The sequence below is a fragment of the Glutamicibacter soli genome, assembly GCF_052322135.1.
Lineage (GTDB): Bacteria > Actinomycetota > Actinomycetes > Actinomycetales > Micrococcaceae > Glutamicibacter > Glutamicibacter soli.
Genome location: NZ_CM125969.1, coordinates 56596 through 114266 on the forward strand (window position 1 = coordinate 56596; position 57671 = coordinate 114266).

General features: G+C 63.1%; 45 protein-coding genes, 6 rRNA genes and 1 riboswitch (2 of these 52 only partly in view). Of the genes, 34 read left to right on the forward strand and 17 right to left on the reverse strand.

Features of this window, described 5'->3' with window-relative positions:
* The 5 genes from thiD to ACTX90_RS00305 all read right to left on the reverse strand — a co-directional run.
* Positions 1-61, reverse strand: the 5' end (the start) of a protein-coding gene (gene thiD / locus ACTX90_RS00285; protein ID WP_047120611.1) for a bifunctional hydroxymethylpyrimidine kinase/phosphomethylpyrimidine kinase. It extends 1364 nt beyond the left edge of the window; 61 of the gene's 1425 nt are visible here — the first part of the coding sequence; it begins with the start codon at positions 59-61; its stop codon lies off the left edge, out of view.
* A complete protein-coding gene (thiE, locus tag ACTX90_RS00290; RefSeq protein WP_443442673.1) occupies positions 58-699 on the reverse strand; it encodes a thiamine phosphate synthase in 642 nt (213 codons plus the stop codon). Before thiE ends, thiD begins: the two co-directional genes overlap by 4 nt.
* Positions 692-1486, reverse strand: coding sequence for a hydroxyethylthiazole kinase (gene thiM, locus ACTX90_RS00295; protein ID WP_053797124.1), 795 nt, complete (start codon positions 1484-1486; stop codon positions 692-694). The genes thiE and thiM overlap by 8 nt, the downstream gene beginning before the upstream one ends.
* A riboswitch (TPP riboswitch) is annotated at positions 1476-1570 on the reverse strand. It overlaps the preceding gene by 11 nt.
* Positions 1571-1956: 386 nt before the next feature.
* Positions 1957-2322 (reverse strand): GntR family transcriptional regulator, encoded by a 366-nt coding sequence (locus tag ACTX90_RS00300; protein WP_047120614.1) that lies wholly within the window; start codon positions 2320-2322, stop codon positions 1957-1959.
* Positions 2319-3914, reverse strand: a complete 1596-nt coding sequence (locus tag ACTX90_RS00305; RefSeq protein ID WP_443442674.1) for a hypothetical protein — start codon at positions 3912-3914, stop codon at positions 2319-2321. Before ACTX90_RS00305 ends, ACTX90_RS00300 begins: the two co-directional genes overlap by 4 nt.
* A 97-nt stretch (positions 3915-4011) precedes the next feature.
* Here ACTX90_RS00305 and ACTX90_RS00310 point away from each other — a divergent pair, with 97 nt between their 5' ends.
* Positions 4012-5445 (forward strand): aldehyde dehydrogenase family protein, encoded by a 1434-nt coding sequence (locus tag ACTX90_RS00310; RefSeq protein ID WP_082124041.1) that lies wholly within the window; start codon positions 4012-4014, stop codon positions 5443-5445.
* A gap of 79 nt (positions 5446-5524) precedes the next feature.
* A complete protein-coding gene (locus ACTX90_RS00315; protein WP_047120616.1) occupies positions 5525-6973 on the forward strand; it encodes an amino acid permease in 1449 nt (482 codons plus the stop codon).
* On the opposite strand, the gene pgm is transcribed toward ACTX90_RS00315, so the two are convergent.
* Positions 6970-8571: a phosphoglucomutase (alpha-D-glucose-1,6-bisphosphate-dependent) gene (gene pgm, locus ACTX90_RS00320; protein WP_443442675.1), complete on the reverse strand. Its 1602-nt coding sequence runs from the start codon at positions 8569-8571 to the stop codon at positions 6970-6972. The genes ACTX90_RS00315 and pgm overlap by 4 nt on opposite strands.
* A gap of 55 nt (positions 8572-8626) precedes the next feature.
* Here pgm and ACTX90_RS00325 point away from each other — a divergent pair, with 55 nt between their 5' ends.
* The 3 genes from ACTX90_RS00325 to ACTX90_RS00335 all read left to right on the forward strand — a co-directional run bounded on the left by ACTX90_RS00325 (position 8627) and on the right by ACTX90_RS00335 (position 9989).
* Positions 8627-8956 carry a DUF4190 domain-containing protein gene (locus ACTX90_RS00325; protein WP_113607252.1) on the forward strand — a complete coding sequence of 110 codons (330 nt, stop codon included), beginning with the start codon at positions 8627-8629 and terminating at the stop codon, positions 8954-8956.
* A 64-nt stretch (positions 8957-9020) separates the two neighbouring features.
* Entirely contained in the window at positions 9021-9776 is a 756-nt protein-coding gene (locus ACTX90_RS00330) for a hypothetical protein (protein WP_047120618.1), read from the forward strand.
* 57 nt (positions 9777-9833) lie between these two features.
* A complete protein-coding gene (locus ACTX90_RS00335; protein WP_082124090.1) occupies positions 9834-9989 on the forward strand; it encodes a helix-turn-helix domain-containing protein in 156 nt (51 codons plus the stop codon).
* A 52-nt stretch (positions 9990-10041) separates the two neighbouring features.
* Here ACTX90_RS00335 and ACTX90_RS00340 read toward each other — a convergent pair whose 3' ends face one another.
* Positions 10042-11499, reverse strand: a complete 1458-nt coding sequence (locus tag ACTX90_RS00340; RefSeq protein WP_113607250.1) for a peptide MFS transporter — start codon at positions 11497-11499, stop codon at positions 10042-10044.
* A 52-nt stretch (positions 11500-11551) separates the two neighbouring features.
* Positions 11552-12904, reverse strand: a complete 1353-nt coding sequence (locus ACTX90_RS00345) for an amidase (protein WP_053797131.1) — start codon at positions 12902-12904, stop codon at positions 11552-11554.
* A 66-nt stretch (positions 12905-12970) separates the two neighbouring features.
* Here ACTX90_RS00345 and ACTX90_RS00350 point away from each other — a divergent pair, with 66 nt between their 5' ends.
* Together ACTX90_RS00350 and pheA are read left to right on the forward strand one after the other, a co-directional pair.
* Positions 12971-13297: a rhodanese-like domain-containing protein gene (locus ACTX90_RS00350; RefSeq protein ID WP_047120622.1), complete on the forward strand. Its 327-nt coding sequence runs from the start codon at positions 12971-12973 to the stop codon at positions 13295-13297.
* Complete coding sequence (pheA, locus tag ACTX90_RS00355) at positions 13294-14217, forward strand: prephenate dehydratase (protein ID WP_120991600.1); 924 nt, start codon at positions 13294-13296, stop codon at positions 14215-14217. The genes ACTX90_RS00350 and pheA overlap by 4 nt, the downstream gene beginning before the upstream one ends.
* On the opposite strand, the gene ACTX90_RS00360 is transcribed toward pheA, so the two are convergent.
* A complete protein-coding gene (locus ACTX90_RS00360) occupies positions 14214-15260 on the reverse strand; it encodes a diacylglycerol/lipid kinase family protein (protein ID WP_443442676.1) in 1047 nt (348 codons plus the stop codon). The genes pheA and ACTX90_RS00360 overlap by 4 nt on opposite strands.
* A 38-nt stretch (positions 15261-15298) precedes the next feature.
* Between ACTX90_RS00360 and serS the strand changes: the two genes are divergently transcribed.
* Both serS and ACTX90_RS00370 read left to right on the forward strand, forming a co-directional pair.
* Positions 15299-16576 (forward strand): serine--tRNA ligase, encoded by a 1278-nt coding sequence (gene serS, locus ACTX90_RS00365; RefSeq protein WP_443442677.1) that lies wholly within the window; start codon positions 15299-15301, stop codon positions 16574-16576.
* Between the two features lie 126 nt (positions 16577-16702).
* Positions 16703-17533, forward strand: coding sequence for an HAD family hydrolase (locus ACTX90_RS00370; RefSeq protein ID WP_443442678.1), 831 nt, complete (start codon positions 16703-16705; stop codon positions 17531-17533).
* Position 17534: 1 nt separating this feature from the next.
* On the opposite strand, the gene ACTX90_RS00375 is transcribed toward ACTX90_RS00370, so the two are convergent.
* From ACTX90_RS00375 to yczE, 3 genes are all read right to left on the reverse strand, one after another.
* Positions 17535-18989, reverse strand: a complete 1455-nt coding sequence (locus ACTX90_RS00375) for an HNH endonuclease (RefSeq protein ID WP_443442679.1) — start codon at positions 18987-18989, stop codon at positions 17535-17537.
* Positions 18990-19056: 67 nt separating this feature from the next.
* Positions 19057-19659 (reverse strand): hypothetical protein, encoded by a 603-nt coding sequence (locus ACTX90_RS00380; RefSeq protein ID WP_047119024.1) that lies wholly within the window; start codon positions 19657-19659, stop codon positions 19057-19059.
* Positions 19660-19717: 58 nt separating this feature from the next.
* Complete coding sequence (yczE, locus tag ACTX90_RS00385; RefSeq protein WP_047119025.1) at positions 19718-20353, reverse strand: membrane protein YczE; 636 nt, start codon at positions 20351-20353, stop codon at positions 19718-19720.
* A gap of 61 nt (positions 20354-20414) precedes the next feature.
* On the opposite strand from yczE, the gene yczR reads away from it, so the two are divergent.
* The gene (gene yczR, locus ACTX90_RS00390; protein ID WP_443442680.1) at positions 20415-21815 is read left to right on the forward strand and encodes a MocR-like transcription factor YczR; all 1401 of its coding nucleotides are present in this window, start codon (positions 20415-20417) and stop codon (positions 21813-21815) included.
* Here yczR and ACTX90_RS00395 read toward each other — a convergent pair whose 3' ends face one another.
* On the reverse strand, positions 21816-22436 hold the full coding sequence (locus ACTX90_RS00395) for a pyroglutamyl-peptidase I (protein ID WP_113608175.1): 621 nt from the start codon (positions 22434-22436) through the stop codon (positions 21816-21818).
* A gap of 180 nt (positions 22437-22616) precedes the next feature.
* Between ACTX90_RS00395 and ACTX90_RS00400 the strand changes: the two genes are divergently transcribed.
* The gene (locus ACTX90_RS00400; protein WP_244910942.1) at positions 22617-23720 is read left to right on the forward strand and encodes a DNA recombination protein RmuC; all 1104 of its coding nucleotides are present in this window, start codon (positions 22617-22619) and stop codon (positions 23718-23720) included.
* Positions 23721-24100: 380 nt separating this feature from the next.
* On the opposite strand, the gene ACTX90_RS00405 is transcribed toward ACTX90_RS00400, so the two are convergent.
* The 3 genes from ACTX90_RS00405 to ACTX90_RS00415 all read right to left on the reverse strand — a co-directional run bounded on the left by ACTX90_RS00405 (position 24101) and on the right by ACTX90_RS00415 (position 26332).
* Positions 24101-24736: a hypothetical protein gene (locus ACTX90_RS00405; RefSeq protein ID WP_146956206.1), complete on the reverse strand. Its 636-nt coding sequence runs from the start codon at positions 24734-24736 to the stop codon at positions 24101-24103.
* A gap of 258 nt (positions 24737-24994) precedes the next feature.
* Complete coding sequence (locus tag ACTX90_RS00410; protein ID WP_146956204.1) at positions 24995-25279, reverse strand: hypothetical protein; 285 nt, start codon at positions 25277-25279, stop codon at positions 24995-24997.
* Positions 25280-25852: 573 nt separating this feature from the next.
* On the reverse strand, positions 25853-26332 hold the full coding sequence (locus tag ACTX90_RS00415) for an inorganic diphosphatase (RefSeq protein ID WP_047119029.1): 480 nt from the start codon (positions 26330-26332) through the stop codon (positions 25853-25855).
* A 97-nt stretch (positions 26333-26429) separates the two neighbouring features.
* On the opposite strand from ACTX90_RS00415, the gene dacB reads away from it, so the two are divergent.
* The 13 genes from dacB (at position 26430) to panC (ending at position 38686) form a co-directional block, all read left to right on the forward strand.
* Positions 26430-27794: a D-alanyl-D-alanine carboxypeptidase/D-alanyl-D-alanine endopeptidase gene (gene dacB, locus ACTX90_RS00420; protein WP_443442681.1), complete on the forward strand. Its 1365-nt coding sequence runs from the start codon at positions 26430-26432 to the stop codon at positions 27792-27794.
* 12 nt (positions 27795-27806) lie between these two features.
* Positions 27807-28730 carry an Rv3626c family coenzyme F420 biosynthesis-associated protein gene (locus ACTX90_RS00425; protein ID WP_047119031.1) on the forward strand — a complete coding sequence of 308 codons (924 nt, stop codon included), beginning with the start codon at positions 27807-27809 and terminating at the stop codon, positions 28728-28730.
* Complete coding sequence (gene tilS, locus ACTX90_RS00430; RefSeq protein WP_047119032.1) at positions 28727-29653, forward strand: tRNA lysidine(34) synthetase TilS; 927 nt, start codon at positions 28727-28729, stop codon at positions 29651-29653. The genes ACTX90_RS00425 and tilS overlap by 4 nt, the downstream gene beginning before the upstream one ends.
* 64 nt (positions 29654-29717) lie before the next feature.
* On the forward strand, positions 29718-30269 hold the full coding sequence (gene hpt, locus ACTX90_RS00435; RefSeq protein ID WP_047119033.1) for a hypoxanthine phosphoribosyltransferase: 552 nt from the start codon (positions 29718-29720) through the stop codon (positions 30267-30269).
* Between the two features lie 107 nt (positions 30270-30376).
* Positions 30377-32302 carry an ATP-dependent zinc metalloprotease FtsH gene (gene ftsH, locus ACTX90_RS00440; protein ID WP_047119034.1) on the forward strand — a complete coding sequence of 642 codons (1926 nt, stop codon included), beginning with the start codon at positions 30377-30379 and terminating at the stop codon, positions 32300-32302.
* 9 nt (positions 32303-32311) lie between these two features.
* Positions 32312-32890 (forward strand): GTP cyclohydrolase I FolE, encoded by a 579-nt coding sequence (folE, locus tag ACTX90_RS00445; RefSeq protein WP_443442682.1) that lies wholly within the window; start codon positions 32312-32314, stop codon positions 32888-32890.
* Positions 32891-32896: 6 nt separating this feature from the next.
* Positions 32897-33799 carry a dihydropteroate synthase gene (gene folP / locus ACTX90_RS00450; RefSeq protein ID WP_047119036.1) on the forward strand — a complete coding sequence of 301 codons (903 nt, stop codon included), beginning with the start codon at positions 32897-32899 and terminating at the stop codon, positions 33797-33799.
* Entirely contained in the window at positions 33786-34619 is an 834-nt protein-coding gene (gene folK, locus ACTX90_RS00455; RefSeq protein WP_047119037.1) for a 2-amino-4-hydroxy-6-hydroxymethyldihydropteridine diphosphokinase, read from the forward strand. The genes folP and folK overlap by 14 nt, the downstream gene beginning before the upstream one ends.
* Positions 34616-35089, forward strand: a complete 474-nt coding sequence (locus ACTX90_RS00460) for a DUF3180 domain-containing protein (protein WP_047119038.1) — start codon at positions 34616-34618, stop codon at positions 35087-35089. Before folK ends, ACTX90_RS00460 begins: the two co-directional genes overlap by 4 nt.
* Positions 35070-35555 (forward strand): PH domain-containing protein, encoded by a 486-nt coding sequence (locus ACTX90_RS00465; protein ID WP_443442683.1) that lies wholly within the window; start codon positions 35070-35072, stop codon positions 35553-35555. The genes ACTX90_RS00460 and ACTX90_RS00465 overlap by 20 nt, the downstream gene beginning before the upstream one ends.
* On the forward strand, positions 35552-36925 hold the full coding sequence (locus ACTX90_RS00470; protein ID WP_053797143.1) for a PH domain-containing protein: 1374 nt from the start codon (positions 35552-35554) through the stop codon (positions 36923-36925). The genes ACTX90_RS00465 and ACTX90_RS00470 overlap by 4 nt, the downstream gene beginning before the upstream one ends.
* A gap of 23 nt (positions 36926-36948) precedes the next feature.
* The gene (locus ACTX90_RS00475; RefSeq protein WP_047119041.1) at positions 36949-37815 is read left to right on the forward strand and encodes a Rossmann-like and DUF2520 domain-containing protein; all 867 of its coding nucleotides are present in this window, start codon (positions 36949-36951) and stop codon (positions 37813-37815) included.
* A gap of 4 nt (positions 37816-37819) precedes the next feature.
* On the forward strand, positions 37820-38686 hold the full coding sequence (gene panC / locus ACTX90_RS00480) for a pantoate--beta-alanine ligase (protein WP_047119042.1): 867 nt from the start codon (positions 37820-37822) through the stop codon (positions 38684-38686).
* Here panC and ACTX90_RS00485 read toward each other — a convergent pair.
* The gene (locus ACTX90_RS00485; RefSeq protein WP_053797144.1) at positions 38683-39639 is read right to left on the reverse strand and encodes an NAD(P)H-dependent flavin oxidoreductase; all 957 of its coding nucleotides are present in this window, start codon (positions 39637-39639) and stop codon (positions 38683-38685) included. The genes panC and ACTX90_RS00485 overlap by 4 nt on opposite strands.
* 455 nt (positions 39640-40094) lie before the next feature.
* Here ACTX90_RS00485 and ACTX90_RS00490 point away from each other — a divergent pair.
* From ACTX90_RS00490 to ACTX90_RS00535, 10 genes are all read left to right on the forward strand, one after another.
* Positions 40095-41620 (forward strand): 16S ribosomal RNA (locus ACTX90_RS00490).
* Positions 41621-42199: 579 nt separating this feature from the next.
* A 23S ribosomal RNA gene (locus ACTX90_RS00495) occupies positions 42200-45338 on the forward strand.
* 153 nt (positions 45339-45491) lie between these two features.
* A 5S ribosomal RNA gene (gene rrf / locus ACTX90_RS00500) occupies positions 45492-45608 on the forward strand.
* The 16S, 23S and 5S rRNA genes sit together here, the layout of an rRNA operon.
* Positions 45609-46108: 500 nt before the next feature.
* Entirely contained in the window at positions 46109-46309 is a 201-nt protein-coding gene (locus ACTX90_RS00505; RefSeq protein WP_047117849.1) for a helix-turn-helix domain-containing protein, read from the forward strand.
* 97 nt (positions 46310-46406) lie between these two features.
* Positions 46407-47501, forward strand: a complete 1095-nt coding sequence (locus ACTX90_RS00510) for a type II toxin-antitoxin system HipA family toxin (protein WP_443443968.1) — start codon at positions 46407-46409, stop codon at positions 47499-47501.
* Between the two features lie 1744 nt (positions 47502-49245).
* Positions 49246-50771, forward strand: a 16S ribosomal RNA gene (locus ACTX90_RS00515).
* A 579-nt stretch (positions 50772-51350) separates the two neighbouring features.
* Positions 51351-54489, forward strand: a 23S ribosomal RNA gene (locus ACTX90_RS00520).
* A 150-nt stretch (positions 54490-54639) separates the two neighbouring features.
* Positions 54640-54756, forward strand: a 5S ribosomal RNA gene (gene rrf, locus ACTX90_RS00525).
* A 304-nt stretch (positions 54757-55060) separates the two neighbouring features.
* A complete protein-coding gene (locus tag ACTX90_RS00530) occupies positions 55061-55801 on the forward strand; it encodes an SDR family oxidoreductase (protein WP_047117703.1) in 741 nt (246 codons plus the stop codon).
* Positions 55802-56007: 206 nt separating this feature from the next.
* On the forward strand, positions 56008-57671 hold the 5' portion of the coding sequence (locus ACTX90_RS00535; RefSeq protein WP_082123729.1) for a M13 family metallopeptidase. Its footprint extends 310 nt past the window's final position; 1664 of the gene's 1974 nt are visible here — the first part of the coding sequence; its start codon is at positions 56008-56010; its stop codon lies beyond the right edge, outside the window.

Here is a 57671-nt window from a genome sequence, read left to right on the forward strand (position 1 = left end):
GATCGGCCTGGATGCCGGCGCCGCCGGACGGGTCGGAGCCCGCGATGGAAAGGATGTTCACCTGGCCGCCTCCCAGGCGGAAACCAGCTGGGCGCTGGCGCTGCGCGGATCATCTGCCTGGCAGACCGGGCGCACCACGGCCATCCCGGCGCCGCCGCCGGCGCGGATGGCCGCGGCGTCATCGGCGGTCACCGCGCCGATGGCCACGCAGGGCAGCGCGGTCCAGCCGGTGCGTTCCGCGAAGCCGTCCAGGCCCAGCGGGGTGGGGTGGTCCTTCTTGGTCGGGGTGGCGCGCACCGCGCCAACACCCAGGTAGTCGATGAACTCGGCATCCAGGTTGGCCTGGGCGATCTGCTCCCGCGTGGAGGCGCTGAGCCCGATGATGCCCTCGCCGATCAGCTGGCGGGCCAGGGACACCGGCACGTCCTTCTGCCCGATGTGGATGCCGGCCACCGCGGCCCCGGCGGCGCGGGCCGCCAGGAATACGTCGATGCGGTCGTTGACCAGCAGCTGCGCCTTGCCCTCGGTCAGCTTTGCGGCCGCAAGCGTCAGCTCGAAGAACTCGCGGGCGCTTTCCTCCTTGGCGCGCAGCTGGATCCACTGGATCCCGCCGGCCACGGCTGCCTCGATCACCTCAAGGGTGCTATGCGGGCTGCAGCTGGCGGTGTTGGCCACCAGGTAGGCTCCGAGATCACGCATAGGTCTTTTCCTCACAGTTCAGGGTCTCAAGTGCGGCGGGCTCGACGGCCGCCAGGGAATCGAGGAAGGCCACGGCAAAACTGCCCGGCCCGGAGCTGGCGGCCAGCGCCTTTTCGGCGGCCAGGCCGTAGTAACCATGGGCCGCCACGGCGGCTTCGAACGGGTCCTCATGCACCGCGAGCATGCCCGCGCACACCGCACCCAGGGCGCAGCCTCCGCCGGTGATGCGGGTCAGGCCGATGCCGTTGGTGTGCACCAGCACGGTGCGCTGCGCGTCGATGATGGCGTCCGCCTCGCCGGAGATCGCGACCACCGAACCGTATTTCACTGCCAGCTCACGCCCGGCGGCGGTGGCTTCCTGCACGCTGTCCAGCGAATCCACACCTCGGCCGGAGGACTCCCAGCCGGCCAGCGCCATGATTTCCGAGGCGTTGCCGCGGATCAGCGTGGGGCGGCGGGCGACGATGCGCCGGGCGAATTCCGTGCGGACCGGCAACGCTCCGACGGCCACCGGATCCAGCACCCAGGGGGTGCCTGCGGCGCTCGCCGACTCGACGGCTTCTTCCATGGCGCGCAGCTGCTCGGTGGTGGGCGTGCCCAGGTTGACCAGCACGGCCGAGGCGGCCGCGGCGAACGGCCCGGCTTCCCCGGGCAGGTCAGTCATGGCCGGGGCCGCGCCGGAAGCCAGCAGTACATTGGCGGTGAAGTTGGTAACCACGGTGTTTGTCAGGCAGAACACCAAGGGGGATTGTTCCCGGTAATTGCGGGCAACAATAGGCAGAGTCATGCGACATCCCTCCGCTAGCTTGACCTAGTTCAGGTTCAACGGGTCTCATCTCAGTCGGCTTCTCCGACACCCCGTGTCACTGATCCCGAGGGTACGCAGATATCTGCGCAAGGACAAATCCTTAACGCCGTTGGAAGTCGGCCGGCCCATGCCGGCCGCTAGAGCCTCGGATCTTCGTAGCCCCTGCCGCGATCGATATTCTTCCGCGCTTCCCGAAGTGCCCTGGAGATTTCCGGGTCAGATCCTTCGAGGTCGTCGGCTCGTCGGTCGAGACTGCGCATGGCGCCTATGGCAAACGGCAGCGCGCAAAGTATGACCAAAACGCAGACGATCAAAATCGAAACCGGATCCACAGGTTATCCATTCCAAGCATTGCGGTGAGCTTAGGCTGAGCCTACAAAGAGGGGCGGACACCGTCAACCGAATCCCGGTTGCTCGGGAAATGATGCGGTGGTGACAGGGTTACCGAGCTATCGCGTCCTCCGCGCAACCAGCGCCTTGACCGTCGCCGCGTCCACCCCCAGCTCCGCGGCCAGTGCCCAGACCCTGTCCACTGCCTCGACCAGGTGCTCGTCCAGCGCTGGCTGCCCTGGCAGCTCATTGACCACGGTGCCCGCCCGGCGACGCGAGGAGATCAGTCCTTCGGCCTCCAGTTCCTTGTAGGCGCGGGCCACGGTGCCGGCGGCCACACCCAGATCGGCGGCCAGCGCGCGCACCGTGGGCAGCCTGCTCCCGGCGGCCAGTTCGCCCAGCGAAATCAGCGAAGCCACCTGGGCGCGGATCTGTTCATAGGGCGGCAGCGCCGAGTCCAGGTCAACGGTGATCTGGGCGCTCATCGGCGGCCCGCGTCACTGGTCTCCGGCCGCATCGAACCTTGCGGGCGCGGAAGCGCCAGCACCGCCGGCGCACAGAAGACCAGCAGGCCGAACAGGGAGAATTCGGCGAACAACTGGTATCCCATCATTGGCATGGCCACGAACGCGCCGGCGACTACGCGCAGCGAGCGGATTTCAAGCACCTGCCGATACCAGATTTCCACCTCTGCGCCCACCTGCCAAGGGATCGCCACGGAGCGGACGAGCAGGACGAATCCTGCATGCGCGGCGAGCAGTGCCGCGGCCAGCCCGGCAATGATCCACCGGTTCGGCGCGACAAATCCCCGCAGCGGATCCAGCGGAGGGAAGAGCAGGAAGTATAGGCTGGCCGCCATCAGGAGTCCGGCAACGACATAGGTCCACAGCGGCAGCCGTGCGGCGGGTTTGGGCATTCGCGCGGCCGCGCGGGTCTTGATCGCCATGTACGCCAGGTAGGCGGCGTTGACCAGCAGGTAGAACAGCGTCGCGCCCGCGAGGAGGGCCAGGATGGCGGTGGCGCGTTCGGCGGTCGGCATCTCCTGCGTCTCGGAGCTCGGCAGCATTGGCCATCCGACGGCGACCAGCAGGATGGCCGCCATGGCGCTCAGATACTGCACCGCGAACAGCTGCTCGCGCAGCCGGGTGAAGGCGCTGGAGACGGCCGGCCGCAGGGATTCGAAGTTCACCGGCGGGCGCCAGAAGAACATGACGACGGTGATGGCCAGGGCGATGTAGTTGGCGGTCTGGTCCCACCGGCCCGCGAGGTCGTTCATCCGTTCCCAGTACTCGATGCCTTCGCCACCCATGGATTTGTCGGCGTCATCGGAGATCCACCGTGCCTTGAAGTGCAGGGCTTCGCCGGCGAGGCCGGCCAGGAGCACCGTCACCGTGCGGTAGAGGCGATTGAGCCAGGTGATGCGCAGCAGCCGGTTGTCGTGCTCGCTGATGCCGTCCAGCGGCTTGCGCCGCAGGATGAGGATGGTGGCGGCGAAGGCGGCGACCAGCAGGAGGACCAGGCTCAGTGCCAGATAGGGCAGGACCTCTGCGGCCGAACGCAACCCGTCCTGGGCATCGGCGGTCATGTAGTAGCCGTCGCCGTCGTCCTCGATGACCTCCGGCGTGGGGGCGAAGCCCGTGACGTCGCGGACGCTGTAAATCGCCAGCATGCCGGCGGCGAAGGTTGCCGCCATGATTCCGACCAGGGACTTGGGCACCAGCCCGGACAAGGTCCGAGGCTGCAGCGAGGCCGTGCGCTTCGGCCGGAGCTTGTGGGGCCAGGTGAACTGCCCTGCGATGTAGATGAAGGCGACCCACAGCGCCGGGGTCGCGGCCGCCCCGATGGCCTCGGGAATGCGAAGCGGCGATTCGTCGTAGTACGGGATTGCCGCGAGGGTGCTGAACCAGTCGGCCGACGTGCTGGCGAAAAATCCGATGAGCGCGCACCAGAAGGCGTGCCGGCGGGCCAGAGCCAGCCGGTCTCCGCCCTCCTTGGACGCGAGGTTGCGCAGGATCACGTAGATGACCAAGGCCGCAATCGCGAAGCTGTCGAACTGTGAAGTCAACGAATTATTCATTGGTCCCGCCTTTCGAAAAGAATGTACCAACTAGTTGATACAAAATAAAGGTGGTCGCAATCAGGTCAAGTCCAGCCCGTTGACGTAGTCTCGACTCATGGGTCTGTTTACTTCCACTCCGCTGCCCGATCCCGTCGGCGACTTCGCGCCGCCCGTGGATGAGCATCCGTCGAAAATCGCCGCCACGCTGGCGAACCTGCGCCACTCCGCCGATACCCGCATCACCCACCCGCGCCGTTTCCGCGTCCAGCAGCTGCGCGCGCTGGAGAAGATGCTCGAAGAGCACCTGGACGACTTCCTCGCCGCGCTGAACGAGGACCTAGGCAAGGGCGCCACCGAAGCGAAGTTCTCCGAGGTGGACGTGGTCCGCGCGGAGATCGACTTCGCTCTGCGCCACTTGGCCGAATGGATGGACCACACCAACGTCAAGGTGCCGCTGGCGCTGCAGCCGGCCATGGCCAAGGTCGAGCCCCGCCCGCTGGGCCTGGTGCTGATCATCGGCCCGTGGAATTACCCGCTGCAGCTCATGCTCGCCCCGCTGGTCGCCGCCATCGCCGCCGGCAATGCCGCGGTGCTGAAGCCTTCGGAGATCGCCCCGGCGACCTCCGGGGCGCTGGCCAAGTTCCTGCCGCTGTACCTGGACAACCGCGTGTTCGCCGTCATCGAGGGCGGTGTGGACACTGCCACCGAGCTGCTGGCCGCGCGCTGGGACCACATCTTCTTCACCGGAGGCGAGAAGGTCGCCAAGGTGGTCGCCGCCGCAGCCGCCAAGCACCTGACCCCCACGACCCTGGAGCTGGGCGGCAAGTCCCCGGCAGTGGTCGACAACCAGCTGCCGGCCACCGCCAAGCGCCTGGCCTACGCGAAGTTCATGAACGCGGGCCAGACCTGCGTGGCCCCGGACTACGTGCTGACCATCGGCGACTCGGCGCCGCTGATCGAGCGCCTGGGCCAGACCATCCACAGCTTCTACGGCAAGGACCCGTTGACGCACCCGGACTTCGGGCGCATCGCCAGCCACCGCCATTTCCAGCGCCTGCTGGACATGTTCGAGCAGGGCGAGGTGGTGCACGGCGGGCAGTACGACGAGCAGACCCTGCGCATCGCGCCGACCATCATGCGCAATGTCGACCTCGAAGGCACGCTGATGCAGGAGGAGATCTTCGGCCCGATCCTGCCGGTGATCGAAGTGGCCACCTTCGAGGAGGCCCTGGAATTCATCGCTGCGCGGCCCACCCCGCTGGCCGCCTACCTGATGAGCGAAAGCCCGCGGCTGCAGTCGATCTTCTCCGACCGGGTGCGTGCCGGCGCGATCGTGCACAACGCGCCGCTGGCCCAGATGATCGTTCCGTCCCTGCCGTTCGGCGGCGTCGGGGCCAGCGGAATGGGCTCCTACCACGGCAAGCACGGCTTCGACCGTCTTTCGCAAATGCGCTCGGAACTGAGCAAAACTACGGTGGTCGATACTCTGAGCGCGATATATCCTCCATATTCTTGGGCTAAGCGAAAGATTATTGATCGCTTACTGTAGCGCGGTTCATAGCTTTTGAGCTCGCCGGGGTGCTTGGATTGAAAGGTTGGATTTTTCTATGCACCAGGAGCTGTAACGCATGAGTGAGCCCGCACCGTCCCAAGACGGTCTGAAGCGTGGTCTCAAGGCCCGCCACCTGCAGATGATTGCAATTGGCGGATCGATCGGAACCGGACTGTTCGTCGCCTCCGGCGGAGCCATCGCCGACGCGGGCCCCGGGGGAGCGCTCATTGCCTACGGCCTGATCGGCCTCATGGTGCTGCTGCTGATGCAGTCGCTGGGCGAAATGAGCGCGCGGCTCCCGGTCGCCGGCTCCTTCCAGACCTATGCCACTGTCTTCGTGAACCGGCATTTCGGCTTTGCCATTGGCTGGAACTACTGGTTCAACTGGGCGATCACCGTCGCCGCCGAGCTGGTCGCCGCGGGCATCATCATGTCCTACTGGTTCCCCAATTCCCCGAGCTGGATCTGGGCGGCGCTCTTCCTGGCGCTGCTCACCGGCCTGAACGCCCTGTCCGCCAAGGCCTTTGGCGAGGGCGAGTACTGGCTGGCGATGATCAAGGTCGTCACCGTGATCGTGTTCCTGATCTGCGGTGTGGCGATGATCTTCGGCATCATCGGCGGAACCTCGCCCGGCTTCAGCAACTGGACCGAAGGCGAGGCGCCGATCGTCGGCGGCTGGCTGTCCATCGTCTCGGTCTTCATGATCGCCGGCTTCTCCTTCCAGGGCACCGAGCTGATCGGCGTGGCAGCCGGCGAGGCGGAGAACCCCAAGCGCGACATCCCGAAGGCCATCAAGGCGATCTTCTGGCGCATCATGCTGTTCTACATCGGCGCGATCTTCGTGATCGGCATGCTGATCCCGTACCTGGATCCCTCGCTGCTCTCCTCCGAGGCATCCGACATTGCGACCTCGCCGTTCACCCTGGTCTTCGAGCGCGCCGGCATCGCTTTCGCCGCGGCGCTGATGAACGCAGTGATCCTCTCCGCCATCCTGTCCGCGGGCAACTCGGGGCTATATGCCTCTGCGCGCATGCTTTATTCGATGGCGCTGGACGGCAAGGCGCCGAAGATCTTCGGGCGGCTGAACCGCCGCGGCGTGCCGATGCCCGCCATGCTGCTGACCGCTTCGGTGGGCCTGTTCGGCTTCCTGACGGCCATCATCGGGCAGGGCGCAGCCTACACCTGGCTGCTGAACGTCTCAGGCCTGTCGGGGTTCATCGCCTGGGTGGGCATCGCGGTCTGCCACTACCAGTTCCGCAAGCAGTACATCGCCAGCGGCCAGGACCTTGCCAAGCTGCCCTACAAGGCGCCGCTGTTCCCGCTGGGCCCGATCCTGGCGTTCGTGATCCTCATCGTGGTCATCGCCGGCCAGAACTACCAGGCGGTCATCGAGGGCAACCTGCTGCAGGTGGTCTCCTCCTACATCGGCCTGCCGATCTTCCTGCTGCTGTGGCTGGGCCACTGGCTGGCTACCCGCAAGCAGCCAGCCGTGAAGATCGACCCCTGGACCGCAAAGCTGCACTAGGCGTTCAGCGCCGCATCCACGATCACCCGGGCCTCTGCCAGCACCTGCTGCAGATGCTCGGGTGATTTTGTCGATTCCGCGTAGATCTTGTAGATATCCTCGGTGCCCGAGGGGCGCGCCGCGAACCAGGCGTGCTCGCTGGAGACCTTCAGCCCGCCGATCGCGAAGCCGGAGGCCTCGGTGGCCTTGGCGGTGATCGGGTCGCCGGCCAGCTCGGTGGCCTCGACCATGCCAGGGTTCAGCTTGCCCAGCACCGCCTTCTGCTCGCGGCCGGCCGGGGCGTCGAAGCGGTCGTAGAAGCTGCCGCCGTGGCGGGCGACCAGCTCGGCGTGGATCTGGCTGGGGCTCTTGCCTGTCACCGCGCGGATCTCGCTGGCCAGCAGAGCCAGCATCAGCCCGTCCTTGTCGGTGCTGAAGGCACGGCCTGCGAAGTCAAGGAAGCTGGCGCCTGCCGACTCCTCGCCGCAGAAGCCCACCTGGCCGGAGGCCAGCGGCTCCACGAAGTACTTGAAACCCACCGGGACCTCCAGCAGCTCGCGCCCGTGGGCGGCGACCACGCGGTCGATCAGCACCGAGGAGACCAGCGTCTTGCCGACCTTTGCGTCGGCGGGCCATTGCGGGCGGTGGGTGAGCAGGTAGTCGATGGCCACTGCCAGGAAGTGGTTCGGGTTCATCAGCCCGGCGTCCGGGGTGACGATACCGTGGCGGTCCGCGTCAGCGTCGTTGCCGGTGGAGATGTCGTACTTCTCGCGGTTGGCTACCAACGAGGCCATGGCGTGGGCGGAGGAGCAGTCCATGCGGATCTTGCCGTCCTTGTCCAGCGTCATGAAGCCGAAGCGCGGATCCACGGTGTCGTTCACGACGCTCAGGTTCAGCCCGTAGCGCCGTCCGATCTCGCCCCAATAGTGCGCCGAGGCGCCGCCCAGCGGATCGGCGCCGATCGAGATGCCGGAGTCCGCGATGGCCTTGAAGTCGATGACCTGCGCCAGGTCCGCGATGTACAGCTCGCGGAAGTCGAATCGCTGCGCGTCCGGGGTGCCGCGCTTGATCTGCCCGCCGCCGGCCAGCAGCTCGTTGGCGCGGGCGGCGATGGGGCCGGTGATCTCGGATTCGGCCGGGCCGCCGTGCGACGGGTTGTACTTGATGCCGCCGTCGGCCGGGGGATTGTGCGAGGGGGTGATGATCAGCCCGTCCGCCTGAGCGCCGCCGCGCGCGTTGTGCACCAGGATGGCGTGGCTCAGCGCCGGGGTGGGGGTCAGCCCGTCCTCGGCCAGCACCGTGACGCCGTTGCCCGCCAGCACCTCCAGTGCGGTGCGGTAGGCCGGTTCGGAGAGCGCATGGCTGTCCTTGCCCACGTACATCGGGCCGGTGATGCCGGCGGCGGTGCGGTAGTCCACGACGGCCTGGGTGATCGCGGCGATGTGCGCTTCGTTGAAGGTGCCGTTCAGCGAGCTGCCGCGGTGGCCGGAGGTGCCGAAGACGACCGCCTGGTCGGGGTTCGCGCTGGAGGGCACGATGCCCGTGTAGGCGTCGAGGACCGCCTTGAGGTCGATCAGGTCGGTTTCCTGCGCCGGCTGGCCGGCTCGTTCGTGTGCCACTGCGTGTATCTCCTAGTTGGTGCGATGTCCGCGGGGTCGTAGACAATGGATAGTGATGAGCTACTACCCATACCCGCAAAACCCCTACCAGCGCCCGCCGGAATCGACCGGGCTGTCGGTGGCCTCGCTGGTGCTCGGCATCCTCTCGATGCTGGGCTTCGCCATAATCATTCTAGTTCCGCTGGCCGGAGTCATCACCGGACACCTCGGCTATCGGCGCGAACCGAACTCGCGGGCGCTGTCGCTGGCCGGACTGATCACCTCGTGGATCGCGCTGGTGATCGCGGCCCTTCTCTACGCGGTCGTGATCTGGCTGGTCTTCTGGATGCCCGGGGCGATCTACGAATACACCGACTACGCCTACAACGACCTGAATTACACCTAGACCCGCAGTCGGAGCGATGCTAACTTAACGATAATCGTTATTAACGACTATCGATAGGATCGCCATGCTCGCGATATTGCCACTGCTGCTGGTCTTGGTCCTGCCCGTGACAGTCCTCGGGATTGTCTACGTGCTGCGCCGCAAATCGTCCGATAGCAGCGCAGTCGTCGCCTTCACCCGGATCGTCGCCTGGATTGGCGTGGTGCTGATCGGCGGCTCCCTGCTTGTCGGCGCTGTGGCGGCGATCGCGAATGGCGAATCGACGCTCCAGGTGCCGGTCGAACCGTACTGGCCTGAATTTCCCGCGGTCAGCGACGTGACCCCGGACCACGGCGACGCCGTGCGCAGCGAAATCACCACGGTGACGGTGACCGCCACGAACCTTGGCGCCGCAACCCGCGGCTTGCTCGCCGCGGGCTCCCTGGTTTCCGGTCTGGCCGTTATCGCGGTGCTGGCGGCCCTCATCGCCCTGTGCGGCAAGCTGCTGGCCGGCAAGCCGTTCAGCGATTCGCTGCGCCGCGCCGGACGGATCGCCGCCTCGGCGCTGGCCCTGGGGACGCTGGTCGGCCAGACGCTCACCGGCATCGGCGCCTACCGGGCGGGCGAGGAAACGCTGCGGGTGGACGGCTACACCAGCACGGGAGACCAGGAATTTCCGGGTTTCTCCCCGTGGCCGGTCCCGGCCTTCTCCATCGACTACGACTTCGCGCCGTTCCTCATGGCCTTGGCCATCCTGGTGGTGGTTGAGCTGGTTAATGCCGGCATGGCGATGGCGCGGCAGAACGAGCGGCTGCGGGCCGAGACCGATGGGCTGGTCTGACCCGTGGAGCTGCGCACGGTGCACTGCAGGCTAACCGAATTGCTGGCCGAGCGCGCTATGACCCTGGTCCAGCTCAGCGAGCTGGTCGACGTCTCGGTGGTGAACCTGTCTGTGCTGAAGAACGACCGGGCCAAGGCCATCCGCTTCAGCACCCTGGTGGCCATCTGCCAGGCCTTGGACTGCGAGATCGGCGAGCTGCTGGTCCTTCGTTAAACGGCTGCGGCGCGGATCCCGGAGGAATCCGCGCCGCTTGGGTGTCCGGGCTTTAGTGCACCGAACCCATGAGCTTCTTCAGGGCCGGGGTGGCCGCCAGCATGGCGATGCCCAGCACGACGGCGGTGCCGCCCATGGCGATGAAGTAGGCAACCTCGTTGCCCGGGGTGTAGAAGCCTGCCAGCACGCCCGACAGGGTGGTGCCCAGCGAGATCGACAGGAAGAACAGCGCAATCATCTGGGTGCCGAAGGCGGCGGGAGCCAGCTTGGTGGTCACTGCCTGTCCGGTCGGGGAGAGCAGCAGCTCGGCGATGGTGCACAGCAGCAGGATGCCGATCATGGCCGGCAGCGGGGTCATTTCCAACGAGTTCAGCGGGATGAAGCACAGGAAGGCTGCGCCCACCACCACTAGCGACAGGCCGAACTTGGTGCCGGTGCGCGGCTGGCGCGTGCCCAGCTTGGTCCACATGGCGGCGAAGACGCCGGCCAGCAGCACGATGAAGACCGGGTTGATCGACTGGACCCAGCTGGCTGGCATCTCCCAGCCGAACAGGTGGCGGTCAAGGCGCTCGGCCGAGTAGGCGGCGACGAAGGTGAACTGCTGCTGGAACAGCGCCCAGAAGGCCGCCGAAGCGATGTAGAACGGAATGAACGCGTACACGTTCTTGCGCTCGCGGTCGGTGACGCGCGGGCTGCGCAGGATCAGCACGAAGTACACGATGCTGGCGGCGATCACCACGTAGGCGATGGTCGAGGCCAGGTTGTCAGGGGTGACGATCTTGGTCGCGAAGGCGGCGATGATCGCCACGATGACTGCCAGGAAGATGACCACGTAGCGGGTGCGCTCGTTCTTCGGCAGCGGGTTCGGGACCTCGCGCACCGAGTCCGGCAGGTTCTTGCGGCCGAACGTGTAGATCAGCAGGCCGACGCCCATGCCCACGGCCGCGGCGCCGAAGCCCACGTGGAAGCCGAAGTTCTGGTGCAGCAGGCCGGTCAGCAGCGGGCCGACCAGGCCGCCGATGTTCACGCCCATGTAGAAGATGGAGAAGCCGGCGTCGGACTTCGGGTCGTCCTTGGCGTAGAGCGAGCCGACCAGCGCGGTGGCGTTCGCCTTCAGGCCGCCGGAGCCGATGGCCACCAGCACCAGGCCGATGGCCAGACCGGTGACGCCCGGCAGGAATGCCAGGGCAAGGTGGCCTGCCATAATCATCAGGGCGGAGACGAACAGCACGCGTTCCGAGCCCCACAGTCGATCGGCGATCCAGGCGCCGAGGATGGTGCTCAGGTAGACTGCGCCGCCGTAGGCGCCGACCAGCGACAGCGCCAGTCCCTGGTCCAGTCCCAGGCCGCCGTCGGCGACCGTGAAGTACATGTAGTAGGCCAGCAAAGCCTGCATGCCGTAGAAGGAGAATCGCTCCCACATCTCGACGCTGAACAGGTTTGCGAGCGCGCCCGGGTGGCCAAAGAAGGTCTTGGCCGGGCGTTGAGTGCTCGGTGTTGCAGTAGACATACGTAATATTTTTCGCTTTTCCGGAGGCGAGTACCTACTTCTGTCGGAAAGCTCACACTGAGATCTGCAACGCTAAAGCCAGGAGCATCCCCTCGTCCGAACGCGGTGAAATCAGCTGGATTCCCAGTGGGAGGCCTTCTTTGCTGGTACCCACGGGGACGGTAATCGCGGCCGCGGAAGAGACGTTGACCATGGAGCTGTACGGGGAGTACTGGCACTGCAACATATAATCGCGCTCCGCCGATCCTTGGGTATAGTGCCCCACCATCGGCGGGACGCCTGACAGCGCCGGGGTGGCGATCACGTCGTAGGCCGACCACTGCCGGATGAAGTCCGCCGCGATCTGCCGGATCCGGGTGGCCGCCTGGGTTGCGGCCTGCAGGCTGCGCTGCTGCGAACGGCGCCGGAATTCCCGCGCGAGGGCCCCAAGCCTCGATTCGTCCTGCAGCGGGATGTCCTTCAGCCCGTTGGTCCACACCGCGCCGAAGGCCTCGGGGTAGTCCTCCGCATAGGCCAGTTTGGCCAGCTCGACCTGGTGGCGCTGCGCCAGCAGCTTCAGCCCGGCGCTGAACGCCTGCTGGGCGTCGGGGGAGACGGTGATCTCGTAGGCGCTCTGGAACGGCGAGTGGGTGCTGTAGCCGATGCGCAGGTTCGCCAGCTCTTCCGGGTAGCGCCCGCGCAGCAGCGGCAGGTAGTGGTCGGTTCCGCGCATCGCATCCATCAGCAGGGCCGCATCCAGCGCGTCGTGGGCCAGCGGCCCGGAAACCGTGAGCTTGGGGGCGCCGAAGCCGTCGCTGTAGCCTTCCAGCACGTCGCTGGGGATCCGACCCAGCGAGGGCTTGAGTCCCACCAGGCCGCAGGCGGCCGCCGGGATGCGCACCGAGCCGCCGCCGTCCGAGCCCGGGCCCACCGGAATCATCCCGGCGGCCACCGCGGCGGCCTGCCCCCCGGAGGAACCGCCGGAGGAGCGCTGCGGGGCGAGGGGGTTGCGCGAGGGCGCGGCGATCAGGTTCTCCGAATAGCTGCTCAATCCGAACTCGGGCACCTGGGTCTTGCCCAGCACGATGACGCCCTCGGCGCGCAGCCGGGCGGCCAGCGCCGAATCCCGGGTCGCGATCGGGTGTTCCACGGCGGCCGAGCCATGCGTGGTCGGCATGCCCGCTACGTCCCCCAGGTCCTTGAACGCGGTGGGCATCCCGTGCATCCGGCCCAGCTGCCCGCGGTTTTTCACGAAGGCCTCGTCGGCCCGGGCCGCGGCATCCAGCGCGGCCTCGGAAACGTGGACGAAAGCGCCCAGGGAGCGCTGCTCGTCGATCCGCTGCAGGTGGTGGGCGGTGGCCTCGCGGCTGGAGATTTCTCCGGCGGCCAGCTGGTCGCGCAATTTCACGGCGCTAAGGGGCAACATGTCGGCTTTCGACGGAGGAATGACTAGTCTTTTAAGCAAACACCCAATCTGAGAGGAATTCCAGCCATGAGCGACTTCGAGACCGTCACGGTCACCAACGTACCCAAGGACGCATTCATCCTGGACGTGCGCGAGGACTTCGAGTGGGAAGCCGGCCACGCCGCGGGCGCCACCCACGTCGCGCTGGGCACCCTGCCGGAGCGCGTTTCCGAGCTGGACCCGGACGTGGACACCTACGTCATCTGCCGCACCGGCGGGCGCTCGGCGCAGGCCGCCGCTTGGCTGACCGGCATGGGCTACACCGCCTTCAACATCGCCGGCGGATCCGACGCCTGGATCGAGGCCAAGCTGCCAATGGAATCCGAAAACGGTCAGGAGCCGACCGTCCGATGAAATACGCCTATCTGGGCCCCTCAGGAACTTTCACCGAATCCGCGCTGCTGCAGCTTGACGGCGCGCGCGACTCGGAACGCATCCCCGCAGCCAACGTGAACGCCGCCCTGTCCATGGTGCGCGAGGGCGACGTCGACGCCGCCGTCGTGCCCATCGAGAATTCGGTGGAAGGCGGGGTGTCGGCCACGCTGGATTCCATCGCCACCGGCGACTCGCTGCAGATCGTGGCCGAAATCCTGGTGCCGATCACGTTTGTGCTCGCGGTGCGCGAGGGCATCACCGAGCTGGGCCAGATCAGGCAGGTATCGACGCACGGGCACGCGTGGGCGCAGTGCCGGCTGTGGGCCGAGGCGAACATCCCGGCGGCGGTCTTTGCCCCGGCGTCCTCCACAGCGGCCGGCGCGCTGGGCCTGCAGGATCCCGAGCAGCACCACGACGCCGCCATCTGCAGCCCGCTGGTCGCCGAGGAGCGCGGCCTCCACGTGCTGGTGCGCGGCGTGGAGGACAACCTCGGCGCGGTCACCCGGTTCATCGTGGTCACCCGCCCGGGACGCATCCCGCAGCCCACCGGCGTGGACAAGTCCACGCTAATCCTGCCGCTGGCGGAGGACCGCCCGGGCGCGCTGATGGGCATCCTGGAGCAGTTCACCGCGCGCGGGGTCAACCTCTCGCGCATCGAGTCGCGCCCCACCGGCGAGGGCCTGGGCAAGTACTTCTTCTCGGTCGACGTGGAAGGCCACGTGGCGCAGGAGCGGGTCGCCGCGGCGCTGTCGGGCCTGCACCGGCTGTGCCCGGAGCTGAGCTTCCTGGGGTCCTACCCGGCCGCCCAGGGCGCCGCCCCGTTCGTCGACACCCACAACTCCGACGACGCGTTCATCGAAGCGCGCGCGTGGGTCGACGCCGTGCGCGCACGCCTCTAGGGGGTGCGCAGGCGCAGCGAACCGGCGTTCACCGAGACTTCGAGTTCGTTGACCTGGCCGGTGGGATCCCCGTCGATCTGCGTGTTCATGGGTTCGGCGCAGCGCAGGGAGATCCCGCTGGTCTGGTAGAAGCTCATCACCGGGATCTTGTTTTTCGCGCGGAACGCGGTCTTCAGCAGGATCCAGGTCCAGCCCGCGGCCGAGCGCGGGGAGAGCACCACGGCATCCAGCACGCCGTCATCCAGCTTCGCGTCAGGCACGAAGTCCAGCCCCTGCAGCTTGCCCACGTTGGCGAACAGCACCGAGCGGACCTTGCGGGTCTGCCAGTTGGAATCGCCCGAGAGCTTGAAGTGCACGCGCTTGCGGCGGCCCGGCAGCTGGCGCAGGCCAGCCTGCGAGTAGGCCAGCCAGCCGACCTTGGACTTCATCTCCTCGTCGGTGTCGTCGAAGAGGTCGGCGTCGGTGCCCACGCCGGCGATCACGAGGAACGCATGGTCCGCGGTGGTGCCGTCCAGCAGGTTCAGCTTCATGTGCCCCACGTCGATGCGCCGCACCGTGCCGCGCACTGCCACCAGCGCGGCGGTGTGCAGGTCCTCCAGCGGGACCTCCACGTTGCGCGCCAGCAGGTTTCCGGTGCCCAGCGGGATGATGCCCAGCGTCGATTCGGTGCCTTCGAGCACCTCGGCCGCGGCGCGGATGGTGCCGTCGCCGCCCGCGGCGACAATCGTGTCGCATCCGGCGTCCAGCGCCTTGCGGGCCGCATCCTGCCCGGCGTTCTCCGGGGTCGTATGGAAAACCAGCGGCGCCTCCATGCCCGCTTCGGCACAGACCCGGGCCACCGCCTCTTCCGCGTCATCCCCTCCTGACTTGGAGGGATTGACGATCAACGCAACCTTGGACGGCTCTGTCTGGGCCACCTTCTCGGCAGGCCTGCTCAGCGGCTTGCTTGACTGCGAAAGTTTGCGCACCGAGTACCAGCTGGTTGCCGCGGCGGCAGCTGCTGCGGCCGCGGCAGAGAGAATGATCGCCCTATTTGTCTGCATAGTGCTCTCATCGTACTCATGGTTGCTACGCTTAATGTGTGATCGACCTGAAAATGCTCACCGAAAATCCGGATTTGTACCGCGCTTCGCAACGTGCCCGCGGTGCCGACGAGTCGCTGATCGATCAGCTCATTGAAGCTGATGCAGCCCGTCGCGAGACCATCGCCACCTTCGAACGCCTGCGCGCAGAGCAGAATGCGTTCTCCAAGAAGGTCGGCCAAGCCAAGGGCGAGGAGCGCGCCGCGCTGCTGGCCGAGGTCAAGGAACTGGCCGCCTCCGTGAAGTCAGCGCAGGCCGAGGCCGACGCCGCGGCGGCCGCTTCCGTGGCGCTGCAGCGTTCCATCCCGAACCTGATCATCGACGGCATCCCCGCCGGCGGCGAGGACGACTTCACCGTCATCAAGCACGTGGGCACCCCGCGCGATTTCAAGGCAGAGGGCTTCGAGCCGCTGGACCACTTGCAGATCGCCGAGAAGCTCGACGCCATCGACATGGAGCGCGGCGCCAAAGTCTCCGGCTCCCGCTTCTACTTCCTCAAGGGCATCGGCGCACGCCTTGAAATCGCCATGATGAACATGGCCGTTGACGTGGCCATGGACCACGGCTTTACTCCGATGATCACACCGACCCTGGTCCGCCCGGAAACCATGCAGGGCACCGGCTTCGACGTCGAGCACGACGACGAGATCTACAAGCTCGAGCGCGACGACCTGTACCTGGTCGGCACCTCCGAAGTGGCTCTGGCGGGGTACCACGCGAACGAGATCATGGACCTGTCCGAGGGCCCGCTGCGATACGCCGGCTGGTCCTCCTGCTACCGTCGCGAGGCAGGTTCGGCTGGCAAGGACACCCGCGGCATCATCCGCGTGCACCAGTTCAACAAGCTGGAGATGTTCATCTACACCAGCGTGGAGAACGCCGAGGCTGAGCACGAGAAGCTGCTGGCCATGGAAGAGGACATGCTCGGCCGCATGGAGCTGGCCTACCGCGTGATCGACACCGCCGCCGGCGACCTGGGCATGAGCGCGGCCCGCAAGTTCGACTGCGAGGCCTGGGTGCCGACGCAGGAGACCTTCCGCGAGCTGACCTCGACCTCCAACTGCACCACCTTCCAGGCGCGCCGCCTGAACATCCGCGAACGCGAGATCGTCGACGGCAAGCCGGGCAAGACCCGTGCGGTCGCCACCTTGAACGGCACGCTGGCCACCACCCGCTGGATCGTCGCCATCCTGGAAACCCACCAGAACGAGGACGGCACCGTGAATGTGCCCAAGGCGTTGCAGCCGTACCTCGGCGGACTCGAAGTCCTCAAGTAAAACCACAAGCAAACCGGCCTTCGGGCCGGTTTGCTCGTTTAAGGAATACTGCGCTTCACCCGAAGTTCACCTGTGCCTGTGCCACGGATCATCGCAATATTTCGCAGGTGATGGTTCACTGGGGACATGACAGTTTTAACTAGAACCGGCAACGATGACCGGTTGAATACACGAAAATTGATGATTTGCCTCGATGTGGACGGAACCATCGTCAACCACCGGGGACAGATGAGTGAGCGGGTACGCCGTTCCGCCCGCGACGTCGTCGAGCGCGGCCACGAGGTCGTCATTTCCACCGGACGCTCGCTGGGCGCGGCCCTTCCTATCGTCCGCGAACTGGGCATCGACCACGGATATGTCGTCGCCAGCAACGGCGGCGTCCTGGCGAAAATCACCGGCGAGGACGTCGACGTCTTCCATCGAGAAATTTTTGATCCGTCGCTGGCGTTGGCCGCCTTATGGCGTTCGCTGCCCAACGCCAAATACGCGCTGGAGAACGAACGCGGAGAATTCCTGTCCAGCGATGTTTTCACGGACGCAAGCTTCGGCGCCGAATCCCAGGTCGTGGACTTCGAGGAGCTGGTCAACAGCAAGGCAGTGCGCGTGGTGGTGTTTTCCACGGACGCCACCGCCGAGGACTTCGGCCAGGCGGTGCAGGGGCTTGGCCTCTCCGGCGTCACCTACTCGGTGGGCTGGACCGCTTGGCTGGATATCGCCGCCGAGGGAACCACCAAGGCCAGCGGCCTGGAACGCCTGCGCGCGATCCTGAAATTCGACACGGCCGACACTCTGGCCGTGGGCGACGGGCGCAACGACATCGAGATGCTCCAGTGGGCAGGGCTCGGCGTTGCCATGGGCCAGGCCCCGGACGAGGTCAAGGATGTCGCGGACGCGATTACCGACGGCGTAGATGACGACGGTTTGGCAGTGGTCCTCGAAGAGCTTCTGCAGCGATAGCCTACGGGTCGGGGTCTTCGAGGGGGTCTTCGAGTTCCTCCCGGGTCCAGGGTTTCCCGCGTACCCATTTGGACTGGGTGAGCAGGTCCGGGAACTGCCGGTGCCGGTACCCGGTCACCGGCGGGGCGACCGACCGGTAGTACGCCCCGGTGCCGGGGTTGATCCGGATCGAGTGGGAGAACTCCCCGACGGGCACTTCGACCCAGTTCGGCGATTCCTTGGCCTTGTTGCATAACGCGCAGCGTCCGTCGGCGTTCAGCACGTTGGTCGGGCCGCCGAGGTGGTGCTGGATGACGTGGTCGACTTCTTCGACCAGTCCGTCGCAGTAGGGGGTGCGGCAGTGCTTGTCGCGGATCTTGATGAATTCCTTGAGTCCGGGCGGGAAGGCGCGGGCGGTGGAGTCCATGGCGATCAGCTCGCTGTCGCCGGGGGCGGTGTAGAGCCGCTGGATGTCGGGGAAGGTTTCGATGCGCAGGGCCAGGTCGTCGTGCGCGTCGGGGTAGTGGTGGAAGTAGTCCTCGTTGCGGATTTCCGCGCCGGCGATGAGTTCTCGGGCGTGCTGGGCGGGGATGTAGCCGTAGCCTTCGAGGTAGGCGGGGGTGCGGTCGCCGAGGAACAGGGTCTTGTCGGTCATGACCAGTTTGATGTTGAGGGCCAGGGGGAGTTTGTCGGGGTGCCCGGCGAGGGGGTAGGCGGTGAACAGGTCCGCCTGCAGTTGGGTGCGGGTGCGCGGGTCGCCGTGCTGGCGCAGCCGGCGGGATTCTTGGCGCAGGTGCTGTTGCAGGGCGGTGCCGGCGGCGAGGGGGAGTTTGCCGTTGACGCGGATGCAGTCGCGGTCCTTGGTGAAGCGCAGGTAGCGGTCGGTGCCCGCTTCCTTGATGCGGTAGGACTTGGTGTGGCTTTCGAACTGCAGGGTGTATTGGGTGACGGTTTCGCTGATCTGCTTGGGTCCCATGCCGTCGAACAGGTCCGGGGTGGCGCGGAAGTGGGTGTCGAAGGCGGTGCGGCGGGCGGCGTTGACGTCCTGCAAGGGGGTGAGGATGGCCATGGCCTGGGGTTCGGTGAGTTCCCCGAGGGCGAAGCGTTGGGCGAGGAAGGGGGTGTCTTCGGCGAGGATGCGGGCGTTGGCCAGGTAGGAGCGGTGGCCGCGGGGGTCGCGTTTGCGGGCCAGGGCGACGGTGCTGGCTGCTCCGCGGGTGAGGTCGTTGGCGTGGGTGCCGTTGTTCTCGTTGGTGCGGAAGACTTCTTTTTCCAGCTGGTGGGCGAGCATCGCTTTGAGGTAGTCGTAGCCGGCGGTCAGGGCGGTGAGTTCTTCGATGGCGGCGGCGCAGTCGGCGGTGCTGCCGCATTCGAGGGTGCGGGCGAGCTGGGTGGCCAGGGCGGTGAGCACCGCGGTGCATTCGGTGTGGACCGGTGGTACGGGCGGGCGGTGGCGTTGCTGCATTGCTTCGTACATGTGTTAATTGTACGGCGTTTAATCGAACTTGTATTCGAATATAGGGCAGGCTTTTCCTCAGGAAAAGCTAAAGGTTGTCCGCTAATTCCAGAAGGCGGGCAATGCCGGAGCGGGCTCCGAGCTCGTCGTTGTAGCCAGAGCGGAGAATTGCCGCGGACACCGCCTGCGGGGTGATGCCCAGCGTCTGGGCCACCGCCTTCTGTTGACCGCGCACCCCGGGGGTCAGCAGGTCGACCACAGCCCATTCAGACTCGCTGCGGGTGCGAATCGACTGCCCGAGCAGGCGCAGTAGCCCTTCGAGCTCGGCGTCCAGCTCGGCGTTGCCTGTGGAGACGCAGATCGGCACGCGTTCCCCGCGGTGTTCTGCCGCATCGAGAGCGCCCTGGGCCCGGCGTAGGGCCCTTCCGTCGACCTGGTCCGCTTCGGCGGGCACCGGTTCGTACAGCGCGCCGACGCCCAGCCCGATATGGCAGAAGTTCAGCCGGGCCGCGCGCAGGACTGCGTCGACGGCGGCATCGGCATCCGCGGGCACCCCCAGCAGCAGTTGGCCGCTGACGGCCGTGAACGCGGCGTGCGTGGATACCTGGGCCAGTTGGTGCCAGAGCGCCTCGCTGGCGGCGGCGACATCGGTGACCGAGCGGGGCCGGGGGCTGAGCGCAACGACAAACATGGCTTAAGTATTGCTTGTGAGGCCGGGTTTGTCGCGTATCCGAGACATATGGCGGAGGTCAGGCCCGCTGCGGCAGCCGCACGATGGTGAAGCGGAAGAACAGCTGGGTGGCCGGGCCGATGAGCAGCGCATAGGCCACGGTTCCCACTCCCACCGGGCCGCCCAGAACCCAGCCCAGTCCCAGCACCGACAGTTCAAGCACGGTGCGGATCAGCCGGATAGACTGCCCGGTGCGCAGGTGCAGTCCGGTCATCAGCCCGTCGCGTGGCCCGGGCCCGAGGTGGCTGCCGATGTACAGTGCGCCGCCCAGCCCGTTGACCAGGATCGCGGCGGCAACCGCCAGCACCTGCCAGCCCAGGCCGTCGATTGCGGGAAGGAAGCGCAGGAAGAAGTCCAACGCCAGGCCCAGATACAGCGTATTGGCGATGGTGCCAAGGCCGGGCCACTGCTTGAGTGGAATCCATGCCAGCAGCACCAGCGCCCCGACCAGGATCACGATGGCACCCAGCGACAGCGGCACGTGGTTCGCCAGGCCCAGATGCAGCACGTCCCACGGATCGACACCCAGCTGGGCGCGGATCAGCATCGCCATAGCCAGTGCGTAGAGCGTGAGCCCGGCAAAGAGGTTGGCCAGGCGCAGCGGGAGGCGTCCGGCGCTCAGCTGCTGGCGGGGAGTCAGGTTCGTGATGGTCATGTAGACAAGCTTCCGGTAAATTGGCCATGGAAAAAATAGCCAATTTTGAACTGGTGGATCCATGGGACGCATCACAGCCTCGGCGCTGGCCCGCATGCTGGGGGACCCGGACTCCTCGATGTCCGCGTACCGCTGGCTTTTCCTCGCGCTGCGCTCGCTCATCGCCAACGGCAGGATCCTGCACGGGACCGCGCTGCCCAGCGAACGCGACGCCGTGGCTGCCCTGGGGCTGAGCCGCACCACGGTCTCCCGCGCCTATGCCGAGCTGCGCGAGAGCGGGTACGCCAGATCCCGCCGCGGCTCGGGCACCGTGGCCCAGCTTCCCGGCGGGCCGGTGGCCGGAGGCGCCGAACCGCTGCCGCTGGGCGGCTTCGGCCCGTTGCCCGGAAGCAAGGCCGTGGACCTGACCTGCGCGGCGCCCAACGCGCCGGCCGGCATGCTGGAGCAGTTCGAGGCCGCGCTGCACGAACTTCCGCGCTACGCGGCGGGCATGGGCTACTACCCGCTGGGCATCGAGCCGCTGCGCGCGGCGCTGGCGGAGTACTACACCCGGCGCGGGCTGCCGACCGGACCGGAGCAGATCATCGTGACCTCCGGGGCGTTGTCCTCCGTGGCCGCCGCCGGGCGCGCGGTGCTCGGGCGCGGCCAGGGCGTGCTGGCCGAAACCCCGACCTACCCGAACTCGCTGCTGGCGTTGAAGGCCCACGGCGCGAGGACCGCGGCGGTGCCCATCGGGCAGCAGGGCTCCGACCTGGACCAGATCGCCGCAGCGCTGGCCGAGGTGCGGCCCGCGGCCATGCTCTGCCTGCCTGATTTCCACAACCCGGTGGGCACGCTGCTGGATAACGCGGGGCGTCAGCGATGGGCCGCCGAGCTGGACCGGGCAGGCGCCGTGGGCATCATCGATGAGACCTGTGCCGAGCTGTGGCTGGATGACCGCCCGCAGGTGCTGCCGATGGCGGCGTTCTCCCCGAACCTGGTCACCGTGGGCAGCGCCAGCAAATCGCACTGGGGAGGGCTGCGCCTGGGCTGGTTGCGTGCCCCGCGCCACCTGGCCGCTGCGTTGGCCCGCGCCCGGATGAGCATGGATTTGGGCGCCCCGGTGCTCGAGCAGCTGGTGCTGGCCAACCTGATCTCCTCGGGGCAGACGTTGTCCGAAGCCACCCGCACCGCGCTGCGCGAAAACCGGGACTGGATGATCGGGGAACTGGGCCGCATCCTGCCGGACTGGGAGCCGAACCGTCCGGCCGGCGGGCTGAGTCTGTGGTGCCACCTGCCGCGGCCGCGCTCCTCGGCCCTGGCCCGCCGGCTCACCTCGGTGCTGCTGGCCCCCGGATCCACCTTCGCGGTCGAGGGGCACGGGCTGGAGCACTACCAGCGCCTGCCCTTCGCTCAGGACCGCGCACAGCTGGAAGCGGCGCTGCCCGCCATCGCCGCGGCCTGGGAGCAAGTGGCCGTATAGCTACAGGCTTGCCGCCACGAGTTCAACCGCTGCGAGCAGCTGTTCCATATCCCATGCGGAGGCCGGCGCGGCGGTGGAGGCCGCCCGCAGATCGGTTTCCCGCCCCACGCCCGCTTCCGTTCCGCCCGGACGCAGCGCGGGGACGTGGATGAACAGCGCCGGGACCGGTTGCGCGTAGGCCAGATAGGCGACGTGGTTGCAGACGAAACGTCCGGCATTCCGGGAAACCTGCGCGGCGAACCCGGCTGCGGCCAACAACGCGGTGATGCGCTGGGCATCGAGGCTCGATGGCAGCGACAATGGGCCGTCCGAGATGATCGCTGCACCGCGGGGCCGGGCCCCGTCGTTGTCCGGGATCCGCGCATCGTCTTCGTTGGCGGCCCTGGCCTCGGGCGTCACTGCGGCACGTCCGCCGGCCTCGCCCACGCAGATCAGCGCATCGGGCCGGTGCTCCGCAAGCAGCGCGGAGAGCGCCTCGCCCGAGCGGTGGAAGGAAACCGGCAGGATCGCGGTGGTCAGCCGGCGCCCGGCAATGCTGGCCGGAAGCGCCGACACCACGGCGCTGCTGGCGTTGAAATTATCGTTTCCGAAGGGCTCGAACCCGGTCACCAGAATGTGCATGGCACCTATTATGTCGAACTGTCGGTGGCGGCTGATAGAGATTGAGTTGCTCTCCAGCCGGTTCAGGGAAGGTTCGATTTCATGATTATTGCCGTTTTTATCCTAGTCATACTAAATATTCTTGCGGCAGTATGTATTGCGCTACTGTTGATCCGGCGCACCGGCGGCGTGGATGACCAGGTGATTCGGGAGGCAGTGCGATCCACCCACGGCGAGTTGCGCCAAGACCTGAGTGCCCAGCGCGGCGAACTGCGCCAGACCCTCGGTCAGGTGCGCACGGAGATCGACGCGAAGCTCGGCGCGATGGCCGACGGCAACGCCCGGCGCCACCTGCAATTGCAGACGCTGATGCAGGAGCAGATGGACAAGCTGCGCGCCGGCAATGAAGCCAAGCTGGAGCAGATGCGCGAGACCGTGGACGAGAAGCTGCAGGGCACGCTGGAGAAGCGGCTCGGGGAGAGCTTCGAACTGGTGAGCAAACGGCTGGAAATGGTGCAGCAGGGGCTGGGTGAAATGCAGTCCCTCGCGCAGGACGTCGGCGGGCTCAAGCGCGTGCTGACCAACGTGAAAAGCCGCGGCACCTGGGGCGAGGTCCAGCTCGAGCGCCAGCTGGAGGACATCCTCACCCGGGACCAGTACGAGCAGAATGTTACGATCGTGCCCGGAAGCCGGGAGGCCGTCGAATTCGCGGTCATCCTGCCCGGGCGCGAGGATGGCACCATCTACCTGCCCATCGACTCCAAGCTGCCGCAGGAGGACTACGAACGGCTGCTCGACGCGCAGGAATCGGGCGACAAGGCGGCCGTCGAGCAGGCCAGCCGGGCGCTGGACAAGGCAATCATCGAGCAGGCCAAGCTGATTTCCGGCAAGTACATCGCCCCGCCGCACAGCACCGACTTCGCCATCATGTACCTCCCCACCGAAGGCCTGTTCGCCGAGGTGGTGCGCCGCCCGGGACTGGCCAGCAAGCTGCAGACCGAGCACCGCGTGCTGGTCACCGGGCCGACCACGCTGATGAGCCTGCTCAACTCGCTGCAGATGGGCTTCAGGACGCTGGCCATCGAAAAGCGCAGCAGCGAGGTCTGGCAGGTGCTGGCCGCCGCGAAAGACGAATTCCGCAAGTACGGGGATGTCTGGGACAAGCTGGGCAAGCAGCTTTCGGCCGCGCAGAACACCGTGCAGGCCGCCGGAACCCGAACCCGCGCCGTGGAGCGGACCTTGCGGGACGTGGAGTCAGTAAACGTTGAACCTACGACTTTGCCAGGAATCATGCCTGGAATTTAGTACGGTTTCATACATCGGGATCGACCGTGGATGATGGAACGCCAACGTCATACGTATTCGTCGAGAGTTTTGACGAGGTACCCCGTGATGATTCAAAACTAGGAGGGTCGCGCAGGCGGTGTTCCCCCCAGTGACCACCCGGTAGCTGTGTAGAAGAATCTCGCCTGGTAAACTGCCACGAGTCGTCGCCCAGAATGGCGCTAAAAGCCTTGCAAAAGATGCTCGCTATTCGTCAACCTATTTGGTGTCATTCGCCAGTGCGCTACCTGTATTTGCTGACCTGCGAGTCGAATGCACGACGGTCTCTGTGCAAAGCCACCCGCGGATTTCAACGGTTGGCACGGGGTGACGAAATCACCTGAACAGGCTGTTCTCAGTTCTCAGATATACAGCCATATCACGCCACCGACGCAACTGATCGCCCCGGCGATGCCGATGCGTCGGATAACGAATGTGATGGCGTTTGCCGGAGTGGTGAGGTATCGAACAAGAGCTTCGAAACCCATTCCTCCTGCACCTCCGAATCCAAGGCACGCGCCAATGATTCTTTTTACCTCGGGGTGAAGAAGAGCAGCAGGTTGGGCAACGCCTATGCCAGAGATGCCCGCGACCGGAGCATCTGCGCCGGATGCAAGCTTTTCGATGACTCGACCTCTCTTGTCGAGGGTCAAGATTTCTCCGCTATCCATATAACGCATGGCGGCGACGCTGGTGGGGAGCTTTTGTTTACCTGCTGTTTCGCGTGAATGGTTGATAATTTTGAGCGTAGAGGGATCAATGGATTCACTGATTCCGGGCCCTAAGTTACTACCCAGGGAGATTGATGCTGGCGCCGACGTTCCAACAGTTTCACACGACAAGAAGGTATTGGGAGCCTCAATTGCGTGCACCGGCGCGGAAGTGACGTCTGTCGACTCAGCAGTCTTCTCGACGCCGAAACTTGCAGTCGGCGCAGTGACTAATAGTGTTGCAGCAAGTGCGGTTGAACTGAGCATCGTTACCCTCTTTTTGAACATTTCGAATGTTTCCTTTGATTCAAGAAGTGGCTGCGTAGAGTGATGTAGGTTGGCGTGACGAGAGTTTGATTCAACGCAACGGCTAGAACCGATTAACTTAATCTATTTGCGAATAATAATAAAACTACTCGAAACCAATCATATAAAAGTATGATTGATTAAAATGCTACAAGCAGAGGCGTAATATTTGAATAACGTGTAACCGCAAGATCAGTTGTGCATTTTCTGACTTGAGCCCAAACTCGATGAGGTTGCGGTCTACCTGTTGCTGCCATTATTCGGCGGGCTACTTCGCACATGGATGCGCTCGGCGATCAAAGTGCTCACGAGCAGCGATCCGAAGCCGCACAACGCTGGAATGTAGGCAGCAAACCCGGAAAGGGGCGAGAGTAACCAAGTGAATAACGCGAAGACTGCAACGGAGACGATGAAGCAGATGAGGAACGAGCCCCATTTCGTCCGCTCGCTTACTCCGTGCCAGAGCGGCAAAGTATCTTGAGATGATTCGCCGGACAAGCCAAGCCAGGATGAAAATTTAGTCATTATGAAAGATCCTCTCGGCAAGGGAATATACATACAAGAAGATTAGATACTATCTGTTAGCATCACTTTCACGGTACGGTTCAAGTTGAGCATTGCGCAATCATACTTTTGACTGACTAGGACGTCTGGCCGGCAGTGTGGCATGTGGCGGAATACGTCAAAGTTTCAACGATCGCATGGGGCGGAAAGATGAAACCGAGCCCGTCACTAGCGCGACAATTCATGACCTGATGCCATCGGGTTCCATAGAAGCGGGCGTTCCGGGAATCCATCGTTTGGCCATGCATTTAGGTTGCTAATGACCCATGTAAGAACTTCAGTGGCATCGCATCATGCTCGACAGATTCGAACACTGCTGAGGAGGGGCCTGAAGCAATGGAAGTCGAGGGGTTTGTTCCCGGGTGTCGTCGCCTATGAAAATCATTGCAAGGACTCATGCGGCGATGACAGTTTTCGGTGTCTTGTTGGGGCTTGGCCATGTACAAGTTGATTCGCCCAACGTAAGAGGACGGGAGCATGAGAAATCGGGAAAAAGAATGGCGGCAACCAAGTGGTTGCCGCCATTCGTAGCACTTAGGCCTTGAAGCGCTCGATGGAGCGAGCCAGCTCGGCTTCGGCGGCCTCGCGGCCCTCCCAGCCCTCGGCCTTGACCCACTTGCCAGGCTCCAGGTCCTTGTAGCGGGTGAAGAAGTGCTCGATCTCCTTGATCAGCCACTCGTCGATGTCCTCGAGCTCCTTGATGTGGTCAAAGCGCTTGTCCGAAGGAACGCACAGCAGCTTGGCATCTCCGCCGCCGTCGTCGGTCATGTTGAACACGCCGATCGGGCGGGCCTCAACCACGACACCCGGGATCAGGTCGACGCCCGGGATGTACACCATGGCGTCCAGCGGATCGCCGTCTTCGCCCAGGGTGTCGTCGAAGTAGCCGTAGTGGGTTGGGTACTGCATCGAGGTGAACAGCACGCGGTCCAAACGCAGACGGTGGGTCTCGTGGTCGATCTCGTACTTGACGCGCGATCCGGTAGGGATCTCGATGGTCACGTCGTGGCTCATGAAAAGCACACTCCTAAACTAGTCTTAGGGTTATCCGCCCTTAAGCGTATCGCCCCCGGGCGCTGCCTTGATAAACCCGCGAAAGGAATGTCACCGCATGAACACCGCCGCCCGTCGCGTGATCACACTGGGCGCGGCCGTGGTTGCGGTGGTGGGCATGGTGCTGGCCATGCTGTTCGCACCGCGTTTTTTCACCGGTGAACCTGAAGCCTTCTACACCCCAGCCAGCGCGCAGATCGCGGAAAACGCCCCAGTCACCGTGCAGGACCTGAACCCGGATGCGGTCATGCCGGACACCGCCGTGTTCACCGCCCAGCTGGACGCGATCCTGGCGGACCAAGGTGATGGAACGAAGTTCACCGCCCAGGTGGTGGATGTCGCGACCGGCACAGTGCTTTATGACAAGAACTCGACCGCCAACGGCACCCCTGCCTCCAGCCTGAAGGTGGTCACCGCCCTGGCGGCCGTGGATGTGCTGGGCGCCGACACCCAGCTGGCCACCAGTGTTTGGCTGGACGGGGACACCCTGGTGCTGCGCGGCGGGGGAGACGTGCTGCTGGGCGACGGTGCCTCGGACCCGTCCTCCACCAAGGGCTACGCGGGGCTCGCGACGCTGGCCGAAAAGACCGCCGCCGAGCTGGAGAAGCGCGGTGTGGACTCCGTGAAGCTGTGGCTGGACGACTCGCTGTTCGGCACCGCGCAATCCAACCCGGATTGGGACAAGTCCCTGTTCACCTCCAACAACATCGCGCCGGTCTACCCGCTGGCGCACTATGCGGGACGCGCGGGCGAGAACCTCGCCTCCCCGTACCAGTCGGATTCGGCGCAGCAGGCGCGCCAGGTGTTCGCCGCCGCGCTGGGTTCTTCGATCAAGGTGGCGCAGGGCGGGCGCGGAGCCTACGAGGGCGGCGAGCAGATCGCCGAGGTGCGCTCGGCCCCGCTGCGCGACGTGGTCAAGCACATGCTGCTGGTCTCGGACAACTACATCGCCGAGACCCTGGGCAGGCTGGTGGCCTTGGCCGAAGGTCTTCCCCCGGAACAGGCAGGGCCCGCGGTGGCCAAGGCCGCGGGGGAGCACGGCGCCCAGGGCCTGGTGCTGTCCGACGCCAGCGGGCTGGCCGCTGCCAACCAGATTTCGCCCGCGGCGTTGACCACGGTGCTGCGCTCGGCGGCCACCAGCGGCAAGGCTGGACTGCGCGAGCTGGTCTACTCGCTGCCGGTGGCCGGATACAACGGCACGCTGAGGCAGCGGCTGGGCGGCGACGCGACCCTGGGAATGGTCCGCGCTAAAACCGGTTCGCTGACCGGGGTGGCCACGCTGACCGGCATGACGCCGACTAAGGACGGCAGGCTGCTGGCCTTCTCCATCTTCGCCAACCAGCCGGACGGAACGCTCGCACCGCACAAGCCAATCATCGACCAGGCAGTCACCGCCATCCGCGGCTGCGGCTGCCGGACATAGTCAGGAGCACGCATGAAGCAATTCATTGACTGGGACGTCGCTGTCGGAACCGCCAAGACCCTGATGCCGGCCGGCCCGGCCATCGACGGACGGCAGGCGGCGCGGATTATCGAGGAGCTGCGCATCGCCGGCGGCCAGGGCCTGGTCGAAGCGGAGAAGATCTCCCTGCTGAGCTCTACCGCGCCATCCCAGACCCTCGTGGTGGACCGCGCCGGCTGGGCCAAGGCGGTCAGCCAGAACTTCGCGGCGATGCTCCCGGAGGGTATCGACGCCCCGGGCGCGGTGCCGCTGGTCGCCGGCGCCGAGCTCGGCGCGGTGCTCGCGGTGCTCGGCACCCGTGTACTGGGCCAGTTCGACCCGTTCGTCGGCCCCCGGCTGCTGCTCAACGCCCCGACCATCACCCAGCTGCGCGGCGAACTGAACCTGAACGCCAAAGACTTCTACCTGTGGATCGCCACCCATGAGCAGACCCACCGACTGCAGTTCGAGCATGCGCCGTGGATTCCCGGGGTCATGAAGCAGACCCTGGCCGAGGTGTTCGAGCCGCTGCGCGGCACCACGCATTCGATCAACGACCTCGGTTCCAAGCTCAAGGCCATGAAGTCGGAGGTCAGCGAGCTGACCAGCATCATGTCGGTGCTGGAGGGGCACGCCATGGTGGTGATGAACGACGTGAAGTCCATCGGCACCATCAAAACCATCCGCCGCCGCTTCGAGGCGCGCGGGGAGAACCGTTCGGCGCTGGCCACGCTGGTTGGCAAGCTGCTGGGCATGGAGGCCAAGGCGCTGCAGTACAAGCGCGGGGCGAAGTTCGTGCGCCACCTGGTCGACGAGATGGGCTACGAAGGCTTCAACACGATCTTCAGCGAACGCGAGCTGTTTCCCAGCGCCAAGGAGCTGGACCACCCCGAACGCTGGCTGGCCCGCACCCGATGAGCCGCGCCATTGACCGGGCGCGCCACGCGGTCGCCGCGGCGGCGCCCACCGGACTGAGCTTGGCCGCGGTTTCCGGCGGGGCGGATTCGCTGGCCCTGGCGGTCGCCGCCAGCCAGCTGCCCGGGGACTTCGGGGCGGTCATCGTGGACCACGGGCTGCAGGCCGGCAGCGCCCAGGTCGCGGTCCGGGCGGCAGGGCAGTGCCGCGAACTCGGGCTGGAGCCGGTGCTGGTGCTGCGGGTGGACACCCGCCCCGACGAGGCCTCGGCCCGCACCGCCCGCTACGAAGCCTTCGACCGGGCGCTTCAATCCACCGGAGCGCAGCGCATCCTGCTCGGGCATACCCGGGACGACCAGGCCGAACAGGTGCTGCTGGGGCTGCTGCGCGGCTCCGGCACGCGGTCGCTGGCCGGCATGCCGGCGGTGCGCGGGGCCTACGCGCGCCCGCTGCTCGACCTGAGCAGGCAGGACACCGAGCAGATCTGCGCCGGCGCCGGGCTGGAGTACTGGGAGGATCCCAGCAATACGGACACCTCCTACCGCCGCAACCTGGTGCGCAGCGAGATCCTTCCCTACCTGCGCGGACAGCTGGGCGAACACATCCCGCAGGCGCTGGCGCGCACCGCGCAGCTTGCCGCGGCGGACGCCGACGCGCTGGACCAGTGGGCCGGCCGGGCCTGGGCCGAGCACGGGACCAACCTGAAGTCGCTGGCGGCCCTGCCCCCGGCCGTGGCCTCCCGGGTGCTGCGCCTGGCGGCCGCCGATGCAGGCGCCAGGAACCTCGGCCGGGAGCGAACAGCGGCCCTGTGCGCTTTGGCCGGGGTCGGCACCGAAAAGTCCAAATCAGCCGGGCCAGTGCAGTTGGAGGGGAAAATCAGCGCCTACCGCCGGAGCCCGGTGATTGTTTTCACCGACTCGCGCTAAGCAACCACCGGTGAAATGTGGCACTCTAGGTAGGTACCACACCTCTAGAATCAGGAGAACCCTCGTGGATTCCAATGCCGTCAAGGCCGATCTGACACACGTTCTGTACACCAAGGAAGAAATCCAGGCCCGCGTCGAAGAACTGGCAGCGCAGATCGACAAGGACTACCAGGGCCGCGACATCCTCGTCGTCGGCGTGCTGAAGGGCGCGGTCATGATCATGGCCGACCTGGTGCGCGCACTTGATTCCCACGTGAGCATGGACTGGATGGCCGTGTCCTCCTACGGTTCCGGCACCCAGTCCTCCGGCGTGGTACGCATCCTGAAGGACCTGGACTCGGACCTCATGGGCAAGCACGTGCTCATCGTCGAGGACATCATCGATTCGGGCCTGACCCTGTCCTGGCTCAAGGCGAACCTGGAGTCGCGCGGCCCGGCCAGCGTCGAGATCTGCGCGCTGCTGCGCAAGCCCGCAGCCGCCAAGGTCGAGATCGACGTGAAGTACGTCGGCATGGATATTCCCAACGAATTCGTCGTCGGGTACGGTCTGGACTACGCGGAGAAGTACCGCAACCTTGACTGCGTGGGCACCCTTGCCCCGCACATCTACGAGTAGGGAACTTTTCGCGCCGGCCGGGCGTTGAGAAGAATCGAAGGTGGCGTGCCCCGGACGCCATGACAGCGGGTGAGGGAGATGCGTAGGGCGCGGGACCCGGCGGATCAATGAAAACAAAGAAGCTATTTAACAGCTGGATCATTTGGGTTCTCGTGGGCGTCGTTGCAGTCGTCCTGTTCCTGCCGATGGTTTTCGGCAACAACACGGCGAAGATCGACACTTCGCAGGGCCTGCATGAGCTGTCCAGCGGCAATGTGACCCAGGCGAAGATCTTCGACGGAGACCAGCGCGTGGACCTGACGCTGCGCAACGCCCTGACCGTCGACGGCGTCGAAAAGGGCACCAGCGTCAGCTTCTTCTACTCCTCGGCCCGCGCCGTGCAGGTGGTCGACGCGATCAACGACGCGAAGCTGGACAAGTTCACCGACCAGCCGGTGGAAAGCAACTGGCTGCTGTCGATGCTCGGCGTGATCGTGCCGTTCCTGCTGATCGCCGGCATCTTCTGGTTCATCCTCGCCCGCTCCCAGGGCGGCGGCTCCAAGGTCATGCAGTTCGGCAAGTCCAAGGCGAAGCTGATCACCAAGGACATGCCGCAGGTGACCTTCAAGGACGTCGCCGGCGCCGACGAGGCAGTGGAGGAGCTCCACGAAATCAAGGAGTTCCTGCAGGAACCTGCGAAGTTCCAGGCCGTGGGCGCCAAGATCCCCAAGGGCGTGCTGCTCTACGGCCCTCCGGGCACCGGCAAGACCCTGCTGGCCAAGGCAGTGGCCGGCGAGGCCCAGGTGCCGTTCTACTCGATCTCCGGCTCGGACTTCGTCGAGATGTTCGTCGGCGTGGGCGCCTCGCGTGTGCGTGATTTGTTCGAGCAGGCCAAGAACAACTCCCCGGCCATCATCTTCGTCGACGAGATCGACGCGGTGGGCCGCCACCGCGGTGCCGGCATCGGCGGCGGCAACGACGAGCGCGAGCAGACGCTGAACCAGCTGCTGGTGGAAATGGACGGCTTCGACGCCACCACCAACGTCATCCTGATCGCCGCGACCAACCGTCCGGACGTGCTGGACCCGGCGCTGCTGCGCCCGGGCCGCTTCGACCGCCAGATCCCGGTGGAGGCGCCGGATCTGAAGGGCCGCGAAGACATCCTGAAGGTGCACGTCAAGGGCAAGCCGATGGATGCCACGGTGGATCTGAACGCGGTGGCCAAGAAGACCCCGGGCTACACCGGCGCCGACTTGGCCAACGTGCTCAACGAGGCCGCGCTGCTCACCGCCCGCTCGAACGCCAACCTGATCGACGACCGCGCGCTGGACGAGGCCATCGACCGCGTGATGGCCGGCCCGCAGAAGCGCACCCGCCTGATGGACGAGCACGAGCGCAAGGTCACCGCCTACCACGAGGGCGGCCACGCCCTGGTCGCCGCCGCGATGAACCAGACCGCGCCGGTCACCAAGATCACCATCCTGCCGCGCGGCCGTGCCCTGGGCTACACGATGGTCGTGCCGGAGTCGGACAAGTACTCGGTGACCCGCAACGAGCTGCTGGACCAGATGGCCTACGCCATGGGCGGGCGCGTCGCGGAGGAGATCGTGTTCCACGACCCGTCCACCGGAGCCAGCAACGACATCGAGAAGGCCACCGCCACCGCGCGCAAGATGGTCACCGAATACGGCATGAGCGAGAAGGTCGGCGCGGTGCGCCTGGCCAGCTCCGCCGCCGAGCAGCAGATGGGCACCGGGGCGCGCGAGTACTCCGACGAGATGGCCCACCTGGTCGACGAAGAGGTGCGCCAGCTCATCGAGGGCGCGCACAACGACGCCTACTGGGCGCTGACCACCAACCGCCACGTGCTCGACCGCCTGGCCCTGGCCCTGCTGGAACGCGAGACGCTGAACCAGAAGGAGATCGCGGAGATCTTCTCGGACCTGGTGAAGATCGACAAGCGTGTGGTGTGGCTATCCAACGACGAGCGCCCGGTGCACCCCGAAGGCCCGGTGTTAAGCCCCAAGGAGCGCGCCGCGCAGTCGACCGACTAGGATCGAAGCGTGACTGAAGAAAATCTGATCGACCAGCCGCGCATCGCGGCAGCCGTGCGCGAAATCCTGTTGGCCATCGGCGAGGACCCGGACCGCGACGGCCTGCAGGACACCCCCAAGCGGGTGGCCAAGGCCTACGCGGAATTCTTCGCCGGGCTGCACCAGCGTCCCGAAGAGCACCTGTCCACCACCTTCGACATCGAGCACGACGAGATGGTGCTGGTGAAGGACATCGCGTTCTACTCGACCTGCGAGCACCACCTCGTGCCGTTCTACGGCCGCGCCCACATCGGGTACATCCCGGGCAAGTGCGGCAAGGTCACCGGCCTGTCCAAGCTGGCCCGGCTGGTGGAGGTCTTCGCCCGCCGCCCGCAGGTGCAGGAACGGCTGACCACGCAGATCGTGGACGCCCTGGTCGAGCACCTGAACCCCTCCGGCGCGATCGTCGTCGTCGAATGCGAACACATGTGCATGTCGATGCGCGGCGTGCAGAAGCCGGGCGCGAAGACCGTGACCAGCGCGGTCCGCGGCCAGCTGCGGGAAACCGCCACCCGCGCCGAAGCAATGAGCCTGATTCTCGGAAGGTAACCCCCTATGTCTCTTGGAGCAATCCCGGGCACCGGTCCGGCCACCAGCCCGTTGACCGTGATCCGCAAGATCAAGCAGAAAACCTTTGCCGACCTGCCGACCGACCGCACCCTGGTCATGGGCATCCTGAACGTCACCGAGGACTCCTTCTCCGACGGAGGCGCCTACCTGCAGCGCGAGGCAGCCATCGCGCAGGGCCTGAAGCTGCTCTACGCCGGCGCCGACATCATCGACGTGGGCGGGGAATCCACCCGCCCCGGCGCCGCCGCGGTGGACCCGGAGATCGAGCAGGAGCGCATCCTGCCGGTCATCGAGGCGCTGGTCAAGGCCGGTGCGGTGGTCTCCGTGGACACCATGCACGTGGACACCGCCCGAGCGGCCATCGCCGCCGGCGCGCACCTGATCAACGACGTCTCCGGGCTGACCTACGAGCCAGGCATGCCGGAGCTGATCGCGCTCACCGGTGTTCCCTACGTGCTGATGCACCGCCGCGGCACCGCGCAGAACATGGTCACCCAGGCCAACTACCAGGATGTGGCAGCCGAGGTGCTGGCCGAGCTGCGCGCGCTGCGCGACGACTTCGTGGCCCGCGGCGTGAAGCCCGAGCAGATCATCCTGGATCCGGGGCTTGGCTTCGCCAAGGACGCCGCGCACAACTGGGCGCTGCTCAAGAGCCTGCAGGCCTTCGAGGACCTGGGCCACCGCGTGCTGGTCGGCACCAGCCGCAAGCGCTTCCTGGGCGAGCTGCTGGCCGAGGGCGGCGCTGCGCGCGAACCGCTGGGCCGCGACGCGGCGACCCTGGCCACCACCGTGCTGGCGGCCGCCGACGGCGCCTGGGCGGTGCGCGTGCATGACGTGCAGGGATCGCGCGACGCCCTGAAAGTCGTGAAGGCCCATGGACCGAATTAGCATTTCCGGGATTTCCGCGATCGGCTACCACGGCGTTTTCGACTTCGAAAAGCGCGACGGGCAGAGCTTCGTCGTCGACGTGGTGCTGCACGTGGACATCTCCCGCGCGGCGGCCAGCGACAACGTCGCCGACACCGTGCACTACGGCGAGGTCAGCGAGCTGGTGGTCGCCCAGATCCAGGCCGGTCCCTGGGACCTGATCGAGAAGCTCGGCAGCGAGATCGCCGAGGCGATCCTGGCCGCCTACCCGACCGTGGCCACCGTGGAGGTCGTGGTGCACAAGCCGCAGGCGCCGATCCCGGTGCCGTTCAGCGACGTGAGCATTTGCCTGGTCCGCCACCAGACGCTGCACACCGCGGTCATCGCGCTGGGCGCCAACCTGGGCGACCCGCAGGCCACGCTGGCCGCCGCCGTGGCCGAGCTCGGCGAGGAAGTCCAGATCCTGAAGGTCTCCCCGCTGGCTGTCACCAAGCCCGTGGGCGGCCCGCCGGACCAGCCGGACTACACCAACCAGGTCATCGAGGTGCGCACGCAGCGCTCCCCGCATGAGCTGCTGGATCTGTGCCAGCGCATCGAGGCCGCGCACCACCGCACCCGCGAGGTGCGCTGGGAGGCGCGCACGCTGGATCTGGACCTGATCACCTACGACCACCTGGTGCTCGAGGACCCGAGGCTGACGCTGCCGCATCCGCGCGCCGCCATCCGTGGCTTCGTGCTGGCCCCGTGGAGCTGGATGGACCCGGACGCCGTGCTCGGCGGCCAGCTGGTCTCCCGGCTCGCGCAGCAGGCGGCGGACACCAAGGACATCATCCGGCTATGACCCGGCTGAAGGTTCTCTCGCTGGTGTGGTGCACCCTGCTCGGGGCGGTCCTGGGCTGGGTGGCGCTGCGCCTGTTCGTCGCGGCGGGGCATTCAACCCCGGTGCTGGACTACACGGCGCTGTATTCGCTCGGCGCGGTGTGCGCGGTGGTGCTGTTCCTGGGCATCCGGGTCAAGCGCTCGACCCTGGGCAAGGCCCACTTCGACGCGATCGCCGCGGCCCGCACCCTGGTGCTGGCCCAGGCGGCGGCCTACGCCGGCGCGCTGATCACCGGCTGGCATCTGCCGGCGCTGGTCAACCTGTGGGTGAACGCCGGCGCCTCGCCGAGCCTGACCCGCGCCATCGTGCTGGCCGGAGCCGGCCTGTTCATGGTGGTCATCGGGTATGTCGTGCAGCACCTTTGCAAACTTCCACCCGAAGATCCGGAGGACAATACCGATGGAATCGCCGATGGAACGGTCACCGAATGACTTCCGGCCGGTCGCTCCCGAATACTTCACCGTCAAGCTGATCGGCTGGGCGCTGAACACCGCCCTGTACCTGCTGATCGCGCTGGTGCCGCTGATCCTGCGGCTGTTCGGCGTGCAGACCCCGAACTGGCTGGCCATCGTGCCGCCGCTGGCGGTGCTGCTCGTCGCCCTGCTGGTGCTGCGCCTGCTGCGCCGCCGAGTGCGGGCGCTGGGCTACCTGGAGCGCGAGGAGGATCTCGTGGTGCGCTCCGGGGTGATGTGGCGCAAGCAGCTGGTCATCCCCTACGGGCGCATGCAGTACGTGGAAGTCACCAGTGGTCCGCTGGAACGCAAGTACGGGCTGTGCAAGCTCACCTTGAACACCGCCTCCGGCTCCGCCACCGCAGTGATCCCCGGCCTTGGGCAGCGCACCGGCGAAGACCTGCGCGAACGGCTGAGCGCCGCGGGCGAAGCGAAGATGTTATGACCGACCAGTGGCAGCGGGTCCATCCGGCCAGCCCGTTTGTGCGCGGCTGGGTGGCCATCGTGGGCCTGGCCTACATCTACTGGCAGAACACCAATGACCTGACGCTGGCCGAGCGGCTCAGCGGCGAAAGGCTGCGCTGGACCGTGGTCATCGGTGCGGGAGCGCTGCTGGTGGTGCTCGTGTTCTACGCCCTGTCCTGGTATTTCACCCGCTACATGATCACCCCGAGCCACGTGTACGTGAACTCCGGGATGATCTTCCGCAGCCAGAAGCAGGCGCGCATCGACAGGGTGCAGGGAATCGAGGTGGCGCAGCCGCTGGTGGCCCGGCTCCTGGGCCTGGCCGAACTGCACTTCGACGTGGCCGACGGCAGCCAATCCATGCTGCGGCTGTCCTTCCTGCGCAAGGCCGACGCGCAGCAGCTGCGCGCGCTGATCCTGGACCGGGCGCACGCAGCCCGGGGAGGCCAGGCGCAGCCGGACGTGCCGGAAACGGAACAAGCTCCCCACGACGTCGCACCGGCCGGTGCCGCGCCGGAGACCGGTGTGCTGATGGCCAAGGTGCCCCACGGCAGGCTGCTCGCCTCCCTGTTCCTGCGCATGCCCACCATCATCGGCCTGCTCAGCGCGCTGGCCCTGGGCATCATGACGCTCAGCGGCATCGGCGGCATGGTGGCCGGCTTGATCCCGGCGCTGCTGGCCTTCGGCGGCTGGTTCTACAAGGAGCTGAACAACTCCTGGAACTTCAGCGCCGCGGCCACGGACACCGGGCTGCGCGTCAGCCGCGGCCTGGCCGACACCCGCCAGCAGTCCATCCCCGCAGGCCGCGTCCAATCCATCCAAGTCACTTCCCCGGCCCTGTGGCGGCTGCTGGGCTGGTACCGCGTCGAGGTCAACGCGCTGGGCGTCGGCTCGCAGGAGGAGGCCCAGAACCTGCTGGTGCTGCCGGTCGGGGACTTCGACGCGGTTGCCCGGGTCATGGGCATCCTGTTGCCGGACCTCGGGGTGGAGAACCAGCGCAAGGTGCTGTTCACCGCGATCAACTCCGGAGGCGAGGAGCACGGATTCACGCTGTCCCCGCAGCGGGCCAGGCCGCTGTCACCGGGGGCGTGGAAAAACCAGGGGTTCCTGGCCACCGACACCACAGTGATTACCCGCTACGGCTGGCTCGCCCGGGTCACCGCCTTCACCGCGCACAACCGGGTGCAGGGCCTGATGCTGCGCCAGGGCCCGCTGGAGCGCCGCCGGCAGCTGGCGGGGCTGCGCATCTACAGCGCCGGCGGCACTGTCACCGGCTACATACAGCAGGTGGATGCCCAAATCGCTGGTAAGTTCTTTGAGGAACAATCCCGCCGCATCGCCGGCAGGTAATTTTTCGTCGCGGAAGGTAGGACGTGGACGCACCACGCTTGGGAATCGGCATCATCTCCGCCGGCAAGGTCGGCACGGTGCTCGGCGCCGCCCTGGCCGCCAGCGGCCACCGGATCACCGGAATCCATGCGGTCTCGCAGGATTCGAAGGACCGCGCGGACGCGCTGCTGCCCGGGGTCGAGATCCTGGACCCGGCAGAGATCCTGCGGCGCAGCGAACTGGTGCTGTTCGCCGTGCCCGACGACGTGCTCGGCGAACTGGTGGCGGGGCTTGCCGCCGCAGGGCACTTCACCAGCGGGCAGCTGATTGCCCATACCGCCGGACGCTACGGCACCGGGATCCTGCAGCCGGCGCTGGATACCGGCGCCTTTGGGCTGGCCATCCACCCGGCCATGACCTTCACCGGCATGAGCATGGACCTGCAGCGGTTGACCGACTGCGTCTTCGCGGTGACTGCCGACGAGATCATGCTGCCGGTGGCCCAGGCGCTGGTGGTGGAGATGCGCGGGGAGCCGGTGGTCATCGCCGAGCAGGACCGCGTCAGCTACCACGCGGCGCTGGCCCACGCCGCCAACCACCTGAACACCATCACCGCGCAGTCCGCGGACATGCTGCGCCGCATCGGTGTCGAAGAGCCGTCGAATACGCTGCGCGCGCTGATGTACGCGAGCCTGGACAACGCGCTGCGCTCGGGAGCCGGTGCGCTGACCGGCCCGGTGTCCCGCGGGGACGTCGGAACGGTGCAGGCGCACCTGTCCGCGCTGGAATCCGATCCGGCGGAAACCAACGACAGCTACCGCAGCCTCTCGCGCGCCACCGCGCTGCGGGCGGCCGCCCGGGGCCTGATATCCCAGCCGACGCTTGAGGAACTGCTGCGAGTTCTAGAATAAGAGGGTGAAAACCCCAAAAATCGTCAAGACCCGCAGCGAATTGAAGGCAGCCATTGCCGAAGCAAACCCGGGGTCCCTGGGCTTTGTCCCGACCATGGGCGCCCTGCACGACGGGCACGCGTCGCTGTTCAAGGCGGCCCGCGAGGAAAACGAGCTCGTTGTCATCTCGGTCTTCGTGAACGAGCTGCAGTTCAACGACGCCGCCGACTACTCCAAGTACCCGCGCACCCTGGACTCCGACGTCCAGCTGGCCGCCGGCGCCGGCGTCGACATCGTGTTCGCGCCCGAGGCGCAGGAAATCTACCATGCGGGGCTGCCGCTGATCCGGCTGAATTCCGGTGCACTGGGCGAGATGTACGAGGGCGCCTCCCGCCCGGGGCATTTCGACGGGATGCTGGCCGTGGTGGCCAAGCTGCTGCACCTGGCCGACCCGCGCCAGGGCGAATACCGCGCCTACTTCGGGCAGAAGGACGCCCAGCAGGTCGTGCTGATCCAGCGTATGGTCGCCGACCTTGACTACGCGGTGCAGCTGCGTTCGGTGCCGATCGTGCGCAGCGAAAAAGGCTTGGCGCTGTCCAGCCGCAATGCGCTGCTCAACGAGGAACAGCTGCAGGCCGCCCTGGTGCTGCACCGGGCGATATCGCTGATCGCCGGCCGGGCAGCCCGCCACGAGCCGCTGAACCTGGAGGACGCCATCGGCATGTTCCAGATGGAGCCGCTGGTGGAGCTCGACTACTTCGTGGTGGTCGATCCGGCCAACCTGCAGGAACTGGCGTTCAACTGCCAGGACACCCCCTTCACCGGGGAGGGGCTGATCCTTGTCGCCGCCACCGTGGGCGGCGTGCGGCTGATCGACAACCAGCCGATCTAGGCGAAGCGCTGGGCGGCGTCCGACAGGATCCTGCGGAAGCCTCCCAGCTCGGCCAGCACCTCGGCGCAGGTTTCCTCGCGCTGGACGAATTCCACAGCTTGGCCCGCATAGACGGGGGCCAACGCCACGTCCGCCTCGGCGCGGGCGCGGACCATGCGTTCGCGCAGTTCCTCGGTGGCTTCCAGGGACACGAGGTCATCGGCGTAGCGGTTGCTGAAGTCATTGGCCAAGGCGCGGCCGCCGAACTCAGGGGCCCACGGCAGCTGCTGGGCTATGTCGAAGGCCCGGGTGTAGACGGTGTCATCCAGCCCCGAAGCGCGCACCGCCGCTTTCAGGTTCTCGTGTCCGCTGGCTTCCTTGGTGGACAGGAACCGGGTTCCGATCCAGGCCGCTTCGGCGCCGGCGGCAAGCACTGCGGCGATCCCCGCAGCGGTTCCGATGCCGCCAGCCGCAATCACCGGCTTCTGCGTCTGGGCGCAGGCCAGTTGCAGCAGCGGCAGCGTCCCGGATTCATTGCGGCCGTGTCCGCCGCCTTCGCCGCCCCGGGCGATGACGATGTCGATGTCGTCCTGCAGTGCACGTTCCAGGTCTGCGGCGTTGCCAACCTGCATGGCTGTCAGCACGCCCGCTTCGTGGGCCAAGGCCGCGGCGCGGGTGACATCGCCGAAGCTGATTGAAACCAGCGAGGGGCCGTACTCGAGAAACGATTCAAGCGGTGACAGGTCCGCCTCCAGCGCCCAACCCATGAAGCCGACACCCCAGGGAGTGTCGATCTCCGACACGTGGGATGCCTGGGCCTTGATCCACTCGGCAGTGGGCGCCGGGGAGACCCCGATCATCCCGACCCCGCCGGCCGCGCTGACGGCAGCGGCCATGGCACCACCTGCGGCTCCTGCCATGGAAGCATTGAAGATTGGTTCACGGTATCCAAGAAGTTTCTGCAGGTCGCTCATACGCCCAGACTAGAACAGCACCATGAATGTGACCTAGAACGCGGCCCGCCGATTTGAAACATCCGAAAATGACCTGTATAGTTTTTATCTGTTGCCGCAAGGAAAACAGCCCGAAATACACGAGCTGTTCACGCGGTGGCCAATCACTTTTCACTTGAAGATTTCGATCGATTTTGATCGGCTCACGAAGTCTGGTAAGCTTGAAAAGTTGCTCCGGAGCGAAGCAGCTCGAACCCTTCGGGTTCGGGATGCGGTGTCGAGAGTGTTTGTTGTTTGAGAACTCAATAGTGTGCCAAGTTTGTTGATACCAAATTATTTTTTGTTTGGTGAATACGAAACATTTTGCTTGGGATGATGCACCCCCGTGTGTTGTTCCGAGTGTTTTTATTCGCCAGGATTTCATCACCACGTGTGGCCCCGTCTTTTTCCGGTGGGGTTGTGGTGGCTTTTTGTTTTTTATGGAGAGTTTGATCCTGGCTCAGGATGAACGCTGGCGGCGTGCTTAACACATGCAAGTCGAACGATGAAGCCCAGCTTGCTGGGTGGATTAGTGGCGAACGGGTGAGTAACACGTGAGTAACCTGCCCCTGACTCTGGGATAAGCCCGGGAAACTGGGTCTAATACCGGATATGACTTTTGACCGCATGGTTGAGGGTGGAAAGATTTATCGGTTGGGGATGGACTCGCGGCCTATCAGCTTGTTGGTGAGGTAATGGCTCACCAAGGCGACGACGGGTAGCCGGCCTGAGAGGGTGACCGGCCACACTGGGACTGAGACACGGCCCAGACTCCTACGGGAGGCAGCAGTGGGGAATATTGCACAATGGGCGCAAGCCTGATGCAGCGACGCCGCGTGAGGGATGACGGCCTTCGGGTTGTAAACCTCTTTCAGTAGGGAAGAAGCGAAAGTGACGGTACCTGCAGAAGAAGCGCCGGCTAACTACGTGCCAGCAGCCGCGGTAATACGTAGGGCGCAAGCGTTATCCGGATTTATTGGGCGTAAAGAGCTCGTAGGCGGTTTGTCGCGTCTATCGTGAAAGTCCGAGGCTCAACCTCGGATCTGCGGTGGGTACGGGCAGACTAGAGTGATGTAGGGGAGACTGGAATTCCTGGTGTAGCGGTGAAATGCGCAGATATCAGGAGGAACACCGATGGCGAAGGCAGGTCTCTGGGCATTTACTGACGCTGAGGAGCGAAAGCATGGGGAGCGAACAGGATTAGATACCCTGGTAGTCCATGCCGTAAACGTTGGGCACTAGGTGTGGGGGACATTCCACGTTTTCCGCGCCGTAGCTAACGCATTAAGTGCCCCGCCTGGGGAGTACGGCCGCAAGGCTAAAACTCAAAGGAATTGACGGGGGCCCGCACAAGCGGCGGAGCATGCGGATTAATTCGATGCAACGCGAAGAACCTTACCAAGGCTTGACATGTTCCAGATCGCCTCAGAGATGGGGTTTCCCTTCGGGGCTGGTTCACAGGTGGTGCATGGTTGTCGTCAGCTCGTGTCGTGAGATGTTGGGTTAAGTCCCGCAACGAGCGCAACCCTCGTTCCATGTTGCCAGCGGGTTATGCCGGGGACTCATGGGAGACTGCCGGGGTCAACTCGGAGGAAGGTGGGGATGACGTCAAATCATCATGCCCCTTATGTCTTGGGCTTCACGCATGCTACAATGGCCGGTACAATGGGTTGCGATACTGTGAGGTGGAGCTAATCCCTAAAAGCCGGTCTCAGTTCGGATTGGGGTCTGCAACTCGACCCCATGAAGTCGGAGTCGCTAGTAATCGCAGATCAGCAACGCTGCGGTGAATACGTTCCCGGGCCTTGTACACACCGCCCGTCAAGTCACGAAAGTTGGTAACACCCGAAGCCGATGGCCTAACCACCTTGTGTGGGGGGAGTCGTCGAAGGTGGGACTGGCGATTGGGACTAAGTCGTAACAAGGTAGCCGTACCGGAAGGTGCGGCTGGATCACCTCCTTTCTAAGGAGCTAACCAGTTTTGGTTGCCCATGTCTGTGCCCGAGTGTGGTGCAGGTGGGTTGCTCGAGGGTGGAATGTCAATGAACTCAACACTGGGAAACGGGTTTTCGAGGGCGATCGTGTGGTTGTTTTCGGGGGTTCGGGTGTTGGCATGGTTTGTGTTGTGTGGCGTGTGTGGTTTAGTACGCAGTGCCGGCCCTCTTGTGGGGTTGGTGGTGTTGGAAGGGCGCATGGGTCATGGGATGCGAATGGGTATGTTTGGTGCACTGTTGGGTTTTGAGGCAACAAGCCTCCTGGCCGCCTGGTCCCTTTGCGGGGTGTGGTGGTTGGGTGCTTGGTGTTTCGGTGTTTGTCCTGTGTCTGCTGGCATGGTGTCCTGGCTGGTCCTTTTGGGGCTGGTGTGTGGGGTGCTGTTGTTGGGGGTGCGGGGTTGTTGTTTGGGAACTGTATAGTGAACGCGAGCATCTTGCAGACAAGATGAGTTGCACGTGCCTGTCCTGGGTGTGTGTGGTGTTTGAGTCTTGTTTGTAGTGATTTTGTTGATTGTTTTATAGCTCAATTTTTGAGAACTTTGTTTTGTGTTGAAGTTTTTAAGGGCGCACGGTGGATGCCTTGGCATCAAGAGCCGATGAAGGACGTGGGAATCTGCGATAAGCCTGGTGGAGTCGATAACCGGACGTTGAGGCCAGGATTTCCGAATGGGGGAACCCCGCACCATGTTATGTGGTGTGACCTGCAGCTGAATGTATAGGCTGTGTGGAGGGAACGCGGGGAAGTGAAACATCTCAGTACCCGCAGGAAGAGAAAACAATAGTGATTCCGTTAGTAGTGGCGAGCGAACGCGGATGGGGCTAAACCGGTTGGTGTGTGATAGCGGATAGGCGTTGCATCATCGGGGTTGTGGGGTCCACATGTACCAGTTCTATCTACGCTGGTGGGATGAGGTGCAGGCGTATAGGTGAATCGGTTGGAATGCCGGACCAGAGAGGGTGATAGTCCCGTAGGTGTAATGCGTGTCTGCCGTTCTTGTGTGGATGCCCGAGTAGCACGGGGCCCGTGAAACCTTGTGTGAATCTGCCAGGACCACCTGGTAAGCCTGAATACTACTTGATGACCGATAGTGAATCAGTACCGTGAGGGAATGGTGAAAAGTACCCCGGGAGGGGAGTGAAATAGTACCTGAAACCGTGCGCTTACAATCCGTTAGAGCAGCCACTTGTGGTTGTGATGGCGTGCCTTTTGAAGAATGAGCCTGCGAGTTAGTGTTACGTCGCGAGGTTAACCCGTGGGGGGAAGCCGTAGCGAAAGCGAGTCTGAATAGGGCGAGTCAGTGGCGTGATCTAGACCCGAAGCGAAGTGATCTACCCATGGCCAGGTTGAAGCGCGTGTAAGAGCGTGTGGAGGACCGAACCCACTTCAGTTGAAAATGGAGGGGATGAGCTGTGGGTAGGGGTGAAAGGCCAATCAAACTTCGTGATAGCTGGTTCTCCCCGAAATGCATTTAGGTGCAGCGTTGCGTGTTTCTTGCTGGAGGTAGAGCTACTGGATAGGCGATGGGCCCTACAAGGTTACTGACCTTAGCCAAACTCCGAATGCCGGTAAGTCAGAGCGCAGCAGTGAGACTGTGGGGGATAAGCTTCATAGTCGAGAGGGAAACAGCCCAGAACGCCAACTAAGGCCCCTAAGCGTGTGCTAAGTGGGAAAGGATGTGGAGTTGCTGTGACAACCAGGAGGTTGGCTTAGAAGCAGCCACCCTTGAAAGAGTGCGTAATAGCTCACTGGTCAAGTGATTCCGCGCCGATAATGTAGCGGGGCTCAAGCACACCGCCGAAGTTGCGTCATTCAAACATGTCATTGGCCTTTGTGGTCCAGTGGTTTGGATGGGTAGGGGAGCGTCGTGTGGACGGTGAAGTCGCGGTGGAAACCAGCGGTGGAGGCCACACGAGTGAGAATGCAGGCATGAGTAGCGAATGACGGGTGAGAAACCCGTCCGCCGAATGATCAAGGGTTCCAGGGTCAAGCTAATCTGCCCTGGGTTAGTCGGGACCTAAGGCGAGGCCGACAGGCGTAGTCGATGGACAACGGGTTGATATTCCCGTACCGGCGAAGGACCGCCCATACTGAGCAATGGATGCTAACCATGACGGATTCCAGCGTTGATGCCTTTTAGGTGTCTTGTTGGTTGGTGTGGTGGGAACCGATGTTGTGAGGTCAGCGTATTAACAGGTGTGACGCAGGAAGGTAGCCGAGCCAGGCAATGGAATTGACCTGGTCCAAGGGTGTAGGAAGAACGGTAGGCAAATCCGCTGTTCATTGTTTCTGAGACCTGATAGGCGCCCCGTTTGTGGGGTGATTCGGTGATCCTATGCTGCCTAGAAAAGCATCGGCGCGAGGTCCCAGTCCGCCCGTACCCTAAACCGACACAGGTGATCAGGTAGAGAATACTAAGGCGATCGAGAGAATCATGGTTAAGGAACTCGGCAAAATGCCCCCGTAACTTCGGAAGAAGGGGGGCCTGCCCCGTGAACCACCCTTGCGGTGGGGAGGCGGGTGTGGGCCGCAGAGACCAGGGGGAAGCGACTGTTTACTAAAAACACAGGTCCGTGCGAAGTCGCAAGACGATGTATACGGACTGACTCCTGCCCGGTGCTGGAAGGTTAAGAGGACCGGTTAGCACACTTGTGTGCGAAGCTGAGAATTTAAGCCCCAGTAAACGGCGGTGGTAACTATAACCATCCTAAGGTAGCGAAATTCCTTGTCGGGTAAGTTCCGACCTGCACGAATGGAGTAACGACTTCCCCGCTGTCTCAACCATGAACTCGGCGAAATTGCAGTACGAGTAAAGATGCTCGTTACGCGCAGCAGGACGGAAAGACCCCGAGACCTTTACTATAGTTTGGTATTGGTGTTCGGTGCAGCTTGTGTAGGATAGGTGGGAGACTGTGAAGCTCGGACGCTAGTTCGGGTGGAGTCATCGTTGAAATACCACTCTGGCTGTACCGGTCACCTAACTTCGGACCATGATCTGGTTCAGGGACAGTGCCTGATGGGTAGTTTAACTGGGGCGGTTGCCTCCTAAAATGTAACGGAGGCGCCCAAAGGTTCCCTCAGCCTGGTTGGCAATCAGGTGTTGAGTGTAAGTGCACAAGGGAGCTTGACTGTGAGAGTGACAGCTCGAGCAGGGACGAAAGTCGGGACTAGTGATCCGGCGGCACCTCGTGGAAGGGCCGTCGCTCAACGGATAAAAGGTACCTCGGGGATAACAGGCTGATCTTGCCCAAGAGTCCATATCGACGGCATGGTTTGGCACCTCGATGTCGGCTCGTCGCATCCTGGGGCTGGAGTAGGTCCCAAGGGTTGGGCTGTTCGCCCATTAAAGCGGTACGCGAGCTGGGTTTAGAACGTCGTGAGACAGTTCGGTCCCTATCCGCTGCGCGCGTTGGAAATTTGAGAAGGGCTGTCCTTAGTACGAGAGGACCGGGACGGACGAACCTCTGGTGTGTCAGTTGTACTGCCAAGTGCATCGCTGATTAGCTACGTTTGGAAGGGATAACCGCTGAAAGCATCTAAGCGGGAAGCCTGCTTCGAGATGAGATTTCCATCCACCTTGTGTGGGTGAGGCCCCCAGCTAGATTACTGGGTTGATAGGCAGGATGTGGAAGCAAGGACCAAAGACTTGTGTAGCTGACCTGTACTAATAGGCCGATGGCTTACAACACACTATCTAAACTGTGTGTCGACAAAATACGTTTTTCTGATTGTTCGCGTTCACTATGCGGTTACGAGACAACAACCTCGAACCACAAAATAAGAGACTTTGCAAGGACGAATCCACCGGACCACCATGGTTGGTTTGTGTGCTTCGTGATTGTTACGGCGGTCATAGCGTGGGGGAAACGCCCGGTCCCATACCGAACCCGGAAGCTAAGGCCCATTGCGCCGATGGTACTGCACTCGTGAGGGTGTGGGAGAGTAGGTCACCGCCGGACTTAACTTGAGAAGTGGGAGGCTCCAACAGTGTTGGGGCCTTCTGCTGTTTAACCCGGTCGGTGCTTGGGCGCCTGGCGGGTGGCTGGTGCGGTGGGGGAGCGGTGGCTCCCCCGTTTCGTTGTTTAACCTGGGTTTTCGGTGGCGGCGCGGTGCCCTCTGGGCGGTCTGGGGTGCTGTCCTGCGGCCGGCCCCGTGGGGATGGCGTGGGGCAAGGCAGTTTGGTAGTGGGGGAGCAGAAGTTCCCCCGTTTTCCTGTTTATGCGGAGTTCAGCTGCAAGGTTAACTTTTAGTGCTCTGTGTCGAGTTGTCCAATACCGGGACTCGGCCCCTCAAGCTGCGGAGCTTATGTTGGCAGTATTCTGCTGATTAGCTAGTCGAAATCTATGAACCTTGAGTTGGCGATGCTAATTCGGCAGTATTCTACCGAATTGTTTACCTCTTGAGGCTATGATGATTAGACTGCTACTTACGGCGATATTCTGCCGGTCTGGAGATTCTCATGAGTTCATTGTCGGAGATCGGCGCAGTGATTCAATCAGTGCGTAAGGAGAACGGCCTTACTCAGGAACAGCTTGCCGACCTGGCTGGAATCTCTGAACGAACATTGAGATCGATGGAAAGTGGGCAGGGCAACCCATCTTTTAGCGCCGTTGTTTCAACTGCATCCGTATTGGGAATAAAGCTCATGGTGGAGAAGTGACCTACGAACTTCAGGATCTCAAACAAGTACAAGAGGCGGATGTCTACTACGAGGATGTATTGCCGGGAAGCTAGCTCGACGTCAAGACGGCAGCGTGGTGTTCTCCTACTCCGACTCATATTTGGCTTCGGGTGCACCGCGCATTGCATCCTCTTTGCCGACCCGCGAAGGGCCGTATACCGGCGCACGGGGTGCCCTTCCCTCCTTCTTCTCAGGGATGCTTCCTGAGGGTCACAGGCTCACAGTGCTGAAGCATGCGGCTAAGACGAGCATGTCAGACGAGCTGACACTGCTCATGATCGTAGGGGCGGATACACCGGGCAACGTCAGCATCGTCCCTGCCGGAACAGCGCTGACGCAACCGCCGGCACTTGCAGAATTTTTGAAACCTTCTGAACTGGACTTCACAGCCTTGGCGAAGTCGCTTGATCTGCACTCAATTCCTGGGGTTCAGGAAAAGATCAGCGCCACGATGCTTACTACGCCGATGTCATTGGCTGGGAATGCATACATGCTCAAATTGGATCCACGCGATCATCCACATCTCATCGTAAATGAAGCAGCACCTCTCGCTGCAGCAAGGTTTCTGAAACTCCCTGTCGTGAAGAGCAAGCTGGTCCATGACGCGCATCAACTTGGAGGACTGCTGGTTGAACGTTTCGGCAGAGTGTACAGAGCTGGTGTATCTGGATCGAAGAAGTTGGCATTGGATGACGCTACGCAGGTGCTGAACCCTCCACCGAGCGCGAAGTACTTGGTAACCTCCGAGGAAGTATCCGAAGCCCTGGCTCGGAATTGGCACGCTCCACTCCTTGCCAAGAGGAACCTCTACATTCAGTTTCTCTTCGCATGGCTCAGTGGCAACGGTGACTTACATGGAAAGAACGTATCCATGCTGGCTGGCCAAGACGGACGCTTCGCGATTGCACCAATTTACGATGTTCCGTGCACTTTAATCTATGGCGACGATACATTGGCCCTCACGGTTGCGGGCAAGACAAAGAACCTCCGCCGTAAGCACTGGGAAGAGTTTGCGCGGGTACTCGGCCTGACCGATAAAGCCGCAGCTTCCGCAAACCAGCTGGCCCTGAGGGCAGCGAACAGCATCGACCTGAGCGCGCTTCCTTTCAGTGGATCCCCTCTACGCGGGACACAAAGGGAGCTGCGTTTTCGCCGGCTAGCAGTCAGCTGAAGCATCAGTCGTTACATGCTCGGTGCTATTCTCGGGAAATCTTCTTCGGGCGCTAGTTCTCTTGGCTCGTTCGTAGCCAAACGAGCAGTCTTGGGCAGAGGTAGCCAGTTTCATCGTTGATCCTGCTGTGGCGCGAAGGCGGAACGGTTGCTCGCCCCATACTGGCGTTCCTTGGACGAGTGGTGTCCACAAAACTGAATGATCGAGCGTTGGCGAACACTAGTTTGCATGCACACCTGTTGTTGGCCGGGAATCCAGGTTCACGCCATACGTTGCCTTCGCCGAGCTAGCACACTCTTTCGCTCATGCATTACTATCGAACCCGCATCACGGCAGATCTGCTGGCCTGAGGGCAGGCAACGGTCAAAGACCTCTTATCGGTGTGAATATCTGCAAACTGCAGGGGAAATCGTCCAGCATGTTGCCCAGAAGGCCACGGCGTTCTACCTATGGTAGGGCCGAGACTAATTTACGCGCCTTGGTCTGAAGCTGGCGCTGAACGGGCAACAGAGGTTCTAGAAGCCTTTCGCCCCGATGGGCAGCGCCGGCTATCGGAAGCACAGCAGGCCCGCACGCTTCGCTTCCAGCCACATGCCATACTCCGTCTTGCCAACCATACCTTTGCAAGTAGACGGATCGAAAGTACGTTCGAGTGAGCCAGTCGTGGTTCCCTGCGAGCAACTGCAGCTCCGGCGACCGGAGGCTCTTGACTTCGAACCGCGGCGGAAGCAACCCGATCAATAGATGCTGCCGGGCGCTCACAGGTGTTGGCGGGTTGCCAGAATGCCGGTGCCAGCAGAACCGATGTACTACGAGATATTGCAACTGCGCAGAATTGGCAAGGTCGTTTGGAAGAACGATCATGAGCTCTGCACCGTGACTGAAGTTTGGGCAGAGCGCGGCGAAGTACTGGTGCAATATTGAGACTGCCTAAGAGTGCCCCATCAAAATCATTGGAAGCAGGGATCTTAATACAGGCTCCCCAGATGCAGCAGGCTGTCGTGCACGGGGTGGGAGTCCACAACAACGACGTGAACGGTTGGGAGTCTTATGGGCCTTCGCCGGCAAGGACGTTTCGCAAGTTTCCGGAAGGTGATTCCAGGAGCGTGAAAGGGCCGGCCCGGGGTCGGGCGGAATCCACACTGTAGATTGCTGCCCATCAGTCGACTGGGCTCGTTATTGCTTCCTGCGCTCATGGGCATACAAAAAACATCGATTATCGGGATCCAGAAATGGCCTCGTTTTTATGTGTCCACGCTCACCGCCCCGCAGCACCCCGCCGATTTGCAGACCCCCGACAACCCGTGTATAGTTTTTCCTTGTCGCCACGAGCCGGACGGAACACCAACCGACCAGGACGAGGCGGCGAAAACCCCGGAAAATCAAGGTTTTCCACACCATGTGTGGATAAGCTGGAATTGAATGGGAATCAAAGAATACTGGTTCAAATCACAAAGAATCGATTTGACTTTCAGAATTCAATGATTATAGAATATGAATATAACGCTGGACGATATCGCCTCCTGGAATGGGGTGGCGGAGAACCGGTAAGTGTTTGTTGTTTGAGAACTCAATAGTGTGCCAAGTTTGTTGATACCAAATTATTTTTTGTTTGGTGAATACGAAACATTTTGCTTGGGATGATGCACCCCCGTGTGTTGTTCCGAGTGTTTTTATTCGCCAGGATTTCATCACCACGTGTGGCCCCGTCTTTTTCCGGTGGGGTTGTGGTGGCTTTTTGTTTTTTATGGAGAGTTTGATCCTGGCTCAGGATGAACGCTGGCGGCGTGCTTAACACATGCAAGTCGAACGATGAAGCCCAGCTTGCTGGGTGGATTAGTGGCGAACGGGTGAGTAACACGTGAGTAACCTGCCCCTGACTCTGGGATAAGCCCGGGAAACTGGGTCTAATACCGGATATGACTTTTGACCGCATGGTTGAGGGTGGAAAGATTTATCGGTTGGGGATGGACTCGCGGCCTATCAGCTTGTTGGTGAGGTAATGGCTCACCAAGGCGACGACGGGTAGCCGGCCTGAGAGGGTGACCGGCCACACTGGGACTGAGACACGGCCCAGACTCCTACGGGAGGCAGCAGTGGGGAATATTGCACAATGGGCGCAAGCCTGATGCAGCGACGCCGCGTGAGGGATGACGGCCTTCGGGTTGTAAACCTCTTTCAGTAGGGAAGAAGCGAAAGTGACGGTACCTGCAGAAGAAGCGCCGGCTAACTACGTGCCAGCAGCCGCGGTAATACGTAGGGCGCAAGCGTTATCCGGATTTATTGGGCGTAAAGAGCTCGTAGGCGGTTTGTCGCGTCTATCGTGAAAGTCCGAGGCTCAACCTCGGATCTGCGGTGGGTACGGGCAGACTAGAGTGATGTAGGGGAGACTGGAATTCCTGGTGTAGCGGTGAAATGCGCAGATATCAGGAGGAACACCGATGGCGAAGGCAGGTCTCTGGGCATTTACTGACGCTGAGGAGCGAAAGCATGGGGAGCGAACAGGATTAGATACCCTGGTAGTCCATGCCGTAAACGTTGGGCACTAGGTGTGGGGGACATTCCACGTTTTCCGCGCCGTAGCTAACGCATTAAGTGCCCCGCCTGGGGAGTACGGCCGCAAGGCTAAAACTCAAAGGAATTGACGGGGGCCCGCACAAGCGGCGGAGCATGCGGATTAATTCGATGCAACGCGAAGAACCTTACCAAGGCTTGACATGTTCCAGATCGCCTCAGAGATGGGGTTTCCCTTCGGGGCTGGTTCACAGGTGGTGCATGGTTGTCGTCAGCTCGTGTCGTGAGATGTTGGGTTAAGTCCCGCAACGAGCGCAACCCTCGTTCCATGTTGCCAGCGGGTTATGCCGGGGACTCATGGGAGACTGCCGGGGTCAACTCGGAGGAAGGTGGGGATGACGTCAAATCATCATGCCCCTTATGTCTTGGGCTTCACGCATGCTACAATGGCCGGTACAATGGGTTGCGATACTGTGAGGTGGAGCTAATCCCTAAAAGCCGGTCTCAGTTCGGATTGGGGTCTGCAACTCGACCCCATGAAGTCGGAGTCGCTAGTAATCGCAGATCAGCAACGCTGCGGTGAATACGTTCCCGGGCCTTGTACACACCGCCCGTCAAGTCACGAAAGTTGGTAACACCCGAAGCCGATGGCCTAACCACCTTGTGTGGGGGGAGTCGTCGAAGGTGGGACTGGCGATTGGGACTAAGTCGTAACAAGGTAGCCGTACCGGAAGGTGCGGCTGGATCACCTCCTTTCTAAGGAGCTAACCAGTTTTGGTTGCCCATGTCTGTGCCCGAGTGTGGTGCAGGTGGGTTGCTCGAGGGTGGAATGTCAATGAACTCAACACCGGGAAACGGGTTTTCGAGGGCGATCGTGTGGTTGTTTTCGGGGGTTCGGGTGTTGGCATGGTTTGTGTTGTGTGGCGTGTGTGGTTTAGTACGCAGTGCCGGCCCTCTTGTGGGGTTGGTGGTGTTGGAAGGGCGCATGGGTCATGGGATGCGAATGGGTATGTTTGGTGCACTGTTGGGTTTTGAGGCAACAAGCCTCCTGGCCGCCTGGTCCCTTTGCGGGGTTTGGTGGTTGGGTGCTTGGTGTTTCGGTGTTTGTCCTGTGTCTGCTGGCATGGTGTCCTGGCTGGTCCTTTTGGGGCTGGTGTGTGGGGTGCTGTTGTTGGGGGTGCGGGGTTGTTGTTTGGGAACTGTATAGTGAACGCGAGCATCTTGCAGACAAGATGAGCTGTGCGTGCCTGTCCTGGGTGTGTGTGGTGTTTGAGTCTTGTTTGTAGTGATTTTGTTGATTGTTTTATAGCTCAATTTTTGAGAACTTTGTTTTGTGTTGAAGTTTTTAAGGGCGCACGGTGGATGCCTTGGCATCAAGAGCCGATGAAGGACGTGGGAATCTGCGATAAGCCTGGTGGAGTCGATAACCGGACGTTGAGGCCAGGATTTCCGAATGGGGGAACCCCGCACCATGTTATGTGGTGTGACCTGCAGCTGAATGTATAGGCTGTGTGGAGGGAACGCGGGGAAGTGAAACATCTCAGTACCCGCAGGAAGAGAAAACAATAGTGATTCCGTTAGTAGTGGCGAGCGAACGCGGATGGGGCTAAACCGGTTGGTGTGTGATAGCGGATAGGCGTTGCATCATCGGGGTTGTGGGGTCCACATGTACCAGTTCTATCTACGCTGGTGGGATGAGGTGCAGGCGTATAGGTGAATCGGTTGGAATGCCGGACCAGAGAGGGTGATAGTCCCGTAGGTGTAATGCGTGTCTGCCGTTCTTGTGTGGATGCCCGAGTAGCACGGGGCCCGTGAAACCTTGTGTGAATCTGCCAGGACCACCTGGTAAGCCTGAATACTACTTGATGACCGATAGTGAATCAGTACCGTGAGGGAATGGTGAAAAGTACCCCGGGAGGGGAGTGAAATAGTACCTGAAACCGTGCGCTTACAATCCGTTAGAGCAGCCACTTGTGGTTGTGATGGCGTGCCTTTTGAAGAATGAGCCTGCGAGTTAGTGTTACGTCGCGAGGTTAACCCGTGGGGGGAAGCCGTAGCGAAAGCGAGTCTGAATAGGGCGAGTGAGTGGCGTGATCTAGACCCGAAGCGAAGTGATCTACCCATGGCCAGGTTGAAGCGCGTGTAAGAGCGTGTGGAGGACCGAACCCACTTCAGTTGAAAATGGAGGGGATGAGCTGTGGGTAGGGGTGAAAGGCCAATCAAACTTCGTGATAGCTGGTTCTCCCCGAAATGCATTTAGGTGCAGCGTTGCGTGTTTCTTGCTGGAGGTAGAGCTACTGGATAGGCGATGGGCCCTACAAGGTTACTGACCTTAGCCAAACTCCGAATGCCGGTAAGTCAGAGCGCAGCAGTGAGACTGTGGGGGATAAGCTTCATAGTCGAGAGGGAAACAGCCCAGAACGCCAACTAAGGCCCCTAAGCGTGTGCTAAGTGGGAAAGGATGTGGAGTTGCTGTGACAACCAGGAGGTTGGCTTAGAAGCAGCCACCCTTGAAAGAGTGCGTAATAGCTCACTGGTCAAGTGATTCCGCGCCGATAATGTAGCGGGGCTCAAGCACACCGCCGAAGTTGCGTCATTCAAACATGTCATTGGCCTTTGTGGTCCAGTGGTTTGGATGGGTAGGGGAGCGTCGTGTGGACGGTGAAGTCGCGGTGGAAACCAGCGGTGGAGGCCACACGAGTGAGAATGCAGGCATGAGTAGCGAATGACGGGTGAGAAACCCGTCCGCCGAATGATCAAGGGTTCCAGGGTCAAGCTAATCTGCCCTGGGTTAGTCGGGACCTAAGGCGAGGCCGACAGGCGTAGTCGATGGACAACGGGTTGATATTCCCGTACCGGCGAAGGACCGCCCATACTGAGCAATGGATGCTAACCATGACGGATTCCAGCGTTGATGCCTTTTAGGTGTCTTGTTGGTTGGTGTGGTGGGAACCGATGTTGTGAGGTCAGCGTATTAACAGGTGTGACGCAGGAAGGTAGCCGAGCCAGGCAATGGAATTGACCTGGTCCAAGGGTGTAGGAAGAACGGTAGGCAAATCCGCTGTTCATTGTTTCTGAGACCTGATAGGCGCCCCGTTTGTGGGGTGATTCGGTGATCCTATGCTGCCTAGAAAAGCATCGGCGCGAGGTCCCAGTCCGCCCGTACCCTAAACCGACACAGGTGATCAGGTAGAGAATACTAAGGCGATCGAGAGAATCATGGTTAAGGAACTCGGCAAAATGCCCCCGTAACTTCGGAAGAAGGGGGGCCTGCCCCGTGAACCACCCTTGCGGTGGGGAGGCGGGTGTGGGCCGCAGAGACCAGGGGGAAGCGACTGTTTACTAAAAACACAGGTCCGTGCGAAGTCGCAAGACGATGTATACGGACTGACTCCTGCCCGGTGCTGGAAGGTTAAGAGGACCGGTTAGCACACTTGTGTGCGAAGCTGAGAATTTAAGCCCCAGTAAACGGCGGTGGTAACTATAACCATCCTAAGGTAGCGAAATTCCTTGTCGGGTAAGTTCCGACCTGCACGAATGGAGTAACGACTTCCCCGCTGTCTCAACCATGAACTCGGCGAAATTGCAGTACGAGTAAAGATGCTCGTTACGCGCAGCAGGACGGAAAGACCCCGAGACCTTTACTATAGTTTGGTATTGGTGTTCGGTGCAGCTTGTGTAGGATAGGTGGGAGACTGTGAAGCTCGGACGCTAGTTCGGGTGGAGTCATCGTTGAAATACCACTCTGGCTGTACCGGTCACCTAACTTCGGACCATGATCTGGTTCAGGGACAGTGCCTGATGGGTAGTTTAACTGGGGCGGTTGCCTCCTAAAATGTAACGGAGGCGCCCAAAGGTTCCCTCAGCCTGGTTGGCAATCAGGTGTTGAGTGTAAGTGCACAAGGGAGCTTGACTGTGAGAGTGACAGCTCGAGCAGGGACGAAAGTCGGGACTAGTGATCCGGCGGCACCTCGTGGAAGGGCCGTCGCTCAACGGATAAAAGGTACCTCGGGGATAACAGGCTGATCTTGCCCAAGAGTCCATATCGACGGCATGGTTTGGCACCTCGATGTCGGCTCGTCGCATCCTGGGGCTGGAGTAGGTCCCAAGGGTTGGGCTGTTCGCCCATTAAAGCGGTACGCGAGCTGGGTTTAGAACGTCGTGAGACAGTTCGGTCCCTATCCGCTGCGCGCGTTGGAAATTTGAGAAGGGCTGTCCTTAGTACGAGAGGACCGGGACGGACGAACCTCTGGTGTGTCAGTTGTACTGCCAAGTGCATCGCTGATTAGCTACGTTTGGAAGGGATAACCGCTGAAAGCATCTAAGCGGGAAGCCTGCTTCGAGATGAGATTTCCATCCACCTTGTGTGGGTGAGGCCCCCAGCTAGATTACTGGGTTGATAGGCAGGATGTGGAAGCAAGGACCAAAGACTTGTGTAGCTGACCTGTACTAATAGGCCGATGGCTTACAACACACTATCAAAACTGTGTGTCAACAAAATACGTTTTTCTGATTTTTCGCGTTCACTATGCGGTTACGAGACAACAACCTCGAACCACAAAATAAGAGACTTTGCAAGGACGAATCCACCGGATTACCAGTGGTTTGTGTGCTTCGTGATTGTTACGGCGGTCATAGCGTGGGGGAAACGCCCGGTCCCATACCGAACCCGGAAGCTAAGGCCCATTGCGCCGATGGTACTGCACTCGTGAGGGTGTGGGAGAGTAGGTCACCGCCGGACTTAACTTGGTGCGTGTGGTCCTGGACTTGTCAGTCCGGGGCCGCACGTGGTTAACGGGAGGCCCTGACACGTCATGTGTCGGGGCCTCCCGCTATTTAAAACCCCGATTCCGGGCCGATAATTGACTTAGACAATGGAGTTCCGGACCAAGATTGATTTCCTGCTAAACGCCTTTTTGTCGCTAACCTGTTCTTAAGCGCTCACCGCGAACTCATTTCCGCGGTTCAGCGACAGACATCGAGATGAATCGAGGACTCAGGTTTTGAGAACTTACATCGTAACTGGAGCAGGATCCGGAATCGGCATGGCAACCGCAGAACTTCTGCGCGAACGCGGCCAGAAGGTGATCGGCGTGGACCTTCGCGGTGCTGAAATCACCGCAGATCTCTCTACCCCCGAGGGACGCAAGGCTGCCATTGAAGAGACGCTGCGCTTGAGCGAGGGCAAGATCGACGCAGTGATCGCAGCTGCTGGCATTTCCGCTCCCAAGGCGCTGACCGTTGCCGTCAACTTCTTCGGCGTCACCCAGTACCTCGAGGGACTGCTGCCGGCACTGTCTCAGTCCGAGGCCCCACGCGTTGCCGTGGTGTCCTCGATGGCGTCGCTGCAGCCGAACTCGGTCGAGCTTGTCGACGCCCTGCTGTCGGGCGACGAAGACGCTGCACTGGCCATCGGCAAGTCCCTGGAAGAGCAGGGCCCGAGGACTGGCTACCTGAACTACCCGTCGTCCAAGCGTGCCCTCAGCCGCTGGGTCCGCCGCGAATGCATCACCCCCGCCTGGGCCGGCGCCGGCATCCCACTGAACGCCGTGGCGCCAGGCACCGTGATCACCAACATGACGCGCGAGATGCTTTCGACCGAAGAGGGCCGTGCCGGCGTTGACGCCCACGTGCCAATGCCGCTGAACTACCACTCGGAAGCGGTTGTCATCGCCAAGCTGCTGCTCTGGCTGACCAGCGAGGAAAACACCCACGTCACCGGCCAGACCATCTACATCGACGGCGGCGCGGATGCCTCGCTGCGCGGCGATGATATCTGGAGCTGATTCTAGGCACGCGAAGCCTGCTGACCGCAGCGAACTGTTGCGGATTTCAGGCTTTCCCATGTATCTGCTGCCCCGAACACCTCGGTGTTCGGGGCAGCAGCTGTTTAAGCCGTGGGTGGAGGACTCCCGGAGCCGAACCCTATTTCAGAAGAACTGGTTACAGTGTGTAATAGGTTTAGCCCGATCTTCTACGAAGGAGCAGCTCCTTGACTACCGAATTGCCTGATGTCCTGAAGTACCGCGACGACGCCATTCGCCCGCAGGACGACCTGTACCGCCATAGCAACGGCAAATGGTTCGAGACGGCGACCATCCCCAGCGACCAGGGCATTTACGGCTCCTTCATGGAACTGCGCGACGAGGCCGAGGCCGCTGTGCACGCCATCATCGAAGACGCGGTCGCCGCGCACCAGTCCGGTGCCGAGATCGACGGCGCAACCCGGCGCATCGCCCACCTCTACGGGTCCTTCATGAACGAGCAGATCATCGAGGAGCGCGGCGCGGCCCCGGTGGCCAGCTACCTGGAAGCCATCACCCAGGTCCAGGACGTCCAGGGACTGCTCGAGCTCTCCGGCTCGTTCTACCGCAAGGGCATCAGCGGCTTCGTCGACATCGGCGCGATGAGCGACGCCGGAGACCCGGACCGCAACCTGCTGACCTTCCTGCAGGCGGGGCTTGGCCTGCCGGACGAGTCCTACTACCGCGAGGAGCAGTTCGCGCAGACCGTCGCGGACTACCGCGAGCACCTTGCGCGCCTGTTGGGCCTGGGAGGCATCGAGAACGCCGAATCCGCCGCGGAATCCGTGGTGCAGCTGGAAACCGCCATCGCCTCCCACCACTGGGACCGGGTCAAGGTGCGCGACGCGCAGGCCCGCTACAACCTGCTGACCGGCGAAGACCTGTTCGGCCTCATGCCGGGCCTGCGCGCCTGGCTGGATGGCGCCGGCATCGATCAGAAGTACTTCGGCGAAGTGGTGGTCTGGCAGCCGAGCTACATCGAGGCGCTCTCGGGGCTGCTGGCGGAGCAGCCGCTTCAGGCCTGGAAGAACTGGCTGACCGTGCAGGTGCTGCGCTCGTTCGCGCCGTACCTGTCCAGCGCATTCGTGAATGAGAACTTCGCCTTCTACTCGGCCAAGCTGGGCGGCGTGGAGAAGCTCAAGGACCGCTGGAAGCGCGGGGTTGCCTTCACCGAGGGCGCCGTCGGCGAGGACCTTGGCCAGCTCTACGTGGCCCGGAACTTCCCGCCGGAGGCCAAGACCGCCATGGACGCGCTGGTGCAGCGCCTGATCGAGGCCTACCGGATCTCCATCAGCAACCTGCCGTGGATGGGCGCGGACACCGTGCAGAAGGCTTTGGACAAGCTCTCCAAGTTCCGCCCGAAGATCGGCTACCCGGACCAGTGGATCGACTACTCGTCGATTCAGACCGACGAGCTGGACGTGATCGCCAACCGTGCAGCCGCCAACGAATTCGAGTTCAAGCGCGAGCTGAAGAAGATCGACGACGGGGTGGACCGTGAGCTGTGGTTCATGTACCCGCAGACCGTCAACGCCTACTACCACCCGCTGCTGAACGAGATCGCCTTCCCGGCCGCGATCCTGCGCCTGCCGTTCTTCGACGTCGACCGCGACATCGCCTCCAACTTCGGCGCCATCGGCGCGGTGATCGGCCACGAGATCGGGCACGGCTTCGACGACCAGGGCTCGCAGTACGACGGCAGCGGCCAGCTGACCAACTGGTGGACCGACGAGGACCGTGCAGCCTTCGAGAAGCTCACCGGCAAGCTGGTTGACCAGTACAACGCGCTGAGCCCGACCGAGGCCCCGGACCACCAGGTCAACGGCGCGCTGACGCTGGGCGAGAACATCGG

Excerpts from the sequence above, each read along its gene's own strand:
- thiE (WP_443442673.1), bottom strand. The coding sequence starts at position 699 with ATGCGTGATCTCGGAGCCTACCTGGTGGCCAACACCGCCAGCTGCAGC.
- thiM (WP_053797124.1), bottom strand. The coding sequence starts at position 1,486 with ATGACTCTGCCTATTGTTGCCCGCAATTACCGGGAACAATCCCCCTTG.
- ACTX90_RS00300 (WP_047120614.1), bottom strand. The coding sequence starts at position 2,322 with ATGAGCGCCCAGATCACCGTTGACCTGGACTCGGCGCTGCCGCCCTAT.
- ACTX90_RS00305 (WP_443442674.1), bottom strand. The coding sequence starts at position 3,914 with ATGAATAATTCGTTGACTTCACAGTTCGACAGCTTCGCGATTGCGGCC.
- ACTX90_RS00310 (WP_082124041.1), top strand. The coding sequence starts at position 4,012 with ATGGGTCTGTTTACTTCCACTCCGCTGCCCGATCCCGTCGGCGACTTC.
- ACTX90_RS00315 (WP_047120616.1), top strand. The coding sequence starts at position 5,525 with ATGAGTGAGCCCGCACCGTCCCAAGACGGTCTGAAGCGTGGTCTCAAG.
- ACTX90_RS00325 (WP_113607252.1), top strand. The coding sequence starts at position 8,627 with ATGAGCTACTACCCATACCCGCAAAACCCCTACCAGCGCCCGCCGGAA.
- ACTX90_RS00330 (WP_047120618.1), top strand. The coding sequence starts at position 9,021 with ATGCTCGCGATATTGCCACTGCTGCTGGTCTTGGTCCTGCCCGTGACA.
- ACTX90_RS00335 (WP_082124090.1), top strand. The coding sequence starts at position 9,834 with ATGACCCTGGTCCAGCTCAGCGAGCTGGTCGACGTCTCGGTGGTGAAC.
- ACTX90_RS00340 (WP_113607250.1), bottom strand. The coding sequence starts at position 11,499 with ATGTCTACTGCAACACCGAGCACTCAACGCCCGGCCAAGACCTTCTTT.
- ACTX90_RS00345 (WP_053797131.1), bottom strand. The coding sequence starts at position 12,904 with ATGTTGCCCCTTAGCGCCGTGAAATTGCGCGACCAGCTGGCCGCCGGA.
- ACTX90_RS00350 (WP_047120622.1), top strand. The coding sequence starts at position 12,971 with ATGAGCGACTTCGAGACCGTCACGGTCACCAACGTACCCAAGGACGCA.
- pheA (WP_120991600.1), top strand. The coding sequence starts at position 13,294 with ATGAAATACGCCTATCTGGGCCCCTCAGGAACTTTCACCGAATCCGCG.
- ACTX90_RS00360 (WP_443442676.1), bottom strand. The coding sequence starts at position 15,260 with ATGCAGACAAATAGGGCGATCATTCTCTCTGCCGCGGCCGCAGCAGCT.
- ACTX90_RS00370 (WP_443442678.1), top strand. The coding sequence starts at position 16,703 with ATGACAGTTTTAACTAGAACCGGCAACGATGACCGGTTGAATACACGA.
- ACTX90_RS00375 (WP_443442679.1), bottom strand. The coding sequence starts at position 18,989 with ATGTACGAAGCAATGCAGCAACGCCACCGCCCGCCCGTACCACCGGTC.
- ACTX90_RS00380 (WP_047119024.1), bottom strand. The coding sequence starts at position 19,659 with ATGTTTGTCGTTGCGCTCAGCCCCCGGCCCCGCTCGGTCACCGATGTC.
- yczE (WP_047119025.1), bottom strand. The coding sequence starts at position 20,353 with ATGACCATCACGAACCTGACTCCCCGCCAGCAGCTGAGCGCCGGACGC.
- yczR (WP_443442680.1), top strand. The coding sequence starts at position 20,415 with ATGGGACGCATCACAGCCTCGGCGCTGGCCCGCATGCTGGGGGACCCG.
- ACTX90_RS00395 (WP_113608175.1), bottom strand. The coding sequence starts at position 22,436 with ATGCACATTCTGGTGACCGGGTTCGAGCCCTTCGGAAACGATAATTTC.
- ACTX90_RS00405 (WP_146956206.1), bottom strand. The coding sequence starts at position 24,736 with ATGTTCAAAAAGAGGGTAACGATGCTCAGTTCAACCGCACTTGCTGCA.
- ACTX90_RS00410 (WP_146956204.1), bottom strand. The coding sequence starts at position 25,279 with ATGACTAAATTTTCATCCTGGCTTGGCTTGTCCGGCGAATCATCTCAA.
- ACTX90_RS00415 (WP_047119029.1), bottom strand. The coding sequence starts at position 26,332 with ATGAGCCACGACGTGACCATCGAGATCCCTACCGGATCGCGCGTCAAG.
- dacB (WP_443442681.1), top strand. The coding sequence starts at position 26,430 with ATGAACACCGCCGCCCGTCGCGTGATCACACTGGGCGCGGCCGTGGTT.
- ACTX90_RS00425 (WP_047119031.1), top strand. The coding sequence starts at position 27,807 with ATGAAGCAATTCATTGACTGGGACGTCGCTGTCGGAACCGCCAAGACC.
- tilS (WP_047119032.1), top strand. The coding sequence starts at position 28,727 with ATGAGCCGCGCCATTGACCGGGCGCGCCACGCGGTCGCCGCGGCGGCG.
- ftsH (WP_047119034.1), top strand. The coding sequence starts at position 30,377 with ATGAAAACAAAGAAGCTATTTAACAGCTGGATCATTTGGGTTCTCGTG.
- folP (WP_047119036.1), top strand. The coding sequence starts at position 32,897 with ATGTCTCTTGGAGCAATCCCGGGCACCGGTCCGGCCACCAGCCCGTTG.
- folK (WP_047119037.1), top strand. The coding sequence starts at position 33,786 with ATGGACCGAATTAGCATTTCCGGGATTTCCGCGATCGGCTACCACGGC.
- ACTX90_RS00460 (WP_047119038.1), top strand. The coding sequence starts at position 34,616 with ATGACCCGGCTGAAGGTTCTCTCGCTGGTGTGGTGCACCCTGCTCGGG.
- ACTX90_RS00465 (WP_443442683.1), top strand. The coding sequence starts at position 35,070 with ATGGAACGGTCACCGAATGACTTCCGGCCGGTCGCTCCCGAATACTTC.
- ACTX90_RS00470 (WP_053797143.1), top strand. The coding sequence starts at position 35,552 with ATGACCGACCAGTGGCAGCGGGTCCATCCGGCCAGCCCGTTTGTGCGC.
- ACTX90_RS00485 (WP_053797144.1), bottom strand. The coding sequence starts at position 39,639 with ATGAGCGACCTGCAGAAACTTCTTGGATACCGTGAACCAATCTTCAAT.
- ACTX90_RS00505 (WP_047117849.1), top strand. The coding sequence starts at position 46,109 with ATGAGTTCATTGTCGGAGATCGGCGCAGTGATTCAATCAGTGCGTAAG.
- ACTX90_RS00530 (WP_047117703.1), top strand. The coding sequence starts at position 55,061 with ATGGCAACCGCAGAACTTCTGCGCGAACGCGGCCAGAAGGTGATCGGC.